The following is a 55,086-nucleotide window of genomic DNA, read 5'->3' as shown; positions in this document are numbered from 1 at the left end:
TTTGTGCTGTCGGGCTACCCGCACCTGGAAGAGGCCTACCGCTTTGCCGAGCTGGTGTTCCCGCTGCTGCCCGTGGGTGTGCGCGAGAAACTTGCGGGCGGCAACCCGCTGGGCCCGTTTGGCGAAACCGTGGCCAATGACTTTGTGCCGCGCGCATCGCAAAGCTGAGCGCAGCGCTGCCCAGGAGACCGCCCATGTCCATCCAGTCCATCAACCATGTGCAGCTGCCGTTCCCGGCCGGTGCCGAGGCGCCCATCCGGCGCTTTTACAGCCGCTTGCTGGGCCTGCCCGAGGTGCGGCTGAACGCGGGCAATGCCCTGCGTTTTGTGGCCGGCGCGCAGCGCATCGACCTGGTGCCTACCGAGCACTGGCAGCCCGCACCCGCCGTTTCGCACCTGGCCTTTGAGGTGCAGGACCTGCCCGCACTGCGCCACCGCCTGCTGCAGGCCGAACTGCCGCTGGTGGAAAACCGTGCGCTGCCCGGGTACCTGCGCTTTTACGTCAAGGACCCCGCTGGCAACCAGCTGGAGTTCTTGGAGCCCGACAACGATCCCCAGGAAATATCGCCATGACACAGGCCCAGACAAACACGGTGCCCGTGCGCGAGCTGCAGGTCTCGCCACCCATTGCCGACACCATCGACCATCCGCTCGATGGCCCTCTTCTGCCCGCACCCGTGGCCCGATTTTTTGCAAGCGTGGCGCGGCGCCTGCTGCCCTGGGCCGTGCCCCTGGGCCTCATCGTGCTGTGGCAGATCGCCTCGTCGCAAGGCTGGCTCTCCACCCGCGTGCTGCCCTCGCCGCTGGAGGTGGTGAAGGCCGCCTGGACTTTGACCCTGTCGGGCGAACTGTGGACGCACGTCAAGGTCAGCGCCGGCCGTGCGCTGGCCGGGCTGGCGATTGGCGGCGGCCTGGGGCTGCTGCTGGGCCTGCTGACCGGCTCGGTCAAGCTGTTCGAAACGCTGCTCGACTCCACCATCCAGATGGTGCGCAACATTCCCGCACTGGCGCTCATTCCGCTGGTGATCCTGTGGTTTGGCATCGATGAATCGGCCAAGCTGTTCCTCATCAGCGTGTCGGTGTTCTTCCCGATCTACCTCAACACCTTCCACGGCATCCGCAATGTGGACCCGGGCCTGATCGAGATGGGCCGCACCTACGGCCTGGGGCGCTGGCAGCTGTACCAGCAAATCATCCTGCCCGGCGCGCTCTCCAGCATCCTGGTGGGCCTGCGCTTCTCGCTGGGCCTGATGTGGGTGATCCTGATCGTGGCCGAAACCATCTCGGCGCAGGCGGGCATCGGCTACCTCACGATGAATGCACGCGAGTTTCTGCAGACCGACATCGTGCTCGTGGGCATCTTGCTGTACGCGCTGCTGGGCAAGCTGGCCGATGTGTTTGCCAAGGGGCTCGAACGTTACTGGCTGCGCTGGCATCCCGGTTACCAGGCTTGATGCTTCACGCTTGAATACTCACATTTTTATAGCTGCTGGCGCAATAGCCACTAGAGCAGGAGACCTTTTTGACCACCAGTTCATCTTTACAACCCCAGGGCGTGCGCCTGGAAGTGTGCGGCGTGGACAAACGCTACGGCGCGCGCAATGTGCTCCAGAAGGCCGACCTGGTCATCGAACCCGGCCAGTTCGTCGCCATCGTGGGCCGCAGCGGCTGCGGCAAGAGCACGTTGCTGCGCCTGGTGGCGGGCCTGGAGTCCGTCTCGGGCGGCGCGATCCGCATCGATGGCAAAGACATCGACGGCCTGAGCGGTGACACCCGCATCATGTTCCAGGACTCGCGCCTGCTGCCCTGGAAGCGTGTGGCCGACAACGTGGCCCTGGGCCTGCCGCCCGAGCGGCGCGGCGCTGCGGCCGACGTGCTGGCGCGCGTGGGGCTGGGCGACCGGTTGACCGAGTGGCCGGCGCGCCTGTCGGGCGGCCAGCGCCAGCGCGTGGCGCTGGCACGTGCCCTGGTGCACAACCCGCGTTTGCTGTTGCTCGACGAGCCGCTGGGCGCACTGGATGCGCTGACGCGCATCGAGATGCACCGCCTGATCGAAGGCCTTTGGCGCACCAGCGGCTTTACCGCGCTGCTGGTGACCCACGACGTGCAGGAGGCCGTGGCCCTGGCCGACCGCGTGATCCTGATCGAGGACGGCCAGATTGCGCTGGACCAGCGCATCGACCTGCCACGTCCCCGCTCGCACGGCGACGCCGCGTTTGCCGCCATCGAAAAACGCATCCTGGACCGCGTGCTGCAAAAGCCCGATGGCGACCCGGCGCACGAGGCCCCCTGGCCAGGTGTGCCCGCGCACGGGCTGCGCTGGGCCGTGTGAGCTTTCACCTCTTTCCTCTTTCCCCCTTTTCTTTTTTCTTTCAACGGACTTTTTAGGAGAACCCCATGTCCATCCAAGCCATCAACGTTCGCAACCAGTTCAAGGGCAAAGTGCGCGAGATCATTCGCGGCGACGTCGTCTCCGAGGTCGATGTCGAAACCCCCTGGGGCATCGTGACCTCCGTCATCACCACCCGCTCGGTGGACGACCTGGGCCTGGTCGTGGGCTCCGATGTGGTCGCATTGGTCAAGTCCACAGAGGTGTCGATCGCCAAGCTGTGAGTCGGGAGCAGGGCGCAGGGCCGACGGCGCAACGCCGTGCGGCTCTGCGCAGCCCTCACCTTGTGGCACAGGCCTGCGTGTCGCTTTGGCAGGCAGCGCGGCTCGCCGTGCCCGGGGCTTGACCAGCCGCTATCTGGCAAGAACCCTGGGGCTATTGCCCCCAGAACCGCCCGTGTTGCCTACACTCGGGCCCATGACGACCCTTCTGGTTTGCCCTTTTGCCGCCCTGGCTGTGCTGCCCCGCGCAGCGGCCTGCGCGCGAGCGGTGGCCAAGAAGAACGCGCGTCGTCAGCTGACGCCAGCACATTCCTGAGCCCGGCGGCACCCTCTCTCCTCATCCCCTTGTAGCGCAACCATCCACCGCCGGGCACCAGCCAAGCGCGGTAGCGGCCGTCTTGTCCCCACGGGGCACCGCCGCATTCGATGGAGTGCTTTGTATGCATGCAGTTGTGACCCCTGGCGAGCGCACGCTCACCGACCTGGACTATTCGCGCCTGACCAAGCTGGTCGGCAACCGGCCAGCGCCCTTGCTGGATGACCTGCTGGCCAACGCCGACATCACCAGCCCGCGCACCGTGCGTGCGGATGTGGTCACCATGAACTCCCGCGTGGAGCTGGTGGACCCGCACACCCACCGGCGCCAGGTGCTGACCCTGTGCTACCCGCAGGACGCCGAGCCTGCGGCGGGCTTTATCTCGGTGCTGTCGCCGGTGGGTATCAGCCTGCTGGGCCTGCGGGTTGGAGATATGGCCAAGTGGCAAACGCCGCACGGCGAAGAGTGCTCCGCCACCATCGAGAGCATCCAGTACCAGCCCGAGGCCACGGGCGACTACCTCACCTAGTCGCCTTCGCACGCCGGCCCGCTGCGGGCCGTGCCACCAGATCACTTCCCACCAGACCGGCGCCAATTACATTGGCAGCCGTTGGAGGAGTGCGCGTTGTTCACCACAGAAGGACGTACCACCATGACCCCTCGCTCCATCCTCGTCGTCACCGATTTTTCTGAACTGGGAGGGCACGCGCTAGCACGCGCGGCGTTGCTGGGCGCCGAGCATCGGGCTGCGTTGCAGCTGGTGTATCTCTCCGCACCCGGCGAGGTGCCACCCCCCGATGTGGCGGTGCGCCTGTCGCACCATGCGCTGCAGCTGCGGCAGCGCCACCAGATCGCTGTGCAGGCCGTATCGCGCGTGGATTGCACGGTGGCAGACATCGCCCGTGCGGCAGCCGCGCACGACCTGGTGGTGTGGGGCACGGCACCGCAGCGGGGGCTGCGGGCCTGGTGGGGCACGCACCCCGCCCTGCAGCTGCTGCGTGCTTGCCAGCGCCCCGTGGTCGTGGTGCGCAACGCGGCGGACCAGACCTACCAGAGCCTGTTGGTGGCGGTGGACTTTTCGCAGGCATCGCACCGATTGGTCGAGCTAGGCCTGGCACTGCACCCCCGCGCACGTGTGGAACTGTTCCATGCCATCAGCACAGCCAATGAGGGCAAGCTGCGGTATGCCGAGGTGTCGGAGCGCGCCATCCAGATCTACCGCGAGCAGTGCAGGCGCCATGCGCAAGACCGCATGTTCACGCTGACCGACTCGTACGACGCGCGGCGCAATCGGTTGTCATCGTCCATCGGCCGGGGCGATCCGGCGCGACAGGTGCTGGTGGCACAGCAAAGCGCTGGGGCCGACCTGATTGTGGTGGGCAGGCATCCCGCGTCCCCGTGGGTGGACTGGTTCTTCGAGAGCGTGGCGCAACGCATCTTGCGCGAAGCGCGCACGGACGTGCTGGTGGCACCGCACGGCTTTCAGACCGCCTCCCGGGGCACTGCTGTCAAGCGCCTTGCCACCGACCTGCCCGTGCGCCGCGTCAAGGCGGGTGCGCCACGCCCGCCAAGCCACCCTAACCCCGCCGCGCTGTGGGGCGGGGCATGAAGCGGTGGCCCTCCGGTGTCACGCTGCCTTGGCCAGCGGTGTGGCGTAGCGGCTGGCAGGCCGCGCCAGGCCCAGGTTCTCCCGCAGCGTGTTGCCTTCGTATGCGGTGCGGAACAGCCCGCGCCGCTGCAGCTCCGGCACCACCAGGTCCACAAATTCGTTGAGCGACTGGGGCAGCACGGGCGGCATCACGTTGAAGCCATCGGCCGCGCCGTTCTCAAACCATTCCTGCATGCGGTCTGCAATGGTCTGCGGCGTGCCCACCACCACCCAGTGGCCGCGCGCGCCGGCCAGGTATTCGTACAACTGGCGCACGGTGTAGTTCTCGCGGCGGGCCAGTTGCAGCACCACATGCGCTCGGCTGTTGATGCCCTTGGGTGGCTCGGGGATGTAGGGTGGCGGTGCGTCCAGGTTCCATTGTGTGAGGTCTTCGCCGGGCCAGAAGGGCGCCAGCGTGGCCAGGCCCACGCTGGGGTGGATCAGTGCCTGCAGCTCGGCCCACTTGGCCTGGGCTTCTTCCTCGGTGCGGCCGATGACCGGAGAGATGCCGGGCAGCACCAGCAGCTCGTCGGGCCAGCGACCGTACTTGGCCATGCGGCCTTTCACGTCCTTGTAGAACGCCTGGGCCTCAGCCAGGCTGGTCCAGGCGGTGAAGATGGCCTCGGCCGTGGCGGCGGCCAGCTCCTTGCCATCTTCGGAAGAGCCTGCCTGCACGATCACCGGGTGGCCCTGGGGCGAGCGCTCGATGTTGAGCGGCCCCTGCACCTTCAGGTGCTTGCCGATGTGGTTCAGCGTGTGCAGCTTGTCGGGGTCAAAGTACACGCCGCTGGCCTTGTCGCGGGTGAAGGCGTCGTCGTCAAAGCTGTCCCACAGGCCCTTGACCACGTCCACAAACTCGTGGGCGCGCTCGTACCGCAACGCGGGGTCGGGGTGGGCATCCAGACCAAAGTTGCCGTGCACGTTCTCGGCGCTGGTGGTCACCACGTTCCAGGCGGCGCGGCCTTTGCTAATGTGGTCCAGCGACGCGAACTTGCGTGCCAGCAGGTACGGGTCTTCGTAGGTGGTGGATGCCGTGGCCACAAAGCCGATGTGCTTGGTCACAGCCGACAGCGCGGCCCACAGCGTGACGGGCTCGAAGTGCGAGAGCCGCCCCTGGCGGCTGAAGGACTCGCGGTCGCCCTTGTGCCACACGCCCGGGCTGTCGGCCACAAACACCTGGTCGAACAGGCCGCGCTCTGCGGTCTGCGCCAGTTCGATGTAGTGGTCGATGTTCACACCCGCATCGGCCTGCGAACCGGGGTGGCGCCACGCGGCAATGTGGTGGCCCGTGGCCATGATGAAGGCGCCGAGGCGCAGCTTTCTTGATGTGTCGGGTTGGGTCATGGGTATTTTCAAAACGACTGTTGAATGGGCCCGCAGCTCGCGAGACTGGCGCGGCCCAGGCGAGTGCACCCGTGGAACCGGCTTCGCCGGACCACCGGGTGCGTCCCCCTTCGGGGATGTCCTGCATCACTCCCTGCGGTCGGTGATAGCGCGGCCTCGGGCCATCCGCTGCGTTGCTTTTTTTGCCAATAGCTCGGCTATTGGCTGCAAAAAGACGCCTTGCGGACTGTCCCGATCCGCACTACCACCGACTCGCGAGGGTGATGCAGGACATCCCTGGGAAGGCGCCGAAGGCGACTCAGGGGGCTACTCAGTGATAGTGATGCGATGCAGCTTGCGGTGCTGCGGGAAGAAGTCGCCCACCGCGTAGTGCTGGGTGGAGCGGTTGTCCCACACCGCCAGCGTGCCTGGCGCCCAGCGCAGGCGGGCCTGGAACTCGGGCACCTGGGGCAGGGCAAACAGCTGGGTCAGCAGGGTGTCGCTCTCCACGCGCGACAGGCCCTTGATGTGGCTGGTGAAGGTGGAGTTCACATACAGCACCTTCTTGCCCGTGACCGGGTGCACGCGCACCACCGGGTGTTCCACCGGCGGGTACTTGGCGCGCGCGGCCTTCAGCTCGTCACCGCTGGCGTCCTTGCGTAGCAGGTACTCGGTCCAGCCGCTGATCTCCCAGGTGTGCACGGCCGTGAGCGTCTCCAGATAAGCCTGGAAGGCGGGCGGCAGGCTGGCGTAGGCAGCGGTGAGGCTGGCCCATAGTGTGTCGCCACCGCTGGCCGGAATCACCTGCGCATACAGGCTGGTGCCCAGCGGTGGCTGCTCGCGCCAGGTGATGTCGGCGTGCCAGTTGCTCGACGCCTTGGGGCGCTCGGCGGTGCTTTCCACGATTTCGATCTCGGGGTGGTTTTCCAGCCGGGGGAAGAACGCCTTGACCTCGGCCACGTTGCCAAAGGTGCGGGTGAAGTCCACCTGCTGCTGCGGCGTGATGTGCTGGTCGCGGAAGAACAGCACCTCGTGCACGGCCAGGGCCTGGCGCAGCTCGGCCTGCGTGGTGGCATCCAGCGGCTGGCGCAGGTCCAGGTCGTGGATGACGGCGCCGATGGTGGGGGTGTAGGGCTCCACCGCAAAGCGGGTGAAGGTGGGGTGCAAGTCGTTGATCTTGGACATGGTGCTGCTTTCTGAAACGAGGGTGGTGGAAAGAGAACGGCCATGCCATTGGGACACTGCAAGCGCTGCACACCAACGAAGCTGTTCGCATATCGATAGTTGGAAAAACAGGCGCTGCAGTCAGGCGAGCGGGTAGGGCGCTTGCGCATTTGGATATCTGTTTTTGGTCGTTGGCCGCATTGCCGGGCGTGCCTAGAGTGGGGCTCGACAGGTGCAGGGCGTGGCCCGCGCACCGTCCCAACGCAACCCCTACGAAAGAGCGACACCCATGAAAAAAACACCCTGGAATACCACCCGCCGCAAGGCCTTGACCGCAGCAGGCGCTGCCTTGGCGCTGGGCCTGTGGGCGGGCAGCGCCGCTGCACAGACGGCAGAGCCGCTGAAGGTGATCCGCATTGGCGTGGCCACCGGCGGCGTGGGCAGCGACCCCGTGCGCCACGGCGGCACGTCGGCCGCGCTGGCCTACACCGATGGCGCGCTGGAAGAAGAGTTCAAGAAAGACGGCGTGAAGGTGCAGTGGACTTTCTTCAAGGGCGCAGGCCCCGCCGTGAACGAGGCGCTGGTCAACAAGCAATTGGACTTTGCATGGCAGGGCGACCTGCCGTCTATCGTGCACCGGGCCAGCGATGTGAAGACCAAAATCATCCTCGGCAGCGGCGTGCGTACCGGCCTGTACTTGGCAGTGCCGCCGGATTCCAACATCCGGCGCATCGAAGACCTCAAAGGCCGCAAGGTGGCGGTGTTCAAGGGCACCAACCTGCACCTGGCCGCCGTGCGTGCGCTGGCCGACAAGGGTCTGAGCGAGCGCGATGTGAAGCTGGTCAACCTGGACCTGCCCAGTGCCGAGGCCGCGTTGGTGAGCAAAGACATTGACGCCGCTTTTGGCTACGTGGGGTTCTTCAAGCTGCGCGATCAGGGCCTGGCCAAGGTGGTGTGGTCGGCTGCGGAAGATTCGTACAAGTACACCCGCCAGACAGCACTGCTGGTGACCGACGAGTTCGCTGCCCGCCACCCCAAGGCCGTGGAGCGTGTGGTCAAGACCGTGGTGCAGTACGCCCACAAATATTCCGACGAAAACCGCCGTGCCGAGCTGTTTGCGCAATGGGGCAAGGCCGAGTACCCCGAGAAGGTGTGGCGCGAAGACTTCATCGGCCAGCCGCTGCGTGTGCGCCTGTCGCCGCTGCTCGACCCGTTTCTGGTAGCGCGCTACAAGGACGCGGCCGATGAGGCATTCAAGCTCAAGCTGATCCGCAAGAAGCCCGAGATCGACAGCTGGTTTGACCGCCGCTACCTGAATGCCGCACTCAAGGAACTGAAGCTGGAGGCCTACTGGCCCGTGTATGGCGCCAACGGGGACTTGGCAACCGCGCCCTAGTAGTGGGCTCTGCGCCAGAAGGATTGAATCCTAGGTAGGGGGACCGGGCCGGTGAAAACCGCCCTTTGCAACCCGCCGGCACCCAGTGCCTGGCGGGTTTTTTTGTGCCCGCGTCTGGCCCCGCTCATAACGTCTGCACCGCTGCTCATGCCGCAAACATCTTTGTCATTGCATATGAGTATTAACCATTTATTTTTATAACAAACGTCTTTTACATTCTTTTTGGTTGTTATTGAAGTTGCCCACCCAGCCCTGGGCGGTAGCACTTTTTCCACCCGAAAGGACATGCAAAAGATGGCGATACCCGCACTGAATGCGGCCGGGCCTGCCAGCCCCACGCACCCGTTGGAGCCGCTGCCGGACACGCCCGCGCGGCGCGTTGCAGCGGCAAGAACCAAGGCGTCCTGGTCCTGGGCAGGTCGCTCACTCTGGGCCTGGCCTTTTCCGCTGGCCGTGCTGGCACTGTGGCAGTTGTCCGCCGTGTGGGGCTGGGTTCCCGAGCAGGTGCTGCCTCCGCCCGCTGCCGTGTTCAAGGTGTTTGGTGAGCTGCTGGCCAGCGGCGAGCTGTGGGACCACCTGCGCATCAGCATGGTCCGCGTGTTTGCGGGCTTTGGCATTGGCCTGTCGCTGGGCCTGCTGCTGGGCGGTGCCATGGGCCTGTCGCCCACCTTCCGCGACTATTTGTTCCCGCTGTTCAAGGCGTTCAGCCAGGTGCCGGTGATCGGCTGGCTGCCGCTGCTGATTCTGGTGGTGGGCATCGATGAGGCATTGAAGTTTCTGCTGATCGCCAAGGCTGCGCTGGTGCCCGTGGCCATCAACACCTGCCAGGGCATCCGGAACGTGCCCAACCGGCTGGTGGAGGTGGCGCGTGTGTATGGCTTTACCCGCTGGCAAATGCTGCGCAAGGTGGTGTTTCCGGCGGCCACGGCGCCTATCTGGAACGGCGTGCGCTATGGGCTCACCCATGCCTGGCTGGCGCTGGTGGTGGTGGAGCTGCTGGCGTCGTCCGAGGGCATCGGCTTCCTCATCGTCTATGGCCGCCAGCTCTTTCAGCTGGACGTGGTGCTGGCCGCCGTGCTGGCCGTGGGCATCGTGGGTTTTGTGATCGACAAGCTGCTGGCCATGTCCGAGGCGTGGCTGCTGCGCTGGCGCAAGCCGGGGCTGTGAAAGGGGTGTGCAAATGTCTTCTGTGAACGTGCAACGCAACCTGTTCCACAAAGTGCCGCCACGCCTGCGGGGCTGGGTGCTGCCCGTGCTGATCCTGGCCGTGTGGTGGGCAGTGGTGGCCTCGGGTGCGTCCGATTCGCCCCTGCTGGTGTCGCCGCTGGCCGTGTGGCAGCGCGGCGTGGGCCAGGTCGTCAGCGGTGAGCTTTGGGTGGCCTTGTCGGCCAGCCTGTGGCGCATGGCCTGGGGCTTCGGCATTGGCTCCAGCATCGGTCTGGCGGTGGGCGCGCTGCTGGGCTGGTCCCGTTGGGCCGAGCGGCTGGTGGGGCCCACCTTCCACACGCTCAAGCAGATCTCGCTGTTTGCGTGGATTCCGATGCTGTCGATGTGGTTTGGCCTGGGCGATGCCGCCAAGGTGGCCTTCATTGTCATGGCCGCGTTCTTTCCGGTGGTTCTCAACACGCTGGAGGGACTGCGCAGCGTGCCGCGCGAATACCTGGAGGTGGCCCGTGTGTACGAGTTCAGCGTGTGGCAAACGCTGCGCCGCGTGGTGGCGCCTGCGGCCGCGCCCTCGCTGTTCACCGGCATCCAGCTCTCGCTGATCTACAGCTGGCTGGCCACGCTGGGGGCCGAATACCTGTTGGCCTCGGGCAAGGGCATTGGCAACACGCTCATCGACGGGCGCGAGCACTTCTGGATGGACCTGGTGCTGTTTGGCGTGGTGGTGGTGGGCCTGGTGGGCTTTGCACTGAACGCGCTGCTGGGTGCGCTGGAAAAGCGCCTGCTGGCCTGGCGCGACCGCACGGTAGCGCAGTACTGAATCTGCATCCCCATACGAACACAAGGAACACACCATGGCACACGCCGGTACCCTGGCCATTCGCGGCCTGAACAAGCAGTACGAGGTCAAGGGCGAAGCCCTGCCTGTGCTGCAGGACATCAACCTCACCATCGAGCCTGGCGAGTTCGTGAGCATCGTGGGCTCCAGCGGTTGCGGCAAGTCCACGCTGCTGCGCCTAGTCATCGGGCTGGAGGGGGACTATCAGGGCGAGATCCTGCTCAACGGCCAGCGCATTGTGGGCACCAGCCTCAACCGGGGCATCGTGTTCCAGGAGCACCGCCTGTTTCCCTGGCTTACGGTCGAGAAGAACGTGGCGCTGGGCCTGCTCAACTCCAGCCTGACCGAGGGCCAGCAGCGCGCCACTGTGCGTGAGCACATTGCGCTGGTGGGGCTGGAGGGGTTCGAGACTGCCTACCCGCACCAGCTCTCGGGCGGCATGTCGCAGCGCGTGGCGATTGCGCGGGCGCTGGTCAACCGGCCCGACATCCTGCTGCTGGATGAGCCCTTTGGCGCGCTCGACGCCATGACCCGCGCCCACCTGCAGCAGGAGCTGCACCGCATCTGGCAGCAAGAGGGCATCACCATGATCTTGGTGACCCACGACGTGGAAGAGGCCGTGTACCTGGGCGACCGCGTGGTGGTGATGGAGCCGCGCCCTGGCCGCATCCGCCGTACTGTGCCGGTGGGGCTGCCCCATCCGCGCGAGCGTACTTCGCACGCGTTCACCGCCATCAAGGACAGCGTGCTGCGCGAGTTTGCGGGCCACCCGGCGGCCGACCTGGCCGAGCCGCCGCTCAAGCGCGGCGAGCAGCTGGCACCCGCTGCGCAGTGGCAGTTTGCCGTTTGATTTTTTGTTCTCCCTTTTCTGATTCCCGAGATTCCCATGACACCAAAAAACTCCTCTGTTTTCTCCACACGCCGCTCGCTGCTGGTGGCTGGCGCTGCCACATTGGCCGCCCCTCTGGTGCTGCGCGCCCAGTCGCCTGCCAAGGTCATCCGCATCGGCTCTCCCGACTTGGGCACCGCCGGCAAGCCCTCGCCGGGCGGCAGCGTGTTTGCGGTGCTGCAGGCCAACAAGTGGCTCGAAGATGAATTTGCCAAGGACGGCATCAAGATCGAGTGGAACTTCTTTCGCGGCGCAGGTCCGGCCGTGCACGAGGCGCTGTCGGCCAAGCAGCTCGACGTCGTCTCGCTGGGCGATCTTGCCGCTGTCATCGGCCGCGCGCGTGGCCTGCCCACCCGCTTCATCGCGGCCACGGGCAGGGGCAGCAACAGCTACCTGGCCACCGCGCCGGGTGTGAGCATCAAGACGGTGGCCGACCTCAAGGGCAAGAAGGTCACGGTGCTAAAGGGTACGGCCTACCAGCGCACATTCGACAACCTGCTGGCCACAGCGGGCCTGACCGAAAAGGACGTGAAGCTCATCAACATGGACTGGCCCACCTCCAAGGCTGCCGTAGTGGCCGGGCAGATCGATGCCACGTTTGGCGGCTCGGACCTGTTCCTGCTCAAGGCGCAGGGCGCGCAGATCGCGCTGAGCACCAAGGGCCGGGGGCCGGACTACACCATCAACTCGGGCATCCTGGCCACCGAGGATTTCGCCGCGCAAAACCCGCAGCTCACCCAGCGCCTGGTGACCCAACTGGTGCGGGCTGCCCACTGGTCTTCGCAAGAGGGCAACCGCGAGGCGCTCATCAAGCTCTACGCCGACAACAGCGGCAACCCCGAGCTGTCGTTCCGCGAAGAGCTGGCGGGCGACAACCTCAATGCGCGCTACTCGCCGCTGCTGGACGAGGGCTTCATCGCCGGTTACCAGGGCGTGCTGGAGGACGGCGTCAAGCTGGGGCTGGTGCGCCAGACCTTTGACGTGAAGGCCTGGTTCCAGCCCAGTTTCGTGCTGCAGGCTGTGAAGGACCTCAAGCTCGACAAGCAGTGGCGCGAGACCGACGCCGCTGGCAAGGTCAAGGGGGCGGCATGAGCATCACCACCAATGTGGCCGCCTCCGCATCCACACAAGCGCCCAACATCGTCTTCATCCTGGCCGACGACCTGGGCTGGGCCGACCTCAGTGTGTACGGTCAGGCCGACTTCACCACGCCGCACCTCGATGCGCTGGCGGGCGAGGGCGTACGCTTCACCCAGGCCTATGCCAACTCGGCCGTGTGCTCTGCCACGCGGTTTGCGCTGATCACCGGGCGCTACCAGTACCGCCTGCGTGGCGGGCTGGAAGAACCCCTGTTGCGCAAGGCCCATGTACACGGCCTGCCGCCCGAGCACCCCACGCTGCCATCGCTGCTGCGCGATGCGGGCTATGACACGGCGCTGATCGGCAAGTGGCACCTGGGCAGCCTGCCCACATTCGGCCCGCTCAAGAGCGGTTACGACCGCTTCTTTGGCAACTACGGCGGCGCCATCGATTACTTCACCCACAAGCCCGGCGTGGGTGATGCCGTGGCGCGCGATTTGTACGAAGGCGAAGTGCTGGTGGAGCGCGTGGGTTACTACACCCAGCTGCTGGCCGACGAGGCCACGCGCTGGATCGGCGAGCGCAGCGCGACCAAGCCGTTCTTTTTGTCGCTGCACTTCACTGCGCCGCACTGGCCCTGGGTGGGACCGGAGGACGAAGAAATCTCGCTGGGCCTGAAGAACCTGTTTCACTACGACGGCGGCAACCTGGCCACCTACGCGCGCATGGTGCGCTCGCTCGACAAGGCGGTGGGCCAGGTGCTGGATGCCCTCCAGGCACAAGGCGTGGCGGACAACACCATCGTGGTGTTCACCAGCGACAACGGCGGCGAGCGCTTTTCCAAGACCTGGCCCTTCACCGGCCAGAAGACCGAACTGCTCGAAGGCGGGATCCGCGTGCCCACACTGCTGCGCTGGCCTGCGCGCATTGCCCCGCAGGTGAGCGACCAGGTCACCGCCACCATGGACTGGCTGCCCACGCTGCTGGCCGCTGCGGGCGTGGCGCCCGATGCCGACTACCCACCAGACGGCGAGAACATCCTGCCCGTGCTGCTGGGCGATGCGCCTGCACACCCGCGCACACTGTTCTGGCGCTACAAGTCACAGCGCCAGCGCGCAGTGCGCGAGGGGCGCTTCAAATACCTGCGCATCAACGACAACGAGTTTCTGTTCGACGTGGAAGCCGACACGCTGGAGCGCGCGAACCTGCGCGAGAAATACCCCGAAGTGTTCGAACGATTGCGCACGGCGTGGGAGCAGTGGAACGCGCAGTTCCTGCCCATCACCGACGAGGTCATCACCCACGGCCTGTCGCCCGACATCCAGGCCGACCGCTATGTGCCCGACCTGAGCCAGCGGGGCATGTGAGGCCTCTGTGTGGCAGAAAACCAAAAAAAGTGACTGATGCGCTAGTGAAATATGCACTTGATGCTATCAAAAACATAGTATCTGCGAGCTCTCTGCCCGATGGGCCCTATGGCTTCGTGCCAAAGGGATCGTCACCAGTACGGGCCTTGGCAGGAGGCAGTCACAGGGACATTGTGGGACCGGTTTTTCATTTATGAACTTTCAGCAACTGCGCTCCGTGCGCGAAACCGTGCGGCGGGGCTTCAACCTGACCGAAGTGGCCCACATCCTGCACACCTCGCAGCCTGGCGTGAGCCGCCAGATCCGCGAGCTGGAGGAAGAGCTGGGCGTGGAGATTTTTGTGCGGGCGGGCAAGCGCCTCACGGGCCTGACACCGCCTGGCGAAGTGCTGCTGCCCACGGTAGAGCGCCTGCTGCTGGAGGCTGACAACCTCAGGCGCGCCGGCCAGGACTTCAGCGACAGCGCGCAGGGGCGCCTGTCGGTGGCGGCCACACATTCGCAGGCGCGGTATGCGCTGCCGCAGGTGGTGCGCGACTTTCGGGCCTTGTTCCCGCATGTGTCGCTGCACCTGCACCAGGGCTCGCCGCGCCAGGTGGCGGAGATGCTGCTGTCCGGCGAGGCCGACATCGGCGTGGCCACCGAGGCCCTGGCTGGCTATGACGCCCTGGTCACCCTGCCGTGCTACCGCTGGACGCACAGCATCGTGGTACCGCCGGGCCATCGCCTGCTGGACCTGCCTAGCCCGGTGACGCTGGAGCAACTGGCACAGTACCCCATCATCACTTACGAGCTGGGCTACACCGGCCGCGCGCACATCGACGAGGCCTTTGCGCGCGAAGGCATTGCGCCCGACATCGTGCTCACCGCCATGGACGCCGACGTGATCAAGACCTACGTGGAGCTGGACATGGGCGTGGGCATCGTCGCGTCCATCGCGGTCGATGAAGAGCGCGACCGCCACCTGCGGCTCATCGACGCGGGCCATCTGTTCGAGGTCAATCTCACCCGCCTGGGCCTGCGGCGTGGCGCCTGGCTGCGCGGGTATGCCTACCAGTTCATTGAAAGCTTTGTACCCACGCTCACCCGCGATGTGGTGCAAAAGGCCGTGGCGCAGGGCGCTGAGCTCGGGAGCCTTCTGGGGGAGTGATGGCTGGGTGATGGCTGGGTGATGGGTGCCGCACCTGCCAGTGTGCGGTAGGGCGGCCCGCTTCCGCGTATTGCACAGGCCTTCCGCTCCATGGAGCGGCAGTGACATTTCAGGTGGGTTGCTCCGTGGCGCCAGAGTGTTCAGCACCCGCCGTCCGGTCACGGCGGCGCTGCCGTCGAGGCGTGGCCTGGCGGCGCCAGGCACGCAGCAGATGGCGTGCCGCACTGGCCAGGGCTTCGTCCAGCGCACAGCGCCAGTCTCTGGCCACAGACGACACCACCACCGGGCCTGCGCCGTCGGTGCGCAGGGCAATCTGGCAGCGTTTGTCTGCACCGCCCCGGGGGCCATTGATGTCATCCAGTTTGATGTCTGCACGGGGCACCAAGGCATTCAGCCGCCGGAAGGCAAATCGCACGCGGCGCTCCACCGTATCACGCAGTTGCGCTGCTTCGGGGTGATGGGTTCTGACAAGAATCTGCATGGGCAATCTCCTGGGTTGAAGGTGACACCGTAGCCCGCAGGGGCGCAGCCAGCCAGCAGGCTTTATCTGCGTGATGCGCTTGAAAATCCTGTGTATTCGATGCGCCTGAAACCTGCCGCGAAGCCTCGTATTTTTGGATGCCAGGTCCAGAAAAAACCTGCTTTTTGATGGCGAGGCCGGGCCGCAGATTCAGGGCTCCTGTTCACTTGCTAACGACCGCTACAAGGAGCCATCCATGAATCTCTGGTCTGCCATCCCTTCGCTCATTGCTACTCTGCGCCAGCGTCTCGCGCGCTGGCTGTTCCGTGATGCCGTTAGACCGGCGCCTGCGCTGCGGCGCGTTCCGGTGCCGCTGCGGGTCCAGACGCAGTACCGGGACGGCTGGCAGCCGCGTTCGCGCTATCGCCGTTAGGCGGGGCTGGGTAGGGCGGCCGCGGCTGCTCCTGCAGCTTGCGCCCAGGCGATACAAGCAGGGCTGCTTTGATGCTGCCGCCTTACCGCGCAGACGCCTCCACCATCTGCCGCACCAGCGGGTGGTGCTGACCTCTGCGCGACCAGATGGCGTGCACCTCCTCAAAAAGCGCGGGGCAATCGCCCAGCAGGCGCAGGCCTCGCACCAGCCCCACGTCTTGCGCCCCCAGGCGGCTGACCGGAAACACCCCCAGCCCCCGCGCTGCAAAGACGGCCAGCAAGGCGCTGTCCTCAAACTCGCCCACCACGCGCGGCTGCAGACCCAGGTCTTGAAACCACGCATCCAGCGTGGCCCGCAACGGCGCGTGGTGCGTGGGCAGTAGCACTGGCAAATCTTGGAGTGACTGGGGAAAGCGGTCGCGCGCTGCCTTCTTGACCAGCGATGCTGGTCCGTACCACTGCAGCGGCGAGCGCGCGATGCGTTCGCTGGTCAGGCGTTGCTGTGGGATGCGCGGCGCTGCCTGCCCGGCCAGCACCACGTCTAACTGGTGCAGGGCCAGCTCGGACAGCAGTTCGTCCGACTCTCCCTCGTGGCACACCAGCCGCAGATGGGGCGTTGCCAGCACCGGCTTCAGCAGCGCATGGGCTGCCAGCTTGGAGATGCCGTCCGACAGCCCCACCGACAACCGCGCCACACGGGCTGTGGCGGCCTCACGCACTTCTTCTTCAATGTACTGACCCAGTTGAAAAATCTCTTCGGCCCGGGTGAACGCGGCCTGCCCGGCTTCGGTCAGCGCCACACCGCGCCCCGAGGGCTTGAGGAGCTGGTGGCCCAGCGACTTCTCCAGGTCTCGCACCTGTGCGCTGATGGTCTGCACGGCCATCTCCAGCCGGTCTGCAGCCCGGGCAAAGCCGCCTTCCTTGGCAACCATCCAGAAGTAGTACAGGTGGCGGTAGTTCAGCATGCACGGCCTCAGGTTCGAGAAAACCGAATGCTAGGTGCGGCCCGGGCTGGTGTCTATGTCATGCCGGTTTGCCCATACTGACCGCTTGCCCATTGCGCAACTCAAGGAGGTTTTGCATGTTTTACGCAATCAACTGGTTTCTCTCATTGGCCTTGCTGGCCCTGTGGTCGGTGGCGTGCTGGGCCCTGCATGCAGTGACCGTGTGGGTGGTGTCCAGCGCGGGCGCCCTGGCGGGGGGCAGCGCGGTGGCGGACGTGATCTTGATGCCCGCCTGGCTCAAGGCCTGGATGCCCCCGGAACTGATGGGCCAGTGGGAGGCTCTGGTCTCCTCCGCAGGTCCCATCGTTCAGGCAGTGCTGGAGGCGGTGCCTGCTCTGGCTGGCGCGGTGACCTTCCTGGCCTGGGCGCTGTGGGGTCTGGGTGCCGTGGTGCTGGTGGCACTGGCGGTCGGCATTCACATCCTCATCGCACTGGCCCAACGCCGTGGCGGTGGCCCCGGCACCCCGCAGCCCGCGTTGGCCCGCTGAGTGGGGGCACCCGGGCGCCCGGCGAGAGCGTCAGGGCAGCGACTTCACGCCCTCAAACGCCGCGTTCAGCGCGGCCTCTGCGGTCAGCAGGCGCTGCCGGGCTTCGGTTGACCAGGCGCGGTTCTTGGCCAGCGTGTCCTTGGCGGCGGCCACCATGCGCGCGACCTCCTGGGGCTGGGGGCCGCCTGTGCCGGTGCGCGTCAGCACCATCTCGGCGGGGGACAGGGCGCGGCGGAATTCCTTTTCCGTCAGCGGCAGGCGCTGTTCCTTGATGTCGTACTTTTTGCCCGCTTCGCGATAGATGCGCACGGCTTCGGCGTACGGAAAGTCCTTGGGCCGGATGTTGCGTTCCTTGGCGTACACCACCACGTCCGACGCAAAGTGATGGCCCACCCGGAACGGAATGGCATGGGTGCGCTGCAGGGTTTCGGCCAGCTCCATCGACGTGGTCCATTCGGATTCCAGTTCGTCCAGTGCGCGGGCAGGGTCGATGCGCAGCGAGTCCAGCACATCGGCCAGCTGCTGCAGCATTTCCACGCCCTGGACGAAGGTTTTGGCGCTGCCGGGGCTCCAGGTGTTCTTGTAGTCGATCATGCCGGGGGTGACGTTATGGGCCCGCCACAGCGATGCCTGAGCCGACGCCACCACGTCGCTCGCCTTGGCGCGGGTGTTCTGGATGATGCCGGGGTTGGCCTTTTGCGGCATGGCGCTGCTAGTGTAGGTCTTGCCGCTGGCCAGCAGCAGCCATGGCCGCGTCTGGTGGTACTGGGTGTGCACATCCTGCATCAACGCGCCCACGCGTATGGCGGTGGAGCTGGCGATGGATGTGGCCTCGATAGGGATGTCATACGTGCTGATCTGCCCCGCATCCAGCGAGTTGACGATGAGCCCGTCAAACCCCAGCAGCTGCGCCAGGCGCTCGCGGTTGATGCCCCAGCTGGAGTTGGCCAGCACCGCCGTGCCCATGGGGCTGAGGTTGATGCGGGCATAGGCTTCGCGGATGCGTGCCGAGTCGCGGGCGAACGAATCGGCAAACGCCATGAGGTAGTGCCCATAGCTGATGGGCATGGCCTGCACGCCATTGGTGTAGGCGGGCACATAGGTGGCGGTGTGCGCCTGTGCGATGGTGATGAGCCGTGCGCGCACCTGGTCCAGCGCATCGGCAAAGTCCAGCATCTCGAGCCGCAACTGCGCGGCGTTCAGGGTGGAGTGGATGTCCTGGCGACTGCGCCCGGTGTGGATCAGCGTGGCCTCTGGACCCACGGCATCCGTGATGATCTTCTCGACCTGCAGCACATCGGTGGGGCGCTTGCCACCCGGGGCCGTCGCCTGCGTGATCGACAACTCCACGCCCCGCGCAATGCGGCCCGCCTGGGCTTTGGGGATGATGCCTTGCTCCACGTTGACCACGGTCGATGCCATGTTGATGCGGCCAAACCAGTAGAAGGTGTCCTGCGACTTGGACAAGGCGCTGGTGGCGTCCCCCTTGACCAGCCCCTGGATCTTGGCGACCTGTGCCTGGCATTCGGCGGTGGTCTTGCAGGCGGTGTCCAGGGTGTCTGCGGCCTGTGCCTGGCCCATGGCCAGGAGTGCGCCCACGACCGGGGCGAGCAGGAAGTGGGTGGGGCGCAAGGTGCTGGTGCGCAGGGGCTGGCGCTGAGGTGATGGCATGGTGGTTTGTCTCCTGACATCCCGCGCAGCCAGCAGGGGGCTGGTGCGGGAATAAGATTCGTTAATTGAATGTGCTTGGCGCGGGCTTTGCCCGTGCCAGCTTCGGAATATTTCCACAGCAGGCGCTGCAAGGCCAATGCTTGTTTTTCAAGTGAATTCAATTTCTGAATAGCCCATGCCAGATTTGACGCCTTCCGTTCTGTTCAACCGCATCCTCGGTCGGGTGCGCCTCAAGCACCTGCAGCTGGCCATTGCGATTGCCGACCTGCAAAGCCTGCACCGGGCGGCTTCCTCCATCGGCCTGAGCCAGCCCGCCGCGACCCATGCGCTGGTCGAACTGGAAAGCTCTCTGGGCGGCCCCCTGTTCGAGCGGCATTCCAAGGGCATGCGCTTGACCCGCCTGGGAGAGGCGGTGCTACCGCTGTTGCGCGCATCACTGGTCCCTCTGCAGGCGGCAGCGGGCAATGCCGCGCTGATGCAGCAGGGCGCTGCGTCCGCACTGATCCGCATTGGCAGCATAGCGGCGGGCATCAACGGCCTGCTCACGGTGGCCATCCCGACCTACGTCGCAGCGCATCCCGATGCAGCCATCGATGTGCACGAGGTCACGATCGACAATTTGCTGGAGAGCATTCAGGAAGGCACGCTGGACCTGGCCATCTGCCGTGAGCCGACCCCGCTGCCGCAAGGGTTTGGGTTTCGTGCAGCGCTGCAGGACGGGTTTGTGGTGGTCTGCCGCCCCCAGCACCCTCTGACCCGGCAGGCCATCGTCACGGCCGCAGAGCTGTTGGCGCAGCGCTGGCTGGCCCCACCCCTGACCGGGCTGGGACCCCAGCAGGTGGAGAGCCTCTTCGATGAACTGGGTGGTGTGCCTGAGCTGTGCCGCGTGTCGAGCCGTTCGACCGAGATTGCATACGCCATGCTGGCCGACAGCGACATGCTGATGTGCGCGCCCGCCAGCCTGCTGCGGCCGCTGGTTCAGCGTGGAGAGCTGGCGGTCTTGCCGTGGAAGTCACAGGCGGTGGGGCCGTTGGGCGTTTTGGTCAAGGCAGATGTGCTTGCGCACCAGAGCCACCCGTGTCACAGCTTCATCGAGTATGTGCTGGCCGTTGGGGCAGGGCTGGGTCGCTGACCGCCATCAGCCAAGCGCTGCGACGGCGCTCCCAGCGTTTTGTCAGCCGCCCTGGTCGCCTGCATCGCCCTGAGCAGGGCCCAGCGCTTGTATCAGCATTTCCACCAGCGCGCGCAGCCGGGGCACCCGGCGCAGGTCCCGGTGGTAACCCAGCCACACATCGCGCCCTGGCGGCGCTGGGGCGACCTCCACCCTTTGCAGGCCGGGGTGCGAATCACCCAACGGGCAAGGCAATACGGCCAGGCCCGCTCCCGATGCGCAGGCCACGGCCTGCACGTGCCGGTTGTTGCTGCGAAACGCGATGCGCGCCGCAGGAAAGGCCTCGCGCAGCCAGGCCGCGTCCGGCATCTCGCTGAAGCCCAGGTCCATGGTGATGAGGCGAACGTCCACATCGTCCGTGGGCATGTCTGCGCCCCGCTGCATGTACAGCGCGTAGGGCACATGCATCAGCCGCCGCTGTATGACGTCGGGCTCGTCAAAAGGAACGATGCGCGCCACCAGGTCCGCCTCGCGGCGCGCCAGGCTGAAGAGGCGCGCATCGGTCAGGAGTTCGATGCTGACGCGAGGGTGGTGGTTGGTGAACGCGGCGCACAGCGGCGCCAGCACATGCAGTCCAAACCAGTCAGAGGTCGATACCCGCAGCGCGCCTTCCAGCTGCTGGTCTGCGCCGTCCAGTTGGCGGGAGAACGACAGCGCCTGCGCTTCCATGCCCTCGGCGTGGCGCAGCACGGCGGCTCCTTCGTCGGTCAGGACGAAACCCTCGGAGGTCCGCTGGAAGAGGGTGTGGCCCAGAGAAAGCTCCAGCGCCTTCAGCCTGCGGCCCATGGTGGGCTGGCTTTGTTGGAGGGCGCGGCCTGCCGCACCCAGCGTGCCGTGCCGGGCAATGGCCAAGAACACCTGTACGTCATCCCAGTTCATTGGCTGGATCATACAAAAGTGAATGACAGGGTTTCAATCTTGTGGCTTTTCATTCAAAAGCGAAAGGTGAAAACTGGCGGCACTGTTCAACCCCACGAAGGAAAACGCCATGTCCACCTCTCCCGTCCCCACCATGCAGGCCCTGGTGCTCGCATCCCCCCACGGCGCACTGACCCCCACCTTGCTGCCCCGGCCCCAGCCCGCGGCGGGCCAGGTGCTGGTCCGCATCCACGCCAGCGGCGTGAACCCGCTGGACACCAAGATCCGCGCGGGCGCCGCCGAGCACGCCCAGCAACCACTGCCCGCCGTTTTGGGCATGGACCTCGCCGGCGTGGTGGAGGCGGTGGGGCAGGGCGTCTCTCGCTTCAAGGTGGGAGATGCGGTATATGGCTTTACCGGCGGCATCGGCGGGCTGCAAGGCAGCCTGGCGCAATACGCTGCGGTGGATGCACGCCTGTTGGCCCACAAGCCAGGCCGGCTGACCATGCGCCAGGCAGCGGCCTTGCCGCTGGTCTTCATCACCGCCTGGGAAGGACTGGTGGACCGCGCCAACGTGCGCAGCGGGCACAAGGTGCTGGTGCATGGTGGCGCCGGGGGCGTTGGCCATGTGGCGGTGCAGCTGGCCCGCGCGCGGGGTGCCGAAGTGTTCGCCACGGGCACAGCGGCGCAGGCCGGTTACATCCGGTCTCTGGGGGCCACGCCCATCGACCATGAAACGACCTCGGTCGAGGCCTATGTCAACGCGTTCACCGACGGCCAGGGGTTTGATATTGTTTACGACACCGTGGGTGGGCCGGTGCTGGATGCGTCGTTTGTGGCCGTCCGCCGCTACTCGGGCCATGTGGTGACGTCGCTGGGCTGGGGCACCCACAAGTTGGCGCCCTTATCGTTCCGGGGCGCGACCTTCTCGGGCGTGTTCACGCTGCTTCCCATCCTCACGGGGGAGTTTCGCGAACACCATGGCGAGATCATGGAGCAGGCCACCACCCTTGCGGAAGCGGGTCAACTGGTGCCGTTGCTCGACCCGACCAGCTTCACGCTGGACACCGCCGAAGCGGCGCACGCCCTGGTCGCCAGCGGCCGCGCCCGTGGCAAGGTGGTGGTGAGCGTGCTGCCATGAGCCAGCCGAGTCAACCTTTGGCAGAAAGCTCCAGCGGGCCAGCCAGCAGGGATGACGCAGCAGGCCTGCGGCATGGTGCGGTGGTCCCCACGCATGAACACATGCGCCACTTAGCGGATGCGCTGATCGCGGCCACCAACGCATTTGCGGTGGAGCGGGTGCTCGGCCTTTTTGCGCACGATGCCGTGATCGACGACCCCTCCACGGGCCACCGTTTTGATGGCCATGCTGGAATACGCCGCTATGTCGAACAGTACTTCGTCCGCTACCAGACGGTGACCCGGTTCCTGTCGATGCAACGCCTGGGGTCGCGGCGCGCGAGGGTACGGGTGGACTTCACGGGGGATTTTGGTCACGAGATCGGCAACCTCGACATCACCGTAAATGCGCAGGGCCTGATCGCCCGGCTGGATGCCGACCTGGAATGAGCTGTGTGAATGGCTTGGCTGCGCGACGGCCCTCAGGGCTGGCGTGCGGCACCAGGCTGCACGAGGCGGAGGTGGGCGGCGCTGGGCTGTTTTGATGCGGGATTTGATCAAAAACAGCCGGAAGCGCTAGTGAATCATGCGGTAATAGCTATCAAAAAGAGAGCGAATTGATCCGGCTCAACGCGGCAAGCACCCCGCAAACCCCCTGGGCCCTGCTGCTGAGACATCCGCCAGCGTCACGGCCTCCAGCCGGTCGTTCTGCCCCGGTATCTTCGTCAGCCGCTGGCCGTTTTGCCAGCGCCATTGGGTGCCGTCAAAGCTGTAGATGAAGGTGTGCGTGCGGTTGGACAGTAGGTGTGCGGGGGTGAGGGTGATGGCCTGGGCAGCGGCTTGCGTCGGTGCGTGGGCCTGCGCCTCGTTGTCCTTGATGACGAGCTTGCCCACATAAGGCGTCACGGTGGATTCGGTGCGTGTGACATCGGGCTGGACCAGCGCGGGGCTGTAACCGGTCAGGGTCCAGTCGCCCGCTGCGCCGGGCAGTACATGGGGTTGCCGTGCGGCCAGGAACTGGGTGCATGCGGTGGTGATGGCATCGAAGCTGGTGGTGGCGGGGCCGGTGGCTTCGGGCTTGCTGCAGCCTGCCAGGCCCGCCACCACGGCGGCAGCGGCTGCCAGGTGGTGGGGGGCGCAGGAGCGGAGGGTGGGCTGGGTCATCAGGCGTGAGGCGGGGGTTCGTCGAGAAGTTCGGCCGCACGGCCAGGCTGCTGCGGGGCTGGCTGCATTGTGTGCGGCTGGTTGCGGCGGGTCTTGACGGATATCAAGGCGCGTGGGCTTTTACGGCAATGTGGTGCGCAGGGCCAGCGCGCCTTCGTCACCCCGGTACCAGCGCAGCAGGGCGCTGGGTGCGTGGAGCGGTGTACCGTCCAGAGCTGCCAGTACGGCGGCGTTGAGTTCGTGGGCGCTGGCAGGCAGGGGCTGGTCGCGGTAGGCCAGGGCGGTGCCGGCCATCAGCGCTTCGGCGTCCACCAGCAGGGGCAGGTTTTGCGGGATGGTGGGCGATTGCTCTGCACAGTGCGCAGCCGACAAGGAATGCGCCTTGCGGCAGGCGGCAGGGCGCACGCTGTAGATGGCACACCGATCATTGACGAGGAAGCTGCAGGGCTGGCGTGTGCTGCCCGCGCTTGCCGCCGCGACGTGCTGCTGCAGGCGCAGCGTGTTTGTGGCCTGGTCCGCGCCGGGCAGCGTGTGCAGGTGCTGGGCGATGTGCAGCACCTCGGGCTCCGTCGCCTCCACGCGCAGGTGGCAGCAGTGCGCGCAGCCCGCCTGGCACGCTGGCTGGGGGCCGGTGGCGCGGGCTTGTTCTGCCACGGTATCCAGGCCCTTGTGCAGTTGTGCGATGAAATCGACGGCGGCCTGGGCTGCGGGCTCGGTGGCTTCGGCGGCCTGGGTGGCGGCGTTGGTGTCGGTGCCATGGGCTGCTGCGCCCTGCATGGCGTGGGCCTGAACCGCCCGCAAGGCCCGCCCAGCCGCGCTGCGCACGCGGGCGATGGACTGCAGGAAGGCCGCTTGCTCTGCCTCGGTCAGTGCTGGGTCGGGCGGGCTCGTCATGGGGATGTGGGGAGCGTGCCGGAGGGGGCAGGCGCATTGGGCGCCAACGGCAGCCACACGCTGGCCGCCAGGCCTGACCCGTCGGCTGCATCGCTGGCTGGGGTCAGCTCCAGCCGGCCTTCCATCAACTGCACATACCGCGCCACGATGGCCAGGCCCAGCCCCGCGCCCTGGCCCAGGCGCTGGCCCTGGTCGCCCTGCGCCCAGCGCTGTTGCAGCTGCTGCGCCAGCGCGGCGTCCACGCCGGGGCCGTTGTCGGTCACGCGCAGCACGCCAAAGCCTGGCTCGGTGTGCAGCGCCACGGTGATGTGGGGCGGCGTGCCGCGCCCGTAGCGCAGTGCGTTGTCCAGCAGGTTGTTCAGGATGCCTTCCACCAGCGCGATGTTGCCCCGCACCACCACGGCCTGGTCCAGGCCCTCAGCGCCCAGGTCCACCCCCAGAGCATCGGCGCGGGGCAGGTAGCGCAGCAGCACGTCGCGCACCAGGGTGTGCAGGGCCAAGGGCTGCAGCGTTAGCGCAATGCCGCCCTCGGCCGCACGGGCCAGGGCCAGCAGCTGGTCCACGGTGCGACTGGCGCGCTGTTCGGCCTGGGCGATGCCTTCGATTTCGCTGCGCCAGACGGCCGGGTCGTTGTGGGCCAGCGCATGGGCGGCCTGGGCGCGGATGCCTGCGAGGGGGGTGCGCAGCTCATGCGCCACATTGCCCGCAAACTCGCGCTGCGCATGCAGGCTTTGCTGCACGCGTGCCAGCAAGCCGTCCAGGGCCACACCCAGGCGTTGCACGTCGCTGGTGCTGGCCTGCTGCGTCAGCGCCGGAGGCAGGGGTTGCAGGTCGGCGGCGTCGCGCTGGTCCATGGCGTCTTGCAGCGCCCCCAGCGGGTGCAGGTCGCGCTCTATGCCGCGCAGCAGCCATGACCCCAGCACCACCAGCAGCCACAGCTGGGCGAGGCCCGAGTACACCAGCAACCGGCGCAGCAGCTGCGTGCGCTCTGCCGTGGTCTGCGCGATGACGACGGTGAACGACGGCGGCCCCGCAATCTGCAAGGTGGCGCGCCGCATCTCGCGCCCGTCTTGCGAGAGGTGAGAAAACGCGTGGCTGCTGCCCGCCGCCACCACGCCCGGCGCCAGGTGCGAGTCGCCAGCGATGAAACTGCCGTCGGCGGCATACACCGCAAACCACACGGTTTCGCTCTGGTCAAAACGCAGCAGGCCCACCTCGCGCGGGGTGAGGTCGAGCTGCAGCGGGGTGCCTGGTGGGTCAGCCGCCTGGCCGCCGCGCACATGGGCCGCCAGCGCGTGGGCGTCGTCCAGCAAGGCGCGGTCAAACGCCTCGGCCACAAAGTGGTTGCCCACGCCCAGCACCACGGTGCTGCCCAGCCCCCAGATCAGCACCAGCGACAGCAGCACGCGCCGGCCTATGCGCTGGCGCAGGTCGGGCGGCTGCGGGTGCAGCGGTGCGGTGCCGGGTTCAGGGCTGGCCAACGTCATCCTCTAGCACGTAGCCCAGCCCGCGCAGCGTGCGGATGGCCGCGCCGCTGCCGGCAATCTTGCGCCGCAGGCGGGAGAACGAGGCCTCCAGCGCGTTCTCGCCCACTACCTCGCCGCCGTTCGACAGGCGCGAGGACAGGTCGCCCTTGCTCAGTACGCGGCCGGGTGGGGTCATCAACTCCCACAGCAGGTCAAACTCGCGCGCGGGCAGCTCCAGCGGCTGCCCGGCCACGCTGACGCGGCGCGCCTGGCGGTCCAGCACCAGCTGGCCCACGGTGACGATGTCGGCGGTGCCACTGGCGCGCCTCAGCAGGGCGCGCAGGCGGGCTTCCACCTCTTTGAGTTCGTAGGGTTTGCCCAGGTAGTCGTCGGCGCCAGCGTCCAGCCCGGCGATGCGCTCCTCGGTGCTGTCGCGGGCGCTGAGCACCAGCACGGGGGTGCGGTCGCCGCGCGCACGGGCGGCGCGCAGGGCCGTCAGGCCGCTGCCCAGGCCGCTGCGTGCGTGGGCGGCATGCGGCAGGTTCAGGTCCAGCAGCACGGCGTCGAAAGCCTGTACGGCCCACCAGTGCTGGGCTTCTTCGACGGTATGGGCCTGCTCGACGCGGTGGCCCGCGTTTTCGAGGCCCTGGGCCATGGTGCGGCTGAGCACCGGGTCGTCTTCCACCAGGAGGAGGCGCATGGAGGTCGGGGTTCTACGTGAAATTACGCATGGCCAAGATCAGCCTGCGATCAGGTTCGATGGGGATAGTCTGCCCGTCAGCATACCCCAGCCCTGCGCGCCGTTTGCACCGCCGGATGGGGTCGTGAAGCCTATCAGGAGACAACCTTTTCATGATCAACCGCAATCTACTCAGAGGCTTTGCCCTCATGGCTCTGGCGCTGGGCTTCGGCCTGCCGTCCCTGAGCTATTCGCTGGGGACGCTCGGCCGCGCCGGGCCGGGCATGTTCCCGTTCATCGTCAGCTGCATGCTGTTTGTGATCGGGGTCATCACCGTGGTGCGCGCGCGCCTGGTGGCGCCTGTGCCCATGGACTTTCAGGTGCGCAACATCGCCATCATCCTGGGCAGCCTGTGCGGCTTTGCGGCACTGTCGCACTTTGTGAACATGATCGCCGGCATCGTGTTTCTGGTGTTCTGCTCGGGGTTTGCGGGTACGTCGTACTCGTGGAAGCGCAACCTGAAGATCGCTGCGGTGCTGGTCGCCATCGCGTTTGCATTCCAAAAGCTGCTGGGCGTGAGCCTGCCGCTGTACTGAGGTCACCGCCATGGAAGTCTTGAACAACCTCGCGTTTGGCTTCAGCCACGCACTGACGCTGCAGAACCTGATGTTCTGCGCCCTGGGCTGCACCGTGGGCACCCTGGTGGGCCTGCTGCCGGGCCTGGGCCCGCTGGCCACCATCAGCCTGCTGCTGCCGCTGACCTACTCCATCGACACCACCGGCGCGCTCATCATGCTGGCCGGTATCTACTACGGTGCGCAATACGGTGACAGCGTGAGCGCCATCACCATGAAGATCCCGCACGCCAGCAGTATCGTGGCGTGTATCGACGGGTATGCGATGACGCTGAAAGGGAAAACGGGGCTGGCCTTGTTCACCGCCGGCTTCTCCAGCTTTATCGGGGGCACGGTGGCCATCGTGGTGCTGGCGTTCCTGGCGCCCAGCCTGGGCGAGGTGGCCTTCTTGTTTGGCCCTGCCGACTACTGTGCGCTGATGCTGGTGGGCTTTGTGTGCGTGAGCTTTGTGACCACCGGCAGCCTGCTCAATGGCCTGGCCATGTGCATGGTGGGTGTGCTGCTGGGCTCCATCGGTACCGACGTGAACAGCGGCCTGGCCCGCTTCACCTGGGATGCTCCCTTCCTGGCCGACGGCGTGGGTATTGTGAGCATTGCGCTGGGCTGCTTCGGTATTGCCGAAATCGCCAAGAACCTCGACTCGCGTGAAGAGCGCTCGCCCTTCAACGGCAAGATCAAGCTCATGCCCACCTGGCCTGAGTTCAAGCGCATCATCCCCAGCGCGCTGCGTGGCAGCGTGGTGGGCTCTATCCTGGGCATCTTGCCCGGTGGCGGCCCCGTGATTGCCCAGTTTGCCGCCTATGCGCTGGACAAGAAGGTCAGCAAGTATCGCGATGAAATCGGCACCGGCTGCATCGAAGGCGTGGCTGGCCAGGCTGCTGCGGACGAAGCGGCTGCACGCACCAGCTTCATCCCGCTGATGAGCATCGGTATCCCCGAGAACGCCGTGATGGCACTGATGATGGCCGCGTTCATCATCAAGGGCATCCAGCCCGGCCCCAACATGATTGCCGGCCACCCCGAACTCTTCTGGGGCCTGGTGGCCAGCATGTGGATTGGCAACTGCTTCCTGCTGGTGCTGAACGTGCCACTGGTGCGCTACTGGCTGTCAGTGTTCAAGATTCCATACAACGTGTTGTTCCCGGCGATTCTGTTCTTCTGCTGCATCGGCACCTACAGCATCAACAACAACCTGGACGACGTGTTCATCACGGTGGCGTTTGGTGCGCTGGGCTATCTGTTCATGCGGCTGGAGATGGACCCCTCACCGCTGATGCTGGGCTTCATCCTGGGCCCCATGCTCGAAGAGAACTTCCGCCGCTCCATGCTGCTGTCGCGCGGTAGCTTTGAAGTGTTCATCAACCGCCCCATCAGCGGCACGCTGATCAGCCTGATCGCTGCGTTCATCCTGTGGCAGACGGTGTCGTTCTTCCGCCAGCGTGGCAAGGCCAAGGAACTGGCGGTGGCGGAGCCCGTTGCCTCCTGACGATTGACTCTCTGTGTGCCGCCATGGCGGCCTTTGCAAGGCCGGTCCCCAATGGGTGACCGGCCTTTTTTTGTCTCAGAGGCTGAGAGTTTTTTGCCAGTGCCCGAAAGGTGCGCCATAACACCGCTGATCGAGGCGCAAAGCATAGCCATAGCTCGGGCTATGGCGCGCATTGGCAACGACTAGCAGCGGTGTTATGGCGTGCAAGGCGGGCATAGGCAAAAGACTCTCAGCCTCTAAGCCTCTCAGTCCACCTGCCACCATACAGGCAGCAGCGCACGCACCTGGGCCTGCGCAAACCGGTCGTCCATCAGGTGCACCACGCCCTCGTCGCTGGGCGTGCGGATCACGCGGCCTGCGGCCTGCACCACCTTTTGCAGGCCGGGGTAGAGGTAGGTGTAGTCATAGCCCGCACCAAACAGCGCCTGCATGCGCCCGCGGATCTGCTCGTTGACGGGGTTGACCTGCGGCAGGCCCAGCGTGGCCAGAAAGGCGCCAATCAACCGCTTGCCCGGCAGGTCGATGCCCTCGGCAAACGCGCCACCCAGCACTGCAAAGGCAATGCCGTTGCTGCTGTCGGTAAAGCGCGCCAGAAAATCGCGCTGCTCGCCCTCCAGCATGCGGCGCGACTGGCACCAGTGCGGCACGTCGGGGTGTTGCTGCGCAAACAATGCGGCAGCCTGCTGCAGGTAGTCATAGCTGCTGAAAAACGCCAGGTAGTTGCCAGGCCGCTCGCGAAACTGCTGCGCCATCAGCGCCGCAATCGGTGCCAGCGACGCCGCGCGGTGCGGGTAGCGCGTGGAAATGTGGCGCGCCACCTGCACCTGCAGCTGGTGCGCGGCAAAGGGCGATTCCACGTCCACCCACACATGGTCGTCGGGCAGGCCCAGCAGGTCGGCGTAGTAGCGCGCGGGCTGCAGCGTGGCCGAGAACAAGGTGCTAGTGTGTGCAGCTGCAAGGCGGGGCTGCAGAAAGGGCGCGGGCACCACGTTGCGGATGCAGATTACGGAATCACCGGGTTTGGAGGATCGCTGGTGGTGGGCGGCAGAAGCCTGGGTGATGTCCACCATCGAATGCGCATCGAGCAGGTCGGCCATGCGCTGCAGGTGCAGGGCATCGAAGTAGAACGTTTGCAGCGCGCCGTCTGGCTCCGTGGGGTGATCTGTGAAGTGTTCGGTGAGCGTGGTGGTGCACTGCTGCAGCGCGGCCAGCAACTTGTCCGGGAAGGCTTCAAGCACCGTGTACGGGGCCGGGTGTGCCTTGTCCAGCGCCACCCAGGCGCGGCGCACCTTGTCCAATGCTTTCTTCACCGGCGCGTGCTGCGCAGCGGTGGGGCTGCTGCGGGCCTGGGCGAGAGTAGCGGGGTGCAGCTCGGCGGTGAACATCTTGCGGCCGCGCTCTACCAGGTTGTGGGCTTCGTCCACCAGCAGCGCCGTGCGCCACTGGTTGGTCTGGGCCAGGCCGTGCAGCAGGCCGCCCAGGTCAAAGTAGTAGTTGTAATCGCCCACCACCACATCGGCCCAGCGGGCCAGCTCCTGGCTCAGGTAGTAGGGGCAGACCTCGTGCTGCAGGGCTACCTCACGCACGCGGGCTTGTTGCAAAGCGGGGGCATTTTTCCCTTCGATGGTGGTGGCCACCGCCGCCGCGCGTGCGGCGGGCAGCCGGTCGTAGAAGCCCCGGGCCAGTGGGCACGATTCGCCGTTGCAGGCCTTGTCCGGGTGTTCACACGCCTTGTCACGCGCCACCAGCTCCAGCACCCGCAGGGGCAGCGCCGGTGCGCTGTCAGGCAGGCGCGCCAGCGCATCCAGCGCCATCTGCCGACCCGACGTCTTGGCGGCCAGAAAGAACACCTTGTCGATGCGCTGCGCAGGTGCGGCCTTGAGCAGTGGGAACAGCGTGCCCATGGTCTTGCCAATGCCCGTGGGCGCTTGGGCCAACAGGCAGCGGCCCGCCACTGCCGCCTTGTAAACGGCCTCGGCCAGCGGGCGCTGGCCGGTGCGAAAGTCGCCAAACGGAAATGCCAAGGTGGTCAGTGCCGCGTCGCGTGCGGCACGGTGGGCCACCTGCTGTTCGGCCCAGGCAATGAAGCGCTGGCACTGGGCCTCGAAGTGCTGGCGCAAGTCGTCGGCGCTACAACGCTCGGTGAACACCGTCTCCTGCTGCGTGCCCACGTCCAGATACACCAGCGCCACTTCGATGTGCGCCAGCTGCTCCTGCTCGCACAGCAGCCAGCCATACACCTTGGCCTGCGCCCAGTGCAAGTGGCGGTGTGATGCAGGCTGGCGGTCCAGCCGTCCCTTGAAGGTCTTGACTTCGTCGATGCGCTGCTGCGCTGGGTCATAGCCATCGGCCCGGCCGCGCACACGCAGGCTCTGGTAGCTGCCACTCAGCGAAACTTCAGCGCGGTAGCCCGCGCCTCGGCGCGATGCAGCCACAGCATGGCCTGCGATGCCCTCCAGCGCGGTGGGCGCGGGCGTAAAGCGCAGGTCCAGGTCGCCCTGCTTGGCGGTGAACTCGCACAGCTCGCGCACCGCCACGGTGTAGGTCATGGCGCGGAGTGGGGGCTGTCGATGGCGGGAGCGGACGCTTCACCCAAATGCGCCTGGGCCGGGTCTTCCTCACTGCGCAGCGGTGTGGCCTTGCACAACGCCATCCACACCGAAAAGGGCAAGGTGCAGCGGTGGTGCCTGGCAGGGCGCAGTAGCTCAAAGCGTCCGTCTTCCACGCTGCCGTGCAGCACCCAGATGCCGAAGTGCTCGGGGATCTCATCAGGTTCGGCAATGCCGGCCGGAAAGACGTAGTAACACTCCTCGCACAGCCACTGGTAGGCCTGCCGCTTGGCGTCGTGCCGCAGGTCCGACAGCAGGTCGGCCCGGCTCGCCTTCACCTCATGCACCATGGGCTGCAGGTAGGCGGGCACGGAGGTGTTGCGCACAGAAAAAAGATCGGGCCGTGCCATGCGCCACACGTTGGCGGCGGCGCGGGCTGCGGGGGCGTGGTCATCCTCGGCCCACAGCGGAGCCATCGCGGGTGTGGTGTTGGCGGGCGCACCAGCTGTGGCCGCAGGCGGCACCCCATCCCCCACCGGCACGCTGTCGATCACCGCGCGCAATGAAAGCTCTGTCCACACAATGCGGCCCGAGGCCTGCAACTGCGTCGCAAATTTTTGCCCCAGCCTGTCGTGCAGGCTCAGCGCCCGCACGCCGCGCTGGCGGGCTTGCGCCAGCGTGCGGATGCCTTCGTCGGTGAGGCGCAGGGTTTCGCAACCATCGGCCGCAATGTGCAGACTGATGAGGCCCGCAGCCAGCAGGTCAATCTCCAGCCCATCCTTGCACGGCCAGCCTGCCGAGCGCCAGATCTGCATCAGGCGGGTGCGGTGAAAGCGGGTGATCGGGGTGGAGGGCGGGGAGTCCGAAGTGGGGGAGGGCAGCACCGTCATGGCGGGGTGGGTGGGCTGGCGTGACACTGATTTTAATCACAGTGTCTGGTGGGCTGCTTTTTTTGGATGTAGGAAGGAGTCTGGTAAGGAAATTTGGGTCGAATTTGCCTCTTCCGCCCTATGGATAAGCGCTAGAAGCTATTGAAAGGTGAGCATTCTCGCTATGACATTTCGGGGGGGAAGAAATGAGTCTTCCAAGGTTGTATGAGGACGCACTTGCCTGGTATGAAGATGAAGCGAACAATCGGAAGTTGTTGTTATGTGGCCGTCTATGCAGCAGGTAAATTGGAAGAGGCTGCAACGCAGCGATTGCTGTCGCTCAATTCAGCCAACCAAACTCTCGCTAGCTGGCACTAAGCGGTCATTGGGCTCGGGCGTTCGGCGCCTATTCTGGCCGCCGCTCCCCGAGGTCTGGCGGCCATACCCCCTCCTGGGGGTTAGTGGGTCACTTCTGCGTGGAAATCAACACATTGGTAATAGAACGTGCTGCGTGGCAGGCCTGCGACATGCTCCGGGTATGCCAATTTATGGTGATGCCTCAACCCGGCAATCAGATGCGCTTTGTCGGCGCAGCTGATCTCTTCGACCGAATCAAGGCCTGCAATTTTTTTAGGTACGCGACCTCAGCGCGCAGTCGTTCGTTCTCTTCTCTTAGGGTTTGCGCTGCGTCGGCGGCAACCTTGTTCGACGGCGCTGCGAAGCGACCTTCCTGCTTCATCTTGGGACGCTCCTCTTTCTCATTCTCAACAGCCCGCAGTGGCCTTGATCGAGATTGCGTCGCCAGACCACGACTTGGTTGGGATTGCGGATGTCATAGATCACCGCGACCTGGCGGCTGGAGAGCTGTTCGCGATCCTGATGGGACAGTACCTGCAGTTTGAACTGCGCACTGTACGTGCTGCGCTTGGGGCGCAATCCGTCTATGCCGTGCAGGCGGTAGTGGCTCACCCGGGTGCGGATCTTCTCCTCAGGCACCGACCATTGACGCGCCAGCAGCTTCGCCCCACCGTCCCGAGCCAAAAAGCTCATAACCACTTTGAGCTTGAACCCTGTTTGGTACTTTTCATGAAACCCCTTGAAGTTTGTCCAACTTCTGGGGGTCAGTTCAAAACTGGGGCGATTCAACCGTCCGCCAGTGAAGCGACGCGCGTCCCCAGCGCGCCGCTTACTCACTTGATGGTGCTGCGGACTCGTCGTAGCCCCCCCCTTACCAGCAGTATCAGCTCGCGAGGTCAGCCAATGCCTCTTTGACACCTTCCTCTTGCAATGGACGGTCCGCGCCTGGAAGGTGCAAAGCTGCTTCAAAGGGCACTGGGGTGGCACAGTCCTTATGGATGGCGCCATCCTTCATCACTAATTGCACCTTGGCAGGGTCCAGCAGCAAGGCCAGGTTTTTCAGCGGATTGCCATCCACCAGCACGATGTCAGCGAGATAGCCTGGCTTCAACATGCCCAGCTCGTTAGGCCGTTGCATGATCTCGCCGCCCAGTTGGGTGGCCGAGCGCAGGGCCTCGGCTGGCGTCATGCCGATGTAGTCGACAAAGTACTGCAAATCGTTGGCGTTGGTGCCGTGCGGCATCCAGGCAAAGCCGTAGTCGCCTCCGGGCAGAATGCGGATGCCACGCTTGTGCATCTTGCGCAGGGTTTCCGCGGCAATCTCCAGCTCGCGCTTGTAGCCCATGGCCTCGGCCACTGCCGGGCTGATACCGTACTCCGACGCATTGAAGTTGGTGCGGACCAGCCAGGCTATACCGGGTGCGACGAAGTGCTTGTCCTTGTTGGCTTCCAGCAAATCCAGTGCTTCTTCGTCCGCAAAGCTGGCGTGGTAGATCAGCTCGATGCCGTGACGCACACACTGCTTCACCGATTCGGCCGAGCGGGCATGCGCTGCGATGCGCTTGCCGTACCGGTGGGCCTCAGCAGCCAGCATCGCCACCTCGTCTTCCGCAAATGGGGATTGCTCGGCGGCAATGCCGGCGATGTACTCGCCCGAAAGGTTGATCTTCAGGTGGTCAACGCCGTACTTGATGAAGGTGCGGGCGGACTTTCGGATTTCCTCGGGGCCGGTGCAAACGCTGCCGAAGCTCAATTCGTCGAACTTCATGTGCGGCAGGCTGTTGTCGCCCAAGGCCCCGATGGTGGTGATCTCCTGGCTGCCCGCCAAATAACGTGGGCCAGGGAACTCGCCGGCGTTAACTGCATTGCGCAGCACCACATCCAGTCGCGGCTTGGCGGCAGCAGCGCCGATCGCGGAAGTCCAGCCCATGTCCAGATAGCGTTTGGCCACTCGCACGCACCACAGGATGTGCTCTTCTGGCGGCATGAACTGGATCGCAGCCAGCGAGGGTTGATCATTCCACGAGAAGTGCGTGTGGGCCTCTGTCATGCCCGGCATCAGGAATCGCCCCTTGCCATCGATGACGCGGGCGCCATCGGTGTTGACGTGCTGCGGCGCGCGTACCACGTTGACGATGCGCTGGCCTTCGACCAGCACCTCGCCCAGGAAGGTGTCTTCGCCGCTGCCGTCGAAGATGTTGACGTTGGTGAATGCAATTTTGGACATGACAGTCTCCTACGGCTCCTCAAAGGGGGTCGTTTTTTGTGGTTGAAAAAGGAAATCGAAAAGGACTAGCAAACTTCGGCGTAAAACGCCTGCAGGGCCTGTACGCAGGCCTGAGACTGCTCGAACGGTGTCCAATGGCCGCAAGCACCGAACACGGTCATTCGGCTGCCGGGGATGCGCTGGTGCATCACCGTCACGTTGGCCATCGGCGCCACGCCATCTTGGTCACCGGTGAGCAGCAGCGTGGGCACGTTGAGGCTTTCGATGGCAGCGGACTGGGCCTCGGCCAGCGCCTGGCAGCTCTGTGCGTAGCCTTCAGGAGGCTGGCGCATCAAGCTTTCGCGTACCAAGGCCAGCACAGCGGGCTGCTGAGCCTTCGTCTCAGCGCTGGTCGCACCTTTGACGATGGCATCTGCGATCTCCTGCATCGCAGCCATGCCGGTACGCGCCAAGGCGGCACGCGCAAGGATGTTCGGGCGCGCCGCCTCAGGAGGCGCCACCAAAGGGCCCAACAGCGCCAAGGACTTCACCCGACCAGGGTGTTGCACCGCGAGGTGTTGTGCAACGATGGTGCCCAGCGAATGGGCGACCAGGTGCACGGCGTCGATCCTCAGCTCGTCCAGTATCTGCGTCAGCGCTGCAACATACAGATCGATCGACAACGGTTGAACCGTCAGAGCTGAACGGGCACTGCCCGGCAGATCGGGTCGAATCACCTTGCAGCCTTTGAAGGCTTCCAAAAGAGGCGTCCATGTGTTGGAAGATCCGCCCAGGCCGTGGATGCACAGCACGGGGGTGCCGTCACCATCGACCTCGACCGCCAGGCCGTGAATGAACTGAGTGCTCATGGTGTCAGCCTCAAACGAACTTGTTTTCGAGGGCGCCGATGCCATCGATCTCGACCCGCACCACATCACCCGCCTGGAGGTAACGCGGTGGCTTCAGACCCATGCCCACACCGGCAGGCGTGCCGGTGGCGATCATGTCGCCCGGAAACAGCGTGATGCCACGCGAGACGGTTTCGATCAACGCGGGAATGTCGAAGATCATGTTTTCTGTGGGACCGTCCTGGCGCAACTCGCCATTGACCCAGCAGCGCACCCGGGTCCGGGTACCGTCAAGCTCATCGGCTGTCACAGCCCAGGGGCCAGTTGGGCAAAAGGTGTCGAACGACTTGCCCATGTCCCACTGTTGGTGGCGCATCTGAACATCCCGAGCGGTCACGTCGTTGACGATGGTGTAGCCCCAGACATGGCCCATGGCGTCTGCTCGGCTGATGTTTTTGCCCCCCTTGCCAATGATCACCATCAACTCGGCCTCGTAGTCAATCTGGTCGGACACACCCACCGGCAATTGAATATCATCGAACGGGCCCACCACACAGTCGGGCACCTTGGTGAAAACGATAGGCCAGGACTCAGGGTTGGCGTCGTTGTCCTTGAACACCGAGGCCTGCAGCTCTTTGGCATGGGCGTGGTAGTTGCGTCCCACACACCAGACGTTGCGGCGCGGCGTGGGGATGGGGGCGTCCAGGGTCACGTTGCTGACTGGAATCGGGGCACCGCCGGCCTCTGGCAGCGCGTGCCCTTCGTTCAGCAACTCAATGATGGCCAAAACACCCCGCTCAGCCTGTTGTGGTGTCAGCGCCAAAGGCGTGATGGATTGACCATCGGCTGATACGGTGCCCACTTGCCGTAGCCCACCAGAAAAATAGGTTGCGATGCGCACGGAGTTCTCCTTCGTTTGAACCTTGAGGAACGACCTGCTGAAGTAGCGAGTCACGATGGCTTGACTGTAGGAACTCAAGCTCCTGCGCGCTTATCGTCCGATCCGTTGACTTATCGCAAAGTCTGATCCGGTCCTTGGTGCTTTCCCTAAATTGAATATTTCGGGCCTTTCATGCGAAGCATCGCTCTGCGATAGTCCACTCCCAGGAGAACCAACAAGATATGAGTGAAGCCTATGCCCTGCGCGAAGGCGCCTTTGGGCGTGCAGTCGTGCTCGACCTGCGCGGCGATCTCGTGGCCCATGCGCACGCAGAAACCCAGTTCGCCTTTTGGCTGGGCGGCGGCCGCGTGCAAGCCCATTTTGGGGCAGAACTTGTGTCCTACAGCGAGAACGTCGCATTGGGAACCAACGCCTACGAATCGCACGATGCACGCCTGCTGGACAAGAACCAACCCGCCATCTTCCTGGTGCTCTACATCAGCAAGCCGTGGCTGGACGAGCGTCGCGCTGCCAGCGGCCGACCGTTCTTCTTCCCATCGCCTCGGGTTCCTATCAGTCCGGCGCTGCGCCAAGCCTGCTGGCGTTTGCTGGACCTGATCATCTCGGTGAACGCCAACGCCCTGGACAGGCTAGAACAAGAGGTCGAAGCGCTGATCATCACCGCGATCGATGCCACGCTGGCCCCTGTGATCGAGCCACCCCGCAGTCGTTCGCCCATGTTGGATCACCGCTTGCGCGCCGCCATCGCCTACATGCGGGAGCACGTGGCCAACCCCATCGCGGTGGAAGACGTCGCGGACAAGGTCGGCCTGTCACGCGCGCACTATTTCTCGCTGTTTCGGGATCAGTTGCACACCACACCCCAAGTGTTCTGGAGTGCGGTGCGCGTGGAGGAGGCCGTCAAGCGTCTGGTGCTGCAGGACGAGCCGCTGACCTCAGTCGCCATGGAACTGGGGTTTTCATCGCCGGGTAATTTTTCACGCTTTTTCCGGGAACACATGGGAGTGACGCCTTCCAAGTTCAGGCGGGTGGCCTCTGGGCCGGATCAGCATCCACTCACCGGCATCGCAGAGAGCTAGCGCCACGAGGCTGCCGAACCCGCGAGCAAGCCTGGGCAGCTTGCATCCTGCGCCAGGCGCCTGGCGCAACACCGCGCCCTGGCTCAGCTCAGACGACCGTCACCATCCACATGCAGCACTTCACCCGTCAGATAGGCGTTGCCCAACACAAAGAGAGCAGCCTGGGCCAGGTCGGCCGGAGCACCGAGCCGAACGCTATCGGAATGTATTGGTTGACTTGACTAGCATCGGACCTCGAAGTGCCGTCTTGAGCCGTAAGCATTTTTCCAAACTCTTGGCAGAGCACTTTGGGTCGATTGCGCCAATTTGCAGTCGGTGTGGACAGCCATTGACCCATGCCGAACTTCGGGGCACAGCGACTGCTCGTCCGCACACATTGAACGACCGATCCTGAGGCCGCACCAATCAGGTGGGCACGAACAGTTCAATGACCAGTCTTGGAATGAACTTTCATACAGGTGCCAATACTGAACGACTGCATCCAGCCTGAAGCCGCCCATTGCCACCGAATCCACTGACGAAGATCCCAACCCGCTTACCACTCCGCAAAACTCCCATCCCGATGCCGCCACACCGGGTTCCTCCACCGGTGCCCCTCCTGCGCCCGCTCGCGCACATAGTCCTCGTTCACCTCAATCCCCAACCCCGGCCCGGTGGGGATGGCGACCATGCCATCCTGGTACGCAAACACCCCGGGGTTGGACACATAGTCCATCAGGTCGTTGGCCTGGTTGTAGTGGATGCCCAGGCTCTGCTCCTGGATGAAGGCGTTGTAGCAAACCGCATCCAGCTGCAGGTTGGCCGCCAGGGCAATCGGGCCCAGCGGGCAGTGCAGGGCCAGAGCCACGTCGTAGGCCTCGGCCATGCTGGCGATCTTGCGGGTTTCGGTGATGCCGCCTGCGTGTGAGGGGTCGGGCTGGATGATGTCTGCATAGCCGCCTTGCAGCACGCGCTTGAAGTCCCAGCGCGAGTACAGGCGCTCGCCCAGAGCAATGGGGGTGGATGAGATGCGGGCAATCTCCTTCAGCGCCTCTTCGTGTTCGCTCAGCACGGGTTCTTCGATGAACATGAGCTTGTAGGGCTCCAGCTCCTTGACCAGCACCTTGGCCATGGGCCGGTGCACGCGGCCGTGGAAGTCCACGCCAATCCCCACATTCGGCCCCACTGCCTCGCGCACGGCGGCCACGTTTTGAAGGCAGCGCTCCACCTTGTCGTAGCTGTCCACGTACTGCACTTCTTCGGTGCCGTTCATCTTTACGGCTGTGAAGCCGCGCGCCACGGCGGCTTGGGCGGCGGCGGCGGTCTCGCTGGGGCGGTCGCCGCCAATCCAGCTGTAGACCTTGATGCGGCTGCGCACATTGCCGCCCAGCAGCTCGGCCACGGGCACGCCCAGCGCCTTGCCCTTGATGTCCCACAGCGCCTGGTCGATGCCAGCCAGCGCGCTCATGTGCACGCCGCCGCCCCGGTAGAAGCCGCCCCGGTACAGCACGGTCCAGTGGTCTTCGATGTGGCGTGGGTCTTTGCCGACGAGATAGTCGGCAAGTTCATCGACCGCAGCCGCCACAGTGTGCGCGCGGCCTTCCAGCACGGGCTCGCCCCAGCCGGTGATGCCTTCGTCGGTTTCGATTTTGAGGAAGCACCAGCGTGGAGGGACGATGAACGTGGTGAGTCGGGTGATCTTCATGGGGGATGGGCAGTCGGTTCAGAAATGCTGGGTTGTCTGGAGCGAGTAGGGGCGTTTCAGGCAGTGGCGGGCGCGGTTCCAAACGACGCCTGCCACGCCTGTGCAAACGCTGCAGCCTTGTGCGCCACTTCGGGGGCCTGGTCGCCGGGCCGGTACAGGGCCGAGCCCAGGCCAAAGCCGCTGGCGCCAGCGGCGGCATAGGGCGCAATGCTCTCGGGCACGATGCCGCCCACGGGCACCAGTGCCATGGGCGGCGTGATGACGGCGCGCCAGGCCTTGAGCACATGGGGCGGCAGCGCCTCGGCAGGGAACAGCTTGAGCATGTTGGCGCCCGCTGCCAGTGCGGCATAGGCCTCGGTCAGCGTGGCCACGCCGGGCGCGCACGCCATGCCGGCGGCGCGTGCGGCGCGGATCACATCGGGGTCGCTGTGGGGCATGACGATGATCTGCCCACCGGCTGCGGCCACATCGGCCACGGCATCGATGGAGAGCACCGTGCCTGCACCCACGAGGCAGTCGGCGGGCAGCGCATCGCGCAGCGCGCGGATGCTGGCCAGCGGCTCGGGCGAGTTGAGCGGCACTTCGATGATGCGAAACCCCGCGTCGTACAGCGCGTGGCCGATGGTCACCACCTCGTGCGGCTGCACGCCGCGCAGGATGGCGATGAGCCCGCAGCGCTGCAGGATGTGGAACAGGGCTTTGTCGATGGGGTTCATGCAGCCAGGCTCCCGGCGGTTAAGGGGTGTGAGGAGGAGGGTGCTGGCGCAACGACCAGCCCTGCCGCCAGCGCGATCTGCCACAGCCCGGTGGCCGTGGCCTGCGTGGCGATGGCGGGTGCGGCAAAGCCATGGGTCTGCAGCGCGACGGCGTAGCGGCGGCACAGGTCGGGCTCGCCGCACAGCACCAGCGTTGGTGGTGTTGTTGGGGTTTGATCCTGTGCGCGCGCCAGGCTGGCCATCTCGTGCCCGATCAGCAGGCCCGAGAGGTAGTCCGCCTGCGCGGTAGGCGCCAGCGCGCCGGTCAGCCCCAGCGTGCGGGTGCTGAAGATGTGAGAGAGCAGTCCCACCGCGGCATCGCTGCCCCGCGCAACCTCCAGCCCGCGCGCAAAGGCGCTGTCGTCGGGGGCCGCTGCGGCCTGCATGGTCTTGCCCAGAATCGTGTGGCCGCGCAGTGCGGCAAACACCTCGCCGGTCATGAAGGTGTGAAACTGCTCAATGCGGCCCCGGCGTGCCAGCACCCATTTGCTGTGGGTGCCGGGCAGGCCGATGAGCACGAGCCCATCCGGAGGCAGTGCAAGGCCTGCCAGCACCCCCAGCACCTGGGTTTCTTCGCCGCGCATCACGTTGGGCAGTGCACCCTGCTGCAACAGGCCCGGCACGATGTGCAGCGGCGGGCGGTCGCGCCTCTCCACCAGTGTCAGGCCCCGCGCCAGTGCATCGAGCGAGGTGGGCGTGGGCAGGTACTTGGCCTCGCGCCAGCCCTGGGCGCTGCCCACCATGCCGCAGGCCAGCAGGGGCAGGCCGGGTGTGGCGGCCAGCCAGTCGCCGCAGGTGTCTTGCAGTGCGCGTTCAAACGCGGCGCCGGGCTCGCCGTCTGCCACGCTCGCGGTGGCGGGGGGCAGGTTCATGATGCCCCAGGGACGGTGCCGGGTTTCCAGCACGTGGCCGCGGGCATCCATGCTGAAGGCGCGCAGCGCGCTGGTGCCCCAGTCCAGGGCGACCAGGCTGGTGACTGAGAGGTCGGTGGTGTCGGCCATGGCCTGCTTATCGGGCCCAGCGCAGCACCAGCGGGTCCAGACGCCGCGCGATATCGATCAGGCCGCGCCGCACCTCGGGGTGCATGGGGGGGAAGGGGTGGCGGCCTGCCTCGCACGCGATCACGCCGCCTTCCTTCATCAGTGCCTTGGCCGTGAGGATGCCGCCCTGGCGGTTCTCGTGGTTGATGAGCGGCAACCAGCGCTGGTAGAGCGCAAACGCCTGGTCCATGTCGCCCTGACGGTGCGCCTCGATGATGGGGCGAATGCCGTCGGGGAACGCACCGCCCGTCATCGCGCCCGTGGCGCCGGCATCCAGGTCGGCCAGCAGGGTGATGGCTTCTTCGCCATCCCACGGGCCTTCAATCGCGTCGCCGCCCAGGCGGATCAGCTCTCGCAGCTTGCTGGCGGCGCCTGGCACTTCGATCTTGAAGTAGGCCAGGTTCTCGATCTCTTGCGCCATGCGGGCTAGGAAGGGGGCCGACAGCACGGTGCCGCTGGCGGGTGCGTCCTGCACCATGATCGGAATGCGGATCGCGTCGGACACACGGGCATAGAACTCGTAGATCTGCGCCTCGGGCACGCGGAAGGTGGCACCGTGATACGGCGGCATGACCATCACCATGGCCGCGCCCATGTCCTGCGCGGCGCGGCTGCGCTCGGCGCACACGCGGGTGCCGTAGTGGGTAGTCGTCACGATGACGGGCACCCGGCCGGCCACATGCTCCAGCGATGTGCGGGTGAGGACTTCGCGCTCGGCGTCGGACAGCGAGAACTGCTCGGAGAAGTTGGCCAGGATGCAGACGCCGTCCACGCCGGCGTCGATCATGAAGTCGAGGCAGCGCTTCTGGCTGTTGAGGTCGAGTGTGCCGTCCTCATGAAACGTGGTGGGCACGACGGGGAAGATGCCTCGGTAGCGAGGGTTCTGGAGGGAATGGGTGGCTGGCATGGCGGGTGCGGGTAAGAATCTGAGTGAAATATGCCTCTAGCGCTAGTTGAATATGCGCTGGTAGCTATTGAATTTCTAGCGATTGACTGCGACGAGCGTCTCAAAGGGTGCATCAATGCGAGTGGCGGGGCACAGCGGCCCCCCGGCAGCCGACCAAGAAGTCAAAGTCGCAACCATCGTCCGCCTGCAGTACGTGGTCCACATACAGCCGCTGGTAGCCGCCGCGTCCGCCGTTGTCCGCGCCCGCCAACGCGGCCAGGCGTGCTGCCAGCTCCTCGTCGCTGATGTCCAGGTGCAATCGGCCGTTCTCGCAGTCCAGCTCAATGAAGTCGCCATCGCGCACAGCAGCCAGCGGGCCACCGGCTGCCGCCTCGGGCGCCACGTGCAGCACCACGGTGCCGTAGGCGGTGCCGCTCATGCGGGCGTCGGAGATGCGCACCATGTCCTTCACGCCCTGGCGCAGCAGCTTCGGGGGCAGGCCCATGTTGCCCACCTCGGCCATGCCGGGGTAGCCCTTGGGGCCACAGTTCTTGAGCACCATCACGCAGCTCGCGTCGATGTCCAGGTTTTCATCGACGATGCGTTCCTTGTAGTGCTCCAGGTTCTCGAACACCACGGCCCGGCCCCGGTGCTTGAGCAGCTCGGGCGATGCTGCCGAGGGCTTGAGGACCGCGCCACGCGGCGCCAGGTTGCCGCGCAGGATGCAGATGCCGCCATCAGCAATCAGCGGGTTGCTGATCGGGCGGATCACCTCGTCGTTGTATTGCGGGGCCTCGCGCACGTTGTCCCACAGGCTCTTGCCGTTGACGGTGAGTGCGTTGGGGTGGGGCAGCAGGCCGTTCTCGCCCAGGCGGCGCAGCACGGCGGGCAAGCCGCCCGCGTAGTAGAACTCTTCCATCAGGAAGCGGCCCGAGGGCTGCAGGTCCACCAGCGTGGGCGTGCCACGGCCAATGCGCGTCCAGTCCTCCAGGTCCAGCTGCACGCCGATGCGGCCCGCGATGGCCTTGAGGTGGATGACCGCGTTGGTGGAGCCACCGATGGCTGCATTGGTGCGGATAGCGTTCTCGAAGGCTTCGCGCGTGAGAATTTTGGAGAGCGTGAGCCCTTCGTGCGCCATCTCCACAATGCGCTTGCCCGACATGTGAGCCAGTACATACCGGCGCGAGTCCACCGCCGGGATGGCTGCGTTGTGCGGCAGCGATGTGCCCAGCGACTCGGCCATGCAGGCCATGGTGCTGGCCGTGCCCATGGTGTTGCAGGTGCCCGCCGAGCGTGACATGCCTGCCTCGGCCGCGAAGAACTGGTGTTCGTTGATCTCGCCCGCCTTCAGCGACTCGTGCAGGCGCCACACGGCGGTGCCCGAGCCGATGTCCTTGCCGTCGAGCTTGCCGTTGAGCATGGGCCCGCCCGTGACCACGATGGCGGGCACATCGCAGCTGGCTGCGCCCATCAGCAGCGCGGGCGTGGTCTTGTCGCAGCCCACCAGCAGCACCACCGCGTCGATGGGGTTGCCGCGAATGGCTTCTTCCACATCCATGCTGGCCAGGTTGCGCGTGAGCATGGCCGTGGGCCGCAGGTTGGATTCGCCGTTGGAGAACACCGGGAACTCCACCGGAAAGCCACCCGCCTCGTAGATGCCGCGCTTCACATGCTCGGCGATCTTGCGAAAGTGGGCGTTGCACGGGGTCAGCTCGGACCAGGTGTTGCAGATGCCGATCACGGGGCGGCCGTCAAAAGCATGGTCGGGGATGCCCTGGTTCTTCATCCAGCTGCGGTACATGAAGCCGTTCTTGTCGGCCGTGCCGAACCATTCGGCGGAGCGGAGTTTGCGCTTGGGGGGGGTCATGGTGGGGTGCGAGAGAAAGAGGAGAAATGAAGGGTCAACGGGCCTTGCCCGAGCGGCGCGAAAGCAGCCGCTGCAGCAGACAGAAAGCGAACAGCAGCACACCGACGACGATGCGCGTCCACCAGGAGCTGAGCGTGCCGTCGAAGGAAATCAGGGTCTGGATGATTCCGAGCATGAGCACGCCAAACAGCGTGCCCGCCACATAGCCCACGCCACCCGTGAGCAGCGTTCCGCCAATCACCACGGCGGCAATCGCGTCCAGCTCCATGCCCACGGCATGCAGGCCGTAGCCCGACAGCATGTAGAACGTGAACACCACGCCCGCCAGCGCCGAGCAAAAACCCGAGAGCGTGTAGACGCCAATGAGCGTGCGGCGCACCGGCAGGCCCATGAGCACGGCTGAGTGCTCGCTGCCGCCCACCGCATACACGCTGCGGCCAAACGGCGTGCAATGCGCCACAAACAGGGCCACCAGCAGCACGGCGATGGCGATGAGCGCGCCCAGCGAGAGCGATGCGCCTTCCCACAGCGGAAGTCGCCACTGGGCCAGCTCCGAATAGCCCTCGTGCGTGATGCTGATCGAGTCGATGCTGATCAGGTAGCACAGCCCCCGCGCCAGGAACATGCCTGCCAGCGTGACGATGAAGGGCTGCAGCCGAAAGCGCTCGATGAGGAAACCCATGAACGCGCCAAATGCCGTGCCCATCAGCAGCACCAGCGGGATGGCGACTATGGGATTCCAGCCCCGGTGCTCGACCAGCGCGGCCAGCACCATGGTGGTCAGTGCCACCACCGAGCCCACCGAAAGGTCGATGCCGCCCGACAGGATCACGAACGTCATGCCCACCGCCACGATGATGAGGAAGGCGTTGTCGATCAGCAGGTTGAGGAAAACCTGGGCCGAGAAGAAGCCGGTGTACAGCACCGAACCCAGCGTGGCCATGGCCACGAACAGCGAGATGGTGGCTGCCAGCGGCAGGTACTTGGGGTTGAACCGCGCGCGCGCGGCGGCGGCCGGTGGGGCAGGGTGGTTCACGGTGCCGAAGCCTGCGGTCTTGGGTACGGCGCTCATTGGAGAGCTCCCGCGCCGGGGCGGCGTGCCAGGGCGCCCACTTGCGCCCGGAACTCGGGCGACTGCAGCAGCATCACGATGAACACCACCACGGCCTTCACCACCAGGTTGATCTCGGGCGGCACGCCCAGGGAGTAGATGGCGTAGGTCAGCGTCTGGATGATGAGCGCACCGATCACGCTGCCCACCAGGCTGAAGCGCCCGCCGGTGAGAGCCGTGCCACCCAGCGTGACGGCCAGGATGGCGTCCAGCTCCAGCAGCTGCCCGGCATTGTTGCCATCCGCGCTCTTCACGTTGGAGCTGATGAGCAGCCCCGCAATGCCCGCGCACACCCCGCAGAACACATAGGCCGCCACGATCAGCCGCCCTGCCTGCACACCCGCCACGCGCGCTGCCGTAGGGTTGATGCCCACTGCCTGGATGAACAGGCCCAGCGCCGTGCGCGTGATGGCCAGGTACAGCACGGCAAAGACCACAGCCACCACAAACAGTGAGAAAGGCAGCCCCGCCAGGTACCCGCCGCCCATGAAGAAGTAGGGCGTGTAGTAGATGGTGATGATCTGCCCGTCGGTGATGAGCTGGGCAATGCCCCGGCCCGCCACCATGAGGATCAGCGTGGCAATGATGGGCTGCATGCCTACCTTGGCGACCAGCACGCCATTCCATAGCCCGCACAGCAGCGCCGCGCCGATGGCGCCCAGGATGGCGACCGGGAGTGGGAACCGGCTTTCGGTGCCCGACACCGAGCCGCCGATGAGCCACGCGGCCACAGCAGCAGCTATGGCGACCACGGCGCCCACCGAGATGTCGATGCCGCGCGTGGCAATCACCAGCGTCATGCCCAGCGATACCAGCACCAGCGGTGCAGCGCGGTTCAGGATATCGATGAGGCTGCCGTACAGGTGGCCGTCGCGCCATTCAATGTGCAGAAAGCTGCTGTTGAAAACGGTGTTCACGATCAGCAGCAGCGCCAGCGTGATCAGCGGCCAGGCCAGGCGGTGGCGCAGCAGCGCCACCAAAAGGGAAGGGGAGCGTTCAGACATGTTCGGCAGCAATCAGGTCGTAGACGGCGTCTTCGCTGCTGCCAGCGGGCAGCTCGCCCACCTTGTGGCGGTCGCGGAGCACCACGATGCGGTGCGCCACGCGCACCACCTCGCTCATTTCGGAAGAGATGAACAGCACGGCCATGCCCGCCTGGGCCAGGCGCAGGATCTGGTCCATGATTTCCTGCTTGGCGGCCACGTCGATGCCGCGCGTGGGTTCGTCCAGGATGAGCAGGCGCGGCTCGATGGCCATCCAGCGCGCGAGGATCGCCTTTTGCTGGTTGCCGCCCGACAGCAGGCCGATGGGCTTGTCCACCGTCTCGGTCTTGATGCCCAGCAACTGCACATAGCGCTCGGCCAGCGCCGTCTGCTCGGCGCGCGAGAGGAACTTGCCCACGCCCATGCGGGCCTGCAGCGCCAGTGCAATGTTCTCGCGCACCGACAGCTCGGCCACGATGCCGTCGGTCTTGCGCTCTTCGGGGCACAGGGCCAGGCCATGGCGGATGGCGTCCATGGGGTTCGCAAACCTCACCACCTGCCCGTCGATGCGCAGTGCGCCCCGGTCGGGCTGCTCCAGGCCAAACAGCAGGCGCGCCAGCTCGGTGCGGCCTGAGCCCAGCAGCCCGGCCAGGCCCACCACCTCGCCTGCACGGATCTGCAGGTCCAGCGGCTGCAGTTGCGTGTCCTGCCCCAGGCCCTCGGTTTGCAGCAGCGTGGCTTGACGGCTGTCCACGGCGGGCGCTGGTGCGGGTTGTTCCGACGCAGCGGCCAGGTCGCGGCCCAGCATGGCAGCGATCAGTGCCTGCGGACCCAGGTCTTTGGCCAGCCACTCGCCCATCCAGCTGCCGTTGCGCAGCACGGTGATGCGGTCGGACACGGCATACACCTGGTTCAGGAAATGCGTCACAAAGACGATGGACAGCCCCTCGCTGCGCAGGCGCCGCAGCACCTCGAAGAGCTTTTGCACTTCGTCGTCGTCCAGGCTGGAGGTGGGCTCATCCAGGATCAGCACACGCGACTCGATGCTGAGTGCGCGCGCAATCGCCACCAGCTGCTGCACGGCCACGGGGTAGTCCGACAGCAGGCGCGTCACGTCGATCTGCAGGCCGATGCGCGCCACCAGATCGCGGGCGCGCTGGTGCATCAGTGCCCAGTCGATGCGAAAGCCTTGTGCAATACCGCACCGGGGGTAGCGCCCGGCAAAGATGTTCTCCGCCACTGAAAGATTGGGGCAGAGGTTGACCTCCTGGTATACGGTGCTGATGCCCAGGCGCTGCGCCGCCAGCGGCGAGTCCGGCCACACCGCTTCTCCGCCCAGCCGCATCTGCCCGCCGCTGGCCTCCAGCACGCCCGTCAGCACCTTGATCAGCGTGGACTTGCCCGCACCGTTTTGCCCCATCAGCGCATGGATCTCGCCGGGGTAGAGGTTGAGTTGGACATCGCGCAGCACGGGGATGCCCGCAAACTGCTTGTGGATGCCCGAGAGCTGCAGCACAGGCGCGGCAGCGGGGGCGTGAACGGTGGATGCGTCCATGGAAACTGTCATGCCTTGTTCTTGTTGTAGACATCCACGAGCACGGCGGCCAGCAGAACGACGCCCTTGATGACCTGCTGGTAGTCGATGCCGATGCCCAGGATGGACATGCCGTTGTTCATTACGCCCATCACGAAGGCGCCGATGACCGCGCCCATCACCTTGCCCACGCCGCCCGATGCCGATGCGCCGCCGATGAAGCAGGCAGCAATCACGTCCAGCTCAAAACCCAGGCCCGCCTTGGGCGTGGCGGTGTTGAGGCGCGCCGCAAACACCAGCCCGGCCAGGGCCGCCAGCACGCCCATGTTGATGAAGGCATACAGCGTGAGCCGCTCGGTCTTGATGCCCGAGAGCTTGGCCGCCTTCTCGTTGCCGCCCATGGCATAGATGCGGCGGCCGATGGTGGTGCGGCTGGTGACAAAGTCGAACAGCACGATCAGCAGCGCCATCACGATGAGCACATTGGGCAGGCCCTTGTACGAAGCGAGCAGGTAGCTGAAGTACACCAGCAGCCCACCAAACACTACGGTGCGGGCGATAAACAAACCTGCGGGCTCCGTCTGCACGCCATGGCGCAGGCGGTTGGCGCGCTGGCGCAGTCCGCCCACGGCCAGGGCCGCAGCCACGGCAGCGCCCAGCAGCAGCGAGGTCATGCGCAGCCCTTCCACGCTGAACAGGTCGGGAATAAAGCCCGAGCTGAGCATCTGGAATGCCGAGGGGAACGGCCCCACCGACTGACCCGCCAGCAGCGCCAGCGCCAGGCCCTTGAAGACCAGCATGCCCGCCAGCGTGACGATGAACGACGGAATGCGCGAGAACGCCACAAAGCTGCCTTGAATGGCGCCAATGAGTCCGCCGCACAGCAGGCACACCAGCGTGGCGGGCACAAAGTGCCAGTTGTATTCGACCATCAGCACCGCAGCCAGTGCGCCGATGAAGCCACACACCGAGCCCACCGACAGGTCGATGTGCCCGGCCACGATGACCAGCAGCATGCCCAGCGCCATGATGACGATGTAGCTGTTCTGCAGCACCAGATTGGTCAGGTTCAAGGGCTGCATCAGCGTGCCCTCGGTCATGTACTGGAAGAAGCCCATGATGGCCACCAGCGTGATCAACATGCCGTATTCGCGCAGGTTGTGCTGCAGGTGCTGCAACAGCGATTTGTCGTGCCGCGCCGCTGCTGTCGTGCTGCCGTCGCCCAGCGTGCTGGCGGGGGGATGGGTGGTCTGGCTCATTTCGGTCATCAGTTCAATGCGTTGTGCGGTTCATCAGGCGCTGAAGAGGGGCGCTGCAGCTACGCGCGGCCGCCGTGCAAGGGCCGCCCCGCCGCACGGGCGGCGTCCCCCTTGGGGGGGATGGCGCGAAGCGCCTCAGGGGGGGCACTCACGATGGCTCGCATGATCTTTTCTTGCGAGGCATCTGAAGTTGGCATCTCGGCCACAAAGCGGCCTTCGTTCATCACATAGATGCGGTCCGTGATGCCCAGCAGCTCGGGCATTTCGGAGGAGATCACGATCACGCATTTGCCCTCGGCCGCCAGCTGGGCGATGAGGGTGTAGATCTCGTACTTGGCGCCCACGTCGATGCCGCGCGTGGGCTCGTCGAGGATGAGCACTTCGGGGCTGGTGAACAGCCATTTGCTCAGCACCACTTTTTGCTGGTTGCCGCCCGAGAGGTTCAGCGTCTTCTGGTCCACGCCCGAGCAGCGGATGCGCAGCTTCTCGCGGTAGTCCTGTGCCACGCGGTGTTCCTGACCGCTGTCGATCACGCTGACGAACGACACGCCCGGCAGGTTGGCCAGCGAGGTGTTGAACTGGATGTCTTCGTTCAGCACCAGGCCATTGCCCTTGCGGTCTTCGGTCACATAGGCCAGTCCGTGGCGCACGGCCTTTTCCACCGTGCTCACATCGATGGGCTCGCCGTGCAGCCGCACCTCGCCGCTGATGCGCTGGCCCCATGAGCGGCCGAAGATGCTCATGGCCAGCTCGGTGCGGCCTGCGCCCATCAGGCCCGCAATGCCCACAATCTCGCCGCGCCGCACATTCAGGTCGATCCCCTTGAGGTGCTCGCGGTCGCTGCGCTGCGGGTGGTGAGCGCGCCAGTTGCGCACCTCAAAAACAATGTCACCCACTTGCGGCTGGCGCTGGGGATAGCGGTCGCTCATCTCGCGGCCCACCATGGCCTGGATCACGCGGTCTTCGCTCACCGCGCCTTCGCGGCAGTCCAGCATCTGCACGGTGCTGCCGTCGCGCAGCACGGTGATGGCATCCGCCACGCGCGAAATTTCGTTGAGCTTGTGCGAGATCAGGATGCAGGTGATGCCCTGGGCTTTCAGCTCCAGGAGCAGGTCCAGCAGGGCCTGGCTGTCGTTCTCGTTGAGGCTGGCGGTGGGCTCGTCCAGGATCAGCAGGCGCACCTTGCGCGACAACGCCTTGGCAATTTCCACCAGCTGCTGCTTGCCCACACCCAGCTGGCCCACCGGCGTGTCGGGCGACTCGCGCAGGCCCACCTTGTGCAGCAGCGCCTGGGCGCGGCTGTGTGCGGCCATCCAGTCGATGACGCCGTGCCGCGCGGTTTCGTTGCCAAGAAAGATGTTCTCGGCAATCGACAGCAGTGGCACCAGCGCCAGCTCCTGGTGAATGATGATGATGCCCAGGTGCTCGCTGTCGCGGATGCCCGCAAACTCGCGCTCCTGCCCGTCGAACAGGATCTGGCCGCTGTAGCTGCCGTGTGGGTACACACCCGACAGCACCTTCATCAGCGTGGATTTGCCCGCCCCGTTTTCGCCGACGATGGCATGGATCTCCCCGGCCTGCACCTGCAGGTTGACCTGGTTCAGCGCCACCACGCCGGGGAAGGTTTTGCGGATGTTCCGCATTTCAAGAAGCATGGTCTCTCAGTCTGTTGGCGGGGCCTCTTGCCCCGTCCTGGTTGCAGGCCGCCTGCGCTGCCCCAGCAGCATTCGCAGGCGGCGGCTTTAGATGCAGAAGCCGCTCGTGCTCACTTGATTTGCGATTCCTTGTAGTACCCGCTGCCCACCAGCACTGCATTCCAGTTGGAGGAATCCACTGCCACCGGCTTGAGCAGGTAAGACGGCACCACCTTCACGCCGTTGTTGTAGGTCTTTGTGTCGTTGATCTCGGGCTGCTTGCCTGTCAGTACGGCGTCCACCATGTTGGCGGCTACCTTGGCCAGCTCGCGGGTGTCCTTGAACACGGTGGAGGACTGCTCGCCCTTGAGGATGGACTTGATGGAGGGCACCTCGGCGTCCTGGCCGCTGACCACGGGGCAGGGCTGCTGCGCAGTGCAGTAGCCCACACCCTTCAGGGACGACAGGATGCCGATGGAGATGCCGTCATAGGGCGACAGCACCGCATGTACCTTGTCCTTGCCGTAGTAGGCCGACAGCAGGTTGTCCATGCGCGCCTGGGCCACCGAGCCGTCCCAGCGCAGCGTGCCCACCTTGTTCATGCCGGTCTGCTTGCTGCGCACCACCAGCTTGCCGCTGTCGATGTAGGGCTGCAGCACGCTCATGGCGCCGTCGTAGAAGAAGAAGGCGTTGTTGTCGTCGGGCGAACCGCCGAACAGTTCGATGTTGAAGGGGCCCTTGCCTTGCTTGAGGCCCAGCTTGTCCACGATGGAGGTGGCCTGCAGCACGCCCACCTGGAAGTTGTCGAACGTGGCGTAGTAGTCCACGTTCTTCGATCCCTTGATGAGGCGGTCGTACGCAATGACCTTCACGCCCTTGTCGGCCGCATTCTGCAGCGCCTTGGACAGCGTGGTGCCGTCAATCGACGCAATCACCAGCACCTTGGCGCCCTTGGTGATCATGTTCTCGATCTGCGCGAGCTGGTTGGGGATGTCGTCTTCGGCGTACTGCAGATCGGTCTTGTATCCCCGGTCCTTGAGCACCTTGACCATGTTGTCGCCATCGGCAATCCAGCGCGCCGAGGACTTGGTGGGCATCGAGATGCCGATGGTGCCCTTGTCCTGGGCCGATGCTACGGACGTGGCTCCGATGGCCGCCAGTGCCACGGTGGCCAGCACGGCCTTGAAAATTGCACGCTTCATTTGAGTCTGTCTCCTGGTGTGAATTTGTTTTTTTGATAGACGCTTGGTTTCGCCAACGCTCTACGAAACTGTCGCTGGCCAATACGAGTGCCACCGCGCAAGGGCCGCCCCGCCGCGCCGGTGGCGTCCCCCTTCCCGCATCGCGCAGCGATGCGAGAGAAAGGGGGAAGGCGCGCAGCACCTCAGGGGGTTAATACTTCCGGTTCGGCATTTCCTTGGCCGCCACTTCCATTGGGAAGATGCCTTCCTCGGTCACGATGCGCTTGGGCACGGCCTTGCCGGCCTTGATGTCTTTCACAGCGCTCATCAGCTGCGGGCCCAGCAGGGGGCTGCATTCCACGCTCACGTTGAGCTTGCCGGCGATCATGGCTTCGAAGGCGCCCTTCACCGCGTCGATGGAGATGATCACGATGTCCTTGGCGGGCTTCATGCCGGCCTCTTCGATGGCCTGGATGGCGCCAATCGCCATGTCATCGTTGTGCGCGTACAGCACGTTGATCTTCTTGCCCTCGGCCTTCAGGAAGGCTTCCATCACTTCCTTGCCCTTGGCGCGGGTGAAGTCGCCGGTCTGGCTGCGGATGATCTTGAACTTGGCGTCGGCCTTGATGATTTCCTCAAAGCCCTTCTTGCGGTCGATGGCGGGGGCGGAGCCCACAGTGCCTTGCAGCTCCACGATGTTGACCTCGCCCTTCTGGTCCTTCATCTTCTCCACGAGCCAGCGGCCGGCCTTGCGGCCTTCTTCCACAAAGTCCGAGCCCATGAAGGTCACGTAGAGCGACGTGTCCTTGGTGTTCACTGCGCGGTCAGTCAGCACCACGGGGATCTTGGCGGCCTTGGCCTCGCGCAGCACGGGCTCCCAGCCGGACTCGACCACGGGCGAGAACGCAATCACGTCCACCTTCTGCGCGATGAACGAGCGGATGGCCTTGATCTGGTTCTCCTGCTTTTGCTGCGCGTCCGAGAACTTCAGCTCGATGCCCGCCTCTTTGGCAGCGGACTTGATGGACTCGGTGTTGGCGGTGCGCCATTCGCTCTCGGCACCCACCTGGCTGAAGCCCAGCACGAGGGGCTTTTGCGCCCAGGCGGCGCCGGGCAGCAGGGCAGCCACGGGCACGCTGGCCAAGGCGGCAGCAACGTTGCGGCGGTTCATTTTCATCATCTTGTCTCCTGTCTGTAATGGTTGGTTGACGACGGTTGCGGGATGGAAAGAAAGAACAAAAGAAGGAGGCTCAGGCGAGCATGTAGCCCGTCTTGACGGTGGTATAGAACTCGGCCGCGTAGCGTCCCTGTTCGCGGGCGCCGTAGCTCGACTCCTTGCGGCCGCCAAACGGCACATGAAAGTCCACACCCGCCGTGGGTAGGTTCACCATGGTCATGCCCACGGCAGCGTTGCGCTTGAAGTGCATGGCGCGCTTGAGCGACGTGGTACAGATGCCCGCACACAGGCCAAAGGGCGTGTCGTTGGCCAAGGCCAGTGCGTGCTCGTAGTCGTCAGCCCGCAGCACGCAGGCCACGGGGCCAAAGATTTCCTCGCGCGCCACGCGGTGCTCCGGGCGGGCCAGGAAGAGGGCGGGGCTCATGTAATGGCCTGGGGTGGGGCGCTCTAGGCGCTCGCCACCCCAGACATGCTCCGCTCCCTCATTGCGCGCAATGTCGATGTAGCTCAGGTTCTGCGCCAGCTGGTTGTCGTCCACCACCGGGCCCATCTCGGTGCCGCGCTCCAGCGCGTGGCCCACCTTCAGGCTGGCCAGCCGATTGCGCAGGCGGGCCACAAAGGCGTCGTGCACCTCGGCCTCCACAATGAGGCGGCTCGATGCAGTGCAGCGCTGACCGGTGGAGAAGTACGAGCCCTGCAGCGCGCAGTCCACCGCCTGGTCCAGGTCGGCGTCGGCCAGCACGATGAGCGGGTTCTTGCCGCCCATCTCCAGCTGCACCTTGGCGCGGCGCTGGCTGGCGGCGCGCAGGATGCGGTCGCCCGTTGCGACGGACCCGGTAAAGCTCAGCGCGTTGACCAGGGGGTGGTCCACCAGCGTCTGCCCCACCTCGCGGCCGCTGCCCATGATGAGGTTGAAGGCGCCAGCGGGCAGGCCGCTGCGGCTGATGATTTCGGCCAGCGCCCAGCCACAGGCGGGCACCAGTTCGGCGGGCTTGAACACCACAGTATTGCCGTAGGCCAAGGCCGGGGCGATCTTCCAGGCCGGGATGGCGAACGGGAAGTTCCACGGCGCGATGATGCCCACCACGCCCACGGGCTCGCGGGTCACGTCCACCTGCACGCCCTGGCGCACGGAGGCCAGCAGCTCGCCCTGGATGCGCAGCGCCTCGCCCGCAAAGAACTTGAAGATCTGCCCGCTGCGCGCGACCTCGGCCACGCCTTCGGGCAGGGTCTTGCCTTCTTCACGCGCCAGCAGCACGCCCAGCTCGTCCTTGCGCGCCAGCAGCTCGCTGCCGATCATGTCCAGCACGTCGGCGCGGCGTTGGGGTGTGCTCTGGCTCCAGGTGGGCAGGGCGTCGGCCGCAGCGCGCACGGCCAGCTCGGTCTGGTTGCGGTCGGCGCGTGCGTATTCGGCCACCACCTCGCGGGTGTCCGACGGGTTGGTGCTGATGCCGGTGGTGGTGCCGATTTCCCACCGGCCGTTGATCAGGTGCCGGGGGCTGAGCTGGAGGTCGCCGAGCTTCATGGAGAGAGGCCTTTGTTGCAGTTGCGGCGAAGTCTATGGAAGGTTTAGATATCAATCCAATCGTTTTTTAGACAAAATACATATCGTTCTTTGCATTCTGGAAAACCCCTCCCTTTTCTCGTCCTCCCTTCCTTCCGTCCATCCATGAGCACCTACAACCACTGGTTCATCCGCGCCCGCCTCAAGACGCGCCAACTGCTGCTGCTGGTGGCCCTGGCCGAAGAGGGCAACATCCACCGCGCCGCCCAGGTGCTCAGCATGACCCAGCCGGCCGCCTCCAAGCTGCTCAAGGACCTGGAGGATGTGCTGGAGGTGTCGCTGTTTGACCGCCTGCCGCGTGGCATGCGGCCCACCTGGTATGGCGAAACGATGATTCGCCACGCGCGCATGGCCCTGGCCAACCTGAACCAGGCGCACGATGAGATCGGCGCGCTCAAGCGTGGGCACTACGGCCAGGTAGGCATTGGCGCCATCACCTCACCGGGCCTGAGCCTGTTGCCCGCCGCCGTGGCACAGGTCAAGCAGGAGCACCCCAGCCTGCGCATCTCGCTCGACATCGAAACCAGCCCGGTGCTGCTGGAGCGGCTGGAGCAGGGCAAGCTCGACATCGTGGTGGGCCGCCTGTACGAGGAGCACGACAAGGAGAACCTGCGCTATGAGTCGCTGACGGAGGAGCTGGTCTGCGCCATGACGCGCCCGGGCCACCCGCTGTCGAGCATGAGCGGGCTGACGCTGCGCGACGTGGTCTCGGCCAGCTGGATCGTGCCGCCTGCGGGCAGCGTGCTGCGGCACCGGTTTGACCTGATGTTCCAGCAGGACGGGCTGGCGCCGCCGCTGCACACGGTGGAGACATCGGCCTTGTTGTTCATCACGCGCATGCTGCAGCAGAGCGACATGATTGCGGTGGTGGCGGAGGATGTGGCGCGCTATTACGCAGCGCATGGGATCGTGACGGTGTTGCCGCTGGCGATGCCGTGCCATATGGATGCGTTCGGGATCATCACGCGGTCGGACCGGCTGTTGTCGCCGGCGGCGAAGGTGATGATGAAGGCGTTGAAGCAGACGAGTCTGGTGCAGTATGGGCGGCGGTTGGAGGTGGGGGATTGATGGTTTTGGGTGGGCGGTTTCAACAACGAAGTGCGCCAGTCCCCAGTGTAAGTGGGGTCACTTTGT

53 protein-coding genes (1 of these 53 only partly in view) are annotated in these 55,086 nt (G+C 65.4%); 23 read left to right on the top strand and 30 right to left on the bottom strand.

Features of this window, described 5'->3' with window-relative positions; genetic code table 11:
• The 7 genes from ACODSU_RS20715 to ACODSU_RS20685 form a co-directional block, all read left to right on the top strand.
• Positions 1 to 168, top strand: the final stretch of a protein-coding gene (locus ACODSU_RS20715; protein WP_488844427.1) for an FMNH2-dependent alkanesulfonate monooxygenase. The gene continues 1,080 nt to the left of window position 1, outside the view; 168 of the gene's 1,248 nt are visible here — the last part of the coding sequence; the start codon falls outside the window, past its left edge; the stop codon is at positions 166 to 168.
• A gap of 26 nt (positions 169 to 194) precedes the next feature.
• Complete coding sequence (locus ACODSU_RS20710) at positions 195 to 572, top strand: VOC family protein (protein ID WP_060984828.1); 378 nt, start codon at positions 195 to 197, stop codon at positions 570 to 572.
• Positions 569 to 1,453 carry an aliphatic sulfonate ABC transporter permease SsuC gene (gene ssuC / locus ACODSU_RS20705; RefSeq protein WP_488844425.1) on the top strand — a complete coding sequence of 295 codons (885 nt, stop codon included), beginning with the start codon at positions 569 to 571 and terminating at the stop codon, positions 1,451 to 1,453. The genes ACODSU_RS20710 and ssuC overlap by 4 nt, the downstream gene beginning before the upstream one ends.
• Positions 1,454 to 1,521: 68 nt before the next feature.
• Positions 1,522 to 2,331 (top strand): ATP-binding cassette domain-containing protein, encoded by an 810-nt coding sequence (locus ACODSU_RS20700; protein WP_488844423.1) that lies wholly within the window; start codon positions 1,522 to 1,524, stop codon positions 2,329 to 2,331.
• Between the two features lie 65 nt (positions 2,332 to 2,396).
• On the top strand, positions 2,397 to 2,612 hold the full coding sequence (locus ACODSU_RS20695) for a TOBE domain-containing protein (RefSeq protein ID WP_015013774.1): 216 nt from the start codon (positions 2,397 to 2,399) through the stop codon (positions 2,610 to 2,612).
• Between the two features lie 437 nt (positions 2,613 to 3,049).
• On the top strand, positions 3,050 to 3,454 hold the full coding sequence (locus ACODSU_RS20690; protein ID WP_060984831.1) for a GreA/GreB family elongation factor: 405 nt from the start codon (positions 3,050 to 3,052) through the stop codon (positions 3,452 to 3,454).
• Between the two features lie 123 nt (positions 3,455 to 3,577).
• Positions 3,578 to 4,534 carry a universal stress protein gene (locus ACODSU_RS20685; RefSeq protein WP_488844421.1) on the top strand — a complete coding sequence of 319 codons (957 nt, stop codon included), beginning with the start codon at positions 3,578 to 3,580 and terminating at the stop codon, positions 4,532 to 4,534.
• Between the two features lie 18 nt (positions 4,535 to 4,552).
• Here ACODSU_RS20685 and ACODSU_RS20680 read toward each other — a convergent pair whose 3' ends face one another.
• Complete coding sequence (locus tag ACODSU_RS20680) at positions 4,553 to 5,917, bottom strand: LLM class flavin-dependent oxidoreductase (RefSeq protein WP_488844419.1); 1,365 nt, start codon at positions 5,915 to 5,917, stop codon at positions 4,553 to 4,555.
• 306 nt (positions 5,918 to 6,223) lie between these two features.
• Complete coding sequence (locus ACODSU_RS20675; RefSeq protein WP_488844417.1) at positions 6,224 to 7,081, bottom strand: TauD/TfdA dioxygenase family protein; 858 nt, start codon at positions 7,079 to 7,081, stop codon at positions 6,224 to 6,226.
• 268 nt (positions 7,082 to 7,349) lie between these two features.
• Between ACODSU_RS20675 and ACODSU_RS20670 the strand changes: the two genes are divergently transcribed.
• From ACODSU_RS20670 to ACODSU_RS20640, 7 genes are all read left to right on the top strand, one after another.
• Positions 7,350 to 8,456: an ABC transporter substrate-binding protein gene (locus ACODSU_RS20670; RefSeq protein WP_488844415.1), complete on the top strand. Its 1,107-nt coding sequence runs from the start codon at positions 7,350 to 7,352 to the stop codon at positions 8,454 to 8,456.
• Between the two features lie 294 nt (positions 8,457 to 8,750).
• A complete protein-coding gene (locus tag ACODSU_RS20665) occupies positions 8,751 to 9,623 on the top strand; it encodes an ABC transporter permease (RefSeq protein ID WP_488844413.1) in 873 nt (290 codons plus the stop codon).
• Positions 9,624 to 9,636: 13 nt separating this feature from the next.
• Positions 9,637 to 10,440 (top strand): ABC transporter permease, encoded by an 804-nt coding sequence (locus ACODSU_RS20660; RefSeq protein ID WP_488844411.1) that lies wholly within the window; start codon positions 9,637 to 9,639, stop codon positions 10,438 to 10,440.
• A 34-nt stretch (positions 10,441 to 10,474) separates the two neighbouring features.
• On the top strand, positions 10,475 to 11,308 hold the full coding sequence (locus ACODSU_RS20655) for an ABC transporter ATP-binding protein (protein ID WP_488844409.1): 834 nt from the start codon (positions 10,475 to 10,477) through the stop codon (positions 11,306 to 11,308).
• A 36-nt stretch (positions 11,309 to 11,344) separates the two neighbouring features.
• A complete protein-coding gene (locus tag ACODSU_RS20650; protein ID WP_488844407.1) occupies positions 11,345 to 12,439 on the top strand; it encodes an ABC transporter substrate-binding protein in 1,095 nt (364 codons plus the stop codon).
• Positions 12,436 to 13,794: a sulfatase family protein gene (locus ACODSU_RS20645; protein ID WP_488844405.1), complete on the top strand. Its 1,359-nt coding sequence runs from the start codon at positions 12,436 to 12,438 to the stop codon at positions 13,792 to 13,794. The genes ACODSU_RS20650 and ACODSU_RS20645 overlap by 4 nt, the downstream gene beginning before the upstream one ends.
• A 193-nt stretch (positions 13,795 to 13,987) precedes the next feature.
• Positions 13,988 to 14,941: a CysB family HTH-type transcriptional regulator gene (locus tag ACODSU_RS20640; RefSeq protein WP_488844403.1), complete on the top strand. Its 954-nt coding sequence runs from the start codon at positions 13,988 to 13,990 to the stop codon at positions 14,939 to 14,941.
• A 109-nt stretch (positions 14,942 to 15,050) separates the two neighbouring features.
• Here ACODSU_RS20640 and ACODSU_RS20635 read toward each other — a convergent pair whose 3' ends face one another.
• Positions 15,051 to 15,422 carry an HPF/RaiA family ribosome-associated protein gene (locus ACODSU_RS20635; protein ID WP_488844401.1) on the bottom strand — a complete coding sequence of 124 codons (372 nt, stop codon included), beginning with the start codon at positions 15,420 to 15,422 and terminating at the stop codon, positions 15,051 to 15,053.
• 235 nt (positions 15,423 to 15,657) lie between these two features.
• Here ACODSU_RS20635 and ACODSU_RS20630 point away from each other — a divergent pair, with 235 nt between their 5' ends.
• Positions 15,658 to 15,834, top strand: a complete 177-nt coding sequence (locus ACODSU_RS20630) for a hypothetical protein (protein ID WP_488844399.1) — start codon at positions 15,658 to 15,660, stop codon at positions 15,832 to 15,834.
• An 82-nt stretch (positions 15,835 to 15,916) separates the two neighbouring features.
• Here the strand turns inward: ACODSU_RS20630 and ACODSU_RS20625 are convergent, their stop codons facing one another.
• Entirely contained in the window at positions 15,917 to 16,798 is an 882-nt protein-coding gene (locus ACODSU_RS20625; RefSeq protein ID WP_488844397.1) for a LysR substrate-binding domain-containing protein, read from the bottom strand.
• Between the two features lie 116 nt (positions 16,799 to 16,914).
• Here ACODSU_RS20625 and ACODSU_RS20620 point away from each other — a divergent pair, with 116 nt between their 5' ends.
• Entirely contained in the window at positions 16,915 to 17,325 is a 411-nt protein-coding gene (locus tag ACODSU_RS20620; protein ID WP_209819406.1) for a hypothetical protein, read from the top strand.
• Positions 17,326 to 17,355: 30 nt separating this feature from the next.
• Here ACODSU_RS20620 and ACODSU_RS20615 read toward each other — a convergent pair whose 3' ends face one another.
• Positions 17,356 to 18,996 carry an argininosuccinate lyase gene (locus ACODSU_RS20615; protein ID WP_488844395.1) on the bottom strand — a complete coding sequence of 547 codons (1,641 nt, stop codon included), beginning with the start codon at positions 18,994 to 18,996 and terminating at the stop codon, positions 17,356 to 17,358.
• A 175-nt stretch (positions 18,997 to 19,171) separates the two neighbouring features.
• On the opposite strand from ACODSU_RS20615, the gene ACODSU_RS20610 reads away from it, so the two are divergent.
• Positions 19,172 to 20,128, top strand: coding sequence for a LysR family transcriptional regulator (locus ACODSU_RS20610; RefSeq protein ID WP_488844393.1), 957 nt, complete (start codon positions 19,172 to 19,174; stop codon positions 20,126 to 20,128).
• 42 nt (positions 20,129 to 20,170) lie between these two features.
• Here ACODSU_RS20610 and ACODSU_RS20605 read toward each other — a convergent pair whose 3' ends face one another.
• The gene (locus ACODSU_RS20605) at positions 20,171 to 21,046 is read right to left on the bottom strand and encodes a LysR family transcriptional regulator (RefSeq protein ID WP_488844391.1); all 876 of its coding nucleotides are present in this window, start codon (positions 21,044 to 21,046) and stop codon (positions 20,171 to 20,173) included.
• A gap of 109 nt (positions 21,047 to 21,155) precedes the next feature.
• Here ACODSU_RS20605 and ACODSU_RS20600 point away from each other — a divergent pair, with 109 nt between their 5' ends.
• Both ACODSU_RS20600 and ACODSU_RS20595 read left to right on the top strand, forming a co-directional pair.
• Entirely contained in the window at positions 21,156 to 22,166 is a 1,011-nt protein-coding gene (locus ACODSU_RS20600) for a zinc-dependent alcohol dehydrogenase family protein (RefSeq protein ID WP_488844389.1), read from the top strand.
• Positions 22,163 to 22,594 carry a nuclear transport factor 2 family protein gene (locus ACODSU_RS20595; RefSeq protein ID WP_488844387.1) on the top strand — a complete coding sequence of 144 codons (432 nt, stop codon included), beginning with the start codon at positions 22,163 to 22,165 and terminating at the stop codon, positions 22,592 to 22,594. The genes ACODSU_RS20600 and ACODSU_RS20595 overlap by 4 nt, the downstream gene beginning before the upstream one ends.
• A 177-nt stretch (positions 22,595 to 22,771) precedes the next feature.
• Here the strand turns inward: ACODSU_RS20595 and ACODSU_RS20590 are convergent, their stop codons facing one another.
• The 4 genes from ACODSU_RS20590 to ACODSU_RS20575 form a co-directional block, all read right to left on the bottom strand.
• Positions 22,772 to 23,308 (bottom strand): hypothetical protein, encoded by a 537-nt coding sequence (locus tag ACODSU_RS20590; protein ID WP_488844385.1) that lies wholly within the window; start codon positions 23,306 to 23,308, stop codon positions 22,772 to 22,774.
• Positions 23,309 to 23,428: 120 nt separating this feature from the next.
• The gene (locus ACODSU_RS20585) at positions 23,429 to 24,202 is read right to left on the bottom strand and encodes a YkgJ family cysteine cluster protein (protein ID WP_488844383.1); all 774 of its coding nucleotides are present in this window, start codon (positions 24,200 to 24,202) and stop codon (positions 23,429 to 23,431) included.
• Positions 24,199 to 25,689, bottom strand: a complete 1,491-nt coding sequence (locus ACODSU_RS20580) for a sensor histidine kinase (RefSeq protein ID WP_488844381.1) — start codon at positions 25,687 to 25,689, stop codon at positions 24,199 to 24,201. Before ACODSU_RS20580 ends, ACODSU_RS20585 begins: the two co-directional genes overlap by 4 nt.
• Entirely contained in the window at positions 25,670 to 26,368 is a 699-nt protein-coding gene (locus ACODSU_RS20575) for a response regulator transcription factor (RefSeq protein ID WP_488844379.1), read from the bottom strand. Before ACODSU_RS20575 ends, ACODSU_RS20580 begins: the two co-directional genes overlap by 20 nt.
• Positions 26,369 to 26,520: 152 nt before the next feature.
• Between ACODSU_RS20575 and ACODSU_RS20570 the strand changes: the two genes are divergently transcribed.
• Both ACODSU_RS20570 and ACODSU_RS20565 read left to right on the top strand, forming a co-directional pair.
• Positions 26,521 to 26,943 carry a tripartite tricarboxylate transporter TctB family protein gene (locus ACODSU_RS20570; RefSeq protein ID WP_015013799.1) on the top strand — a complete coding sequence of 141 codons (423 nt, stop codon included), beginning with the start codon at positions 26,521 to 26,523 and terminating at the stop codon, positions 26,941 to 26,943.
• Between the two features lie 10 nt (positions 26,944 to 26,953).
• The gene (locus ACODSU_RS20565; protein WP_015013800.1) at positions 26,954 to 28,468 is read left to right on the top strand and encodes a tripartite tricarboxylate transporter permease; all 1,515 of its coding nucleotides are present in this window, start codon (positions 26,954 to 26,956) and stop codon (positions 28,466 to 28,468) included.
• A 245-nt stretch (positions 28,469 to 28,713) separates the two neighbouring features.
• On the opposite strand, the gene ACODSU_RS20560 is transcribed toward ACODSU_RS20565, so the two are convergent.
• The 7 genes from ACODSU_RS20560 to ACODSU_RS20530 all read right to left on the bottom strand — a co-directional run bounded on the left by ACODSU_RS20560 (position 28,714) and on the right by ACODSU_RS20530 (position 36,198).
• Complete coding sequence (locus ACODSU_RS20560) at positions 28,714 to 31,017, bottom strand: ATP-dependent DNA helicase (RefSeq protein ID WP_488844377.1); 2,304 nt, start codon at positions 31,015 to 31,017, stop codon at positions 28,714 to 28,716.
• Positions 31,014 to 31,907, bottom strand: coding sequence for a hypothetical protein (locus tag ACODSU_RS20555; RefSeq protein ID WP_488844375.1), 894 nt, complete (start codon positions 31,905 to 31,907; stop codon positions 31,014 to 31,016). The genes ACODSU_RS20560 and ACODSU_RS20555 overlap by 4 nt, the downstream gene beginning before the upstream one ends.
• Positions 31,908 to 32,457: 550 nt before the next feature.
• The gene (locus ACODSU_RS20550; RefSeq protein WP_404976615.1) at positions 32,458 to 32,625 is read right to left on the bottom strand and encodes a hypothetical protein; all 168 of its coding nucleotides are present in this window, start codon (positions 32,623 to 32,625) and stop codon (positions 32,458 to 32,460) included.
• A complete protein-coding gene (locus tag ACODSU_RS20545) occupies positions 32,622 to 33,032 on the bottom strand; it encodes a transposase (RefSeq protein WP_488844373.1) in 411 nt (136 codons plus the stop codon). Before ACODSU_RS20545 ends, ACODSU_RS20550 begins: the two co-directional genes overlap by 4 nt.
• Positions 33,033 to 33,126: 94 nt before the next feature.
• Positions 33,127 to 34,470, bottom strand: a complete 1,344-nt coding sequence (locus tag ACODSU_RS20540; RefSeq protein ID WP_057226039.1) for a metal-dependent hydrolase family protein — start codon at positions 34,468 to 34,470, stop codon at positions 33,127 to 33,129.
• Positions 34,471 to 34,535: 65 nt separating this feature from the next.
• Positions 34,536 to 35,318 (bottom strand): alpha/beta fold hydrolase, encoded by a 783-nt coding sequence (locus tag ACODSU_RS20535; protein ID WP_488844370.1) that lies wholly within the window; start codon positions 35,316 to 35,318, stop codon positions 34,536 to 34,538.
• 10 nt (positions 35,319 to 35,328) lie between these two features.
• Positions 35,329 to 36,198 carry a fumarylacetoacetate hydrolase family protein gene (locus ACODSU_RS20530; RefSeq protein ID WP_488844368.1) on the bottom strand — a complete coding sequence of 290 codons (870 nt, stop codon included), beginning with the start codon at positions 36,196 to 36,198 and terminating at the stop codon, positions 35,329 to 35,331.
• A 221-nt stretch (positions 36,199 to 36,419) separates the two neighbouring features.
• On the opposite strand from ACODSU_RS20530, the gene ACODSU_RS20525 reads away from it, so the two are divergent.
• On the top strand, positions 36,420 to 37,277 hold the full coding sequence (locus ACODSU_RS20525; protein ID WP_488844366.1) for a helix-turn-helix transcriptional regulator: 858 nt from the start codon (positions 36,420 to 36,422) through the stop codon (positions 37,275 to 37,277).
• A 535-nt stretch (positions 37,278 to 37,812) separates the two neighbouring features.
• Here the strand turns inward: ACODSU_RS20525 and dgoD are convergent.
• The 13 genes from dgoD to ACODSU_RS20460 form a co-directional block, all read right to left on the bottom strand.
• Positions 37,813 to 38,961 (bottom strand): galactonate dehydratase, encoded by a 1,149-nt coding sequence (gene dgoD, locus ACODSU_RS20520; RefSeq protein ID WP_488844364.1) that lies wholly within the window; start codon positions 38,959 to 38,961, stop codon positions 37,813 to 37,815.
• Positions 38,962 to 39,017: 56 nt separating this feature from the next.
• Positions 39,018 to 39,677 (bottom strand): 2-dehydro-3-deoxy-6-phosphogalactonate aldolase, encoded by a 660-nt coding sequence (locus ACODSU_RS20515; protein WP_488844362.1) that lies wholly within the window; start codon positions 39,675 to 39,677, stop codon positions 39,018 to 39,020.
• Positions 39,674 to 40,717, bottom strand: a complete 1,044-nt coding sequence (locus ACODSU_RS20510; RefSeq protein WP_488844360.1) for a 2-dehydro-3-deoxygalactonokinase — start codon at positions 40,715 to 40,717, stop codon at positions 39,674 to 39,676. The genes ACODSU_RS20515 and ACODSU_RS20510 overlap by 4 nt, the downstream gene beginning before the upstream one ends.
• A 7-nt stretch (positions 40,718 to 40,724) precedes the next feature.
• Positions 40,725 to 41,663, bottom strand: coding sequence for a dihydrodipicolinate synthase family protein (locus tag ACODSU_RS20505; protein WP_488844358.1), 939 nt, complete (start codon positions 41,661 to 41,663; stop codon positions 40,725 to 40,727).
• A gap of 112 nt (positions 41,664 to 41,775) precedes the next feature.
• Complete coding sequence (locus ACODSU_RS20500) at positions 41,776 to 43,509, bottom strand: IlvD/Edd family dehydratase (protein ID WP_488844356.1); 1,734 nt, start codon at positions 43,507 to 43,509, stop codon at positions 41,776 to 41,778.
• A gap of 34 nt (positions 43,510 to 43,543) precedes the next feature.
• Complete coding sequence (gene yjfF, locus ACODSU_RS20495; RefSeq protein ID WP_488844354.1) at positions 43,544 to 44,581, bottom strand: galactofuranose ABC transporter, permease protein YjfF; 1,038 nt, start codon at positions 44,579 to 44,581, stop codon at positions 43,544 to 43,546.
• Positions 44,578 to 45,624 (bottom strand): ABC transporter permease, encoded by a 1,047-nt coding sequence (locus ACODSU_RS20490; RefSeq protein WP_488844352.1) that lies wholly within the window; start codon positions 45,622 to 45,624, stop codon positions 44,578 to 44,580. Before ACODSU_RS20490 ends, yjfF begins: the two co-directional genes overlap by 4 nt.
• Positions 45,617 to 47,170 carry a sugar ABC transporter ATP-binding protein gene (locus ACODSU_RS20485; RefSeq protein ID WP_488844350.1) on the bottom strand — a complete coding sequence of 518 codons (1,554 nt, stop codon included), beginning with the start codon at positions 47,168 to 47,170 and terminating at the stop codon, positions 45,617 to 45,619. The genes ACODSU_RS20490 and ACODSU_RS20485 overlap by 8 nt, the downstream gene beginning before the upstream one ends.
• Positions 47,167 to 48,396, bottom strand: a complete 1,230-nt coding sequence (gene mmsB, locus ACODSU_RS20480) for a multiple monosaccharide ABC transporter permease (RefSeq protein ID WP_488844349.1) — start codon at positions 48,394 to 48,396, stop codon at positions 47,167 to 47,169. Before mmsB ends, ACODSU_RS20485 begins: the two co-directional genes overlap by 4 nt.
• Before the next feature lie 59 nt (positions 48,397 to 48,455).
• Positions 48,456 to 50,051: a multiple monosaccharide ABC transporter ATP-binding protein gene (gene mmsA, locus ACODSU_RS20475; RefSeq protein ID WP_488844347.1), complete on the bottom strand. Its 1,596-nt coding sequence runs from the start codon at positions 50,049 to 50,051 to the stop codon at positions 48,456 to 48,458.
• A 110-nt stretch (positions 50,052 to 50,161) separates the two neighbouring features.
• Positions 50,162 to 51,232 carry a multiple monosaccharide ABC transporter substrate-binding protein gene (chvE, locus tag ACODSU_RS20470; protein WP_015013817.1) on the bottom strand — a complete coding sequence of 357 codons (1,071 nt, stop codon included), beginning with the start codon at positions 51,230 to 51,232 and terminating at the stop codon, positions 50,162 to 50,164.
• A gap of 190 nt (positions 51,233 to 51,422) precedes the next feature.
• Positions 51,423 to 52,388: an ABC transporter substrate-binding protein gene (locus ACODSU_RS20465; RefSeq protein WP_488844345.1), complete on the bottom strand. Its 966-nt coding sequence runs from the start codon at positions 52,386 to 52,388 to the stop codon at positions 51,423 to 51,425.
• A gap of 73 nt (positions 52,389 to 52,461) precedes the next feature.
• Positions 52,462 to 53,913, bottom strand: a complete 1,452-nt coding sequence (locus ACODSU_RS20460) for an aldehyde dehydrogenase family protein (RefSeq protein ID WP_488844344.1) — start codon at positions 53,911 to 53,913, stop codon at positions 52,462 to 52,464.
• Between the two features lie 144 nt (positions 53,914 to 54,057).
• Between ACODSU_RS20460 and ACODSU_RS20455 the strand changes: the two genes are divergently transcribed.
• Positions 54,058 to 55,020, top strand: a complete 963-nt coding sequence (locus ACODSU_RS20455) for a LysR substrate-binding domain-containing protein (RefSeq protein WP_063462989.1) — start codon at positions 54,058 to 54,060, stop codon at positions 55,018 to 55,020.
• Positions 55,021 to 55,086: the final 66 nt, after the last annotated feature.

It is taken from the genome of Acidovorax sp. FG48 (assembly GCF_057809085.1).
Note: the sequence above shows the minus strand (reverse complement) of the source record. Positions and strands in the feature narration are given on the sequence as shown.

Bases quoted from the DNA above. Each gene is read 5' to 3' on its own strand.
- ACODSU_RS20710 (WP_060984828.1), top strand. From the start codon at position 195: ATGTCCATCCAGTCCATCAACCATGTGCAGCTGCCGTTCCCGGCCGGT.
- ssuC (WP_488844425.1), top strand. From the start codon at position 569: ATGACACAGGCCCAGACAAACACGGTGCCCGTGCGCGAGCTGCAGGTC.
- ACODSU_RS20695 (WP_015013774.1), top strand. From the start codon at position 2,397: ATGTCCATCCAAGCCATCAACGTTCGCAACCAGTTCAAGGGCAAAGTG.
- ACODSU_RS20690 (WP_060984831.1), top strand. From the start codon at position 3,050: ATGCATGCAGTTGTGACCCCTGGCGAGCGCACGCTCACCGACCTGGAC.
- ACODSU_RS20685 (WP_488844421.1), top strand. From the start codon at position 3,578: ATGACCCCTCGCTCCATCCTCGTCGTCACCGATTTTTCTGAACTGGGA.
- ACODSU_RS20680 (WP_488844419.1), bottom strand. From the start codon at position 5,917: ATGACCCAACCCGACACATCAAGAAAGCTGCGCCTCGGCGCCTTCATC.
- ACODSU_RS20675 (WP_488844417.1), bottom strand. From the start codon at position 7,081: ATGTCCAAGATCAACGACTTGCACCCCACCTTCACCCGCTTTGCGGTG.
- ACODSU_RS20670 (WP_488844415.1), top strand. From the start codon at position 7,350: ATGAAAAAAACACCCTGGAATACCACCCGCCGCAAGGCCTTGACCGCA.
- ACODSU_RS20665 (WP_488844413.1), top strand. From the start codon at position 8,751: ATGGCGATACCCGCACTGAATGCGGCCGGGCCTGCCAGCCCCACGCAC.
- ACODSU_RS20660 (WP_488844411.1), top strand. From the start codon at position 9,637: ATGTCTTCTGTGAACGTGCAACGCAACCTGTTCCACAAAGTGCCGCCA.
- ACODSU_RS20655 (WP_488844409.1), top strand. From the start codon at position 10,475: ATGGCACACGCCGGTACCCTGGCCATTCGCGGCCTGAACAAGCAGTAC.
- ACODSU_RS20650 (WP_488844407.1), top strand. From the start codon at position 11,345: ATGACACCAAAAAACTCCTCTGTTTTCTCCACACGCCGCTCGCTGCTG.
- ACODSU_RS20645 (WP_488844405.1), top strand. From the start codon at position 12,436: ATGAGCATCACCACCAATGTGGCCGCCTCCGCATCCACACAAGCGCCC.
- ACODSU_RS20640 (WP_488844403.1), top strand. From the start codon at position 13,988: ATGAACTTTCAGCAACTGCGCTCCGTGCGCGAAACCGTGCGGCGGGGC.
- ACODSU_RS20635 (WP_488844401.1), bottom strand. From the start codon at position 15,422: ATGCAGATTCTTGTCAGAACCCATCACCCCGAAGCAGCGCAACTGCGT.
- ACODSU_RS20630 (WP_488844399.1), top strand. From the start codon at position 15,658: ATGAATCTCTGGTCTGCCATCCCTTCGCTCATTGCTACTCTGCGCCAG.
- ACODSU_RS20625 (WP_488844397.1), bottom strand. From the start codon at position 16,798: ATGCTGAACTACCGCCACCTGTACTACTTCTGGATGGTTGCCAAGGAA.
- ACODSU_RS20620 (WP_209819406.1), top strand. From the start codon at position 16,915: ATGTTTTACGCAATCAACTGGTTTCTCTCATTGGCCTTGCTGGCCCTG.
- ACODSU_RS20615 (WP_488844395.1), bottom strand. From the start codon at position 18,996: ATGCCATCACCTCAGCGCCAGCCCCTGCGCACCAGCACCTTGCGCCCC.
- ACODSU_RS20610 (WP_488844393.1), top strand. From the start codon at position 19,172: ATGCCAGATTTGACGCCTTCCGTTCTGTTCAACCGCATCCTCGGTCGG.
- ACODSU_RS20605 (WP_488844391.1), bottom strand. From the start codon at position 21,046: ATGAACTGGGATGACGTACAGGTGTTCTTGGCCATTGCCCGGCACGGC.
- ACODSU_RS20600 (WP_488844389.1), top strand. From the start codon at position 21,156: ATGTCCACCTCTCCCGTCCCCACCATGCAGGCCCTGGTGCTCGCATCC.
- ACODSU_RS20595 (WP_488844387.1), top strand. From the start codon at position 22,163: ATGAGCCAGCCGAGTCAACCTTTGGCAGAAAGCTCCAGCGGGCCAGCC.
- ACODSU_RS20590 (WP_488844385.1), bottom strand. From the start codon at position 23,308: ATGACCCAGCCCACCCTCCGCTCCTGCGCCCCCCACCACCTGGCAGCC.
- ACODSU_RS20585 (WP_488844383.1), bottom strand. From the start codon at position 24,202: ATGACGAGCCCGCCCGACCCAGCACTGACCGAGGCAGAGCAAGCGGCC.
- ACODSU_RS20580 (WP_488844381.1), bottom strand. From the start codon at position 25,689: ATGACGTTGGCCAGCCCTGAACCCGGCACCGCACCGCTGCACCCGCAG.
- ACODSU_RS20575 (WP_488844379.1), bottom strand. From the start codon at position 26,368: ATGCGCCTCCTCCTGGTGGAAGACGACCCGGTGCTCAGCCGCACCATG.
- ACODSU_RS20570 (WP_015013799.1), top strand. From the start codon at position 26,521: ATGATCAACCGCAATCTACTCAGAGGCTTTGCCCTCATGGCTCTGGCG.
- ACODSU_RS20565 (WP_015013800.1), top strand. From the start codon at position 26,954: ATGGAAGTCTTGAACAACCTCGCGTTTGGCTTCAGCCACGCACTGACG.
- ACODSU_RS20560 (WP_488844377.1), bottom strand. From the start codon at position 31,017: ATGACCTACACCGTGGCGGTGCGCGAGCTGTGCGAGTTCACCGCCAAG.
- ACODSU_RS20555 (WP_488844375.1), bottom strand. From the start codon at position 31,907: ATGACGGTGCTGCCCTCCCCCACTTCGGACTCCCCGCCCTCCACCCCG.
- ACODSU_RS20550 (WP_404976615.1), bottom strand. From the start codon at position 32,625: ATGAAGCAGGAAGGTCGCTTCGCAGCGCCGTCGAACAAGGTTGCCGCC.
- ACODSU_RS20540 (WP_057226039.1), bottom strand. From the start codon at position 34,470: ATGTCCAAAATTGCATTCACCAACGTCAACATCTTCGACGGCAGCGGC.
- ACODSU_RS20535 (WP_488844370.1), bottom strand. From the start codon at position 35,318: ATGAGCACTCAGTTCATTCACGGCCTGGCGGTCGAGGTCGATGGTGAC.
- ACODSU_RS20525 (WP_488844366.1), top strand. From the start codon at position 36,420: ATGAGTGAAGCCTATGCCCTGCGCGAAGGCGCCTTTGGGCGTGCAGTC.
- dgoD (WP_488844364.1), bottom strand. From the start codon at position 38,961: ATGAAGATCACCCGACTCACCACGTTCATCGTCCCTCCACGCTGGTGC.
- ACODSU_RS20515 (WP_488844362.1), bottom strand. From the start codon at position 39,677: ATGAACCCCATCGACAAAGCCCTGTTCCACATCCTGCAGCGCTGCGGG.
- ACODSU_RS20510 (WP_488844360.1), bottom strand. From the start codon at position 40,717: ATGGCCGACACCACCGACCTCTCAGTCACCAGCCTGGTCGCCCTGGAC.
- ACODSU_RS20505 (WP_488844358.1), bottom strand. From the start codon at position 41,663: ATGCCAGCCACCCATTCCCTCCAGAACCCTCGCTACCGAGGCATCTTC.
- ACODSU_RS20500 (WP_488844356.1), bottom strand. From the start codon at position 43,509: ATGACCCCCCCCAAGCGCAAACTCCGCTCCGCCGAATGGTTCGGCACG.
- yjfF (WP_488844354.1), bottom strand. From the start codon at position 44,581: ATGAGCGCCGTACCCAAGACCGCAGGCTTCGGCACCGTGAACCACCCT.
- ACODSU_RS20490 (WP_488844352.1), bottom strand. From the start codon at position 45,624: ATGTCTGAACGCTCCCCTTCCCTTTTGGTGGCGCTGCTGCGCCACCGC.
- ACODSU_RS20485 (WP_488844350.1), bottom strand. From the start codon at position 47,170: ATGACAGTTTCCATGGACGCATCCACCGTTCACGCCCCCGCTGCCGCG.
- mmsB (WP_488844349.1), bottom strand. From the start codon at position 48,396: ATGAGCCAGACCACCCATCCCCCCGCCAGCACGCTGGGCGACGGCAGC.
- mmsA (WP_488844347.1), bottom strand. From the start codon at position 50,051: ATGCTTCTTGAAATGCGGAACATCCGCAAAACCTTCCCCGGCGTGGTG.
- chvE (WP_015013817.1), bottom strand. From the start codon at position 51,232: ATGAAGCGTGCAATTTTCAAGGCCGTGCTGGCCACCGTGGCACTGGCG.
- ACODSU_RS20465 (WP_488844345.1), bottom strand. From the start codon at position 52,388: ATGAAAATGAACCGCCGCAACGTTGCTGCCGCCTTGGCCAGCGTGCCC.
- ACODSU_RS20460 (WP_488844344.1), bottom strand. From the start codon at position 53,913: ATGAAGCTCGGCGACCTCCAGCTCAGCCCCCGGCACCTGATCAACGGC.
- ACODSU_RS20455 (WP_063462989.1), top strand. From the start codon at position 54,058: ATGAGCACCTACAACCACTGGTTCATCCGCGCCCGCCTCAAGACGCGC.